This is a genomic window from Alteromonas sp. KUL17 (assembly GCF_006538305.1).
Classification (GTDB): Bacteria; Pseudomonadota; Gammaproteobacteria; order Enterobacterales; family Alteromonadaceae; genus Alteromonas; species Alteromonas macleodii.
In genome coordinates this window covers 57672-115342 of record NZ_BJKJ01000009.1, presented here as the reverse complement: position 1 = coordinate 115342, position 57671 = coordinate 57672, and the positions used below count along the sequence as shown (strand labels likewise).

Sequence of the window (57671 nt, the reverse complement as noted above, 5' to 3'; positions counted from 1 at the left end):
AATGACAGTACATTTGGACGTAGTAAGCGCGGAGAAAGCGATTTTCTCAGGTCGCGTTGAAGCGATTCAGGTGACAGGTAGCGAAGGTGAGCTGGGTATTCACCCAGGGCACGCGCCACTTATCTCTGCTATTAAACCTGGTATGGTGCGTTTGGTTAAACAGCACGGTGAAGAAGAAGTAATCTATGTTGCTGGTGGTGTACTAGAAGTACAACCTGGCAATGTTACCGTACTGGCTGATACCGCGGTTCGAGCTGAAGATCTTGACGAGCAGGCAGCAGAAGAAGCCAAACGACGTGCAGAAGAGCACATCGCCAACCCAGGCGCTGACTTTAACTACGCTGAAGCAGCTCACGAGCTTGCAGAAGCTATTGCTCAACTTCGTCTTATTCAGAAGTTACGCAAGTAAAAAGCACAGCTTTGAAAAAACCCGCCAAATGGCGGGTTTTTTATTGCCGAACGAAAAGTGGTCGTTCACATTCTCTTACGTTTATTTTTATTGCTATCGCACTACACAAAGCTTATCGTTAGAGCGTTTTAACCGATTTAAATTAAAACGTAATCGGCGCTAATTCTAGTGCCACCTTTGCCTGTAACGAATTATAGAAATGAAGCTTAACCCGTATTCCAACATGCACAAAGGTGCCTCTATTGGATTTTTTCCTCTGCTAACAACACTGATTTTACTTTCAGTGCATTATTTTACGGGTGCGTTAGATTGGCCTGAAGTGGGAAATGTACGTGCACAGCGCGACTTCAACTCTGCTATTGGTATGTCGCTTATTACAGGATACTTTTGGTTTGCGCTTCGTTTAATGCATCAAAACGTGGCTAGCACCCTTATTTCTTTGCTTGTAAAAACTAACCAGCTTAGTCAGTTTTCGGCGCATAGGCGAGAACTCGCCATTGAATTTAGACACCATATTTTCAATGCAATCATCATTTCTATTATGATCACGATTGTGTACTGCATATTCGAAGGATTGATCACGGTAAAACAAGAAATAGACGTTTTATTCTTAACGGCCGCAGCCGTCCCCTTTTGGTTCTTGGCCATTTTATTTTTGTTTCAGATCTCCTCCAACATTAAGTACCTAACTTCTAAAGTTTTGCCCCAAGCTGGTGGAAATATTGACCGACTTAAGTCCATCATGACGATTTTAAAATTAGGAACAACTAACAGCATATTTGCGATGGGGGCACTGGCCATCTTTCCTATCTTTTGGTTGAAAAAAGACATTCCTTCCATTGATGTACTAGTAGTGACGTTCTTCACGGGGATCGTGAGCGTTTATCTATTTTGGCCGGTAATAAAGCTTAAGAGTATGCTTGAGAAAGAGCAGAAAGCTGCTGTTCTGCACCTTGAGGAAAACATAGAAGACGGTATTAAACGATGTGCAAAGCACGAAGAATTCTCTACAGCTGCGTCAATTGAGCAACTAGAAAGCGAAAAAGAACGAGTCTTAAAAATGGGGGCGCGGTTTTTTGCCCCAAGAGATAAGGCAAGAGTGGCTGCGTGTATTGCGTTAATACCGATTTCATGGGTTCTATTGTTCATTGTTGAATGGTTAATTCAACTCCCTCGCTATCATTAGTCAATTCGGGTCTGTTGTTCTTAGCCTTATCTTTTCGCAGCGGTCTATGTGGTATCTAGACAAGGCTCGCTTAATTCCTTCTCGCACCCTAACAGCTATTAATAATTGTCGTATTCACATGGCGTTGGTATGGTAAATCTTCTTAGGTCATAGAGATATCATTGTGCGAATATACGGCGACACGCGTTCAGGAAACTGTTACAAGCTCCAACTGCTTCTTTCCTTGTTAGGTAAAACCTGCGAATGGATTGATGTGGACATTATGAAAGGAGAAACACGCGCTCCTTCTTTCCTAGAAAAGACCCCTAATGGGAAAATTCCGTTGCTTGAATTAGACGACGGCAGGGTGTTGTCAGAATCCAATGCCATCATGCACTATCTAGCATCTAACACTCCTTTAATCCCCTCTTCTCCCTATAGTTTTTCGCAACTTTTACAGTGGCAGTTTTTCGAACAATACAGTCACGAGCCTTATATCGCCGTTGCTCGTTACATCAATGTTTATTTAGGGCTACCCGAGGACAGGAAAGCGGAGTACGAATCTAAACAAGCGGGTGGATATCGCGCACTAGCTGTCATGGAGTATCAACTTAAAACTACGCCATTTTTGCTTGGTGACACGTTAACTCTTGCGGATATTTCATTGTTTGCGTATACCCACGTTGCCCACGAGGGCGGGTTTGACCTTTCCGCCTATCCTGCCATTCGAAATTGGATAAGTTTAGTCAAAGATCAAAAGGGCTTCATTCCCATGAACGCGTAATGTGCACTAAATGAAGTTCTACGCTACAAATGCCTTCTATGTGACATAGGGCCTTGCCACTTATCTTGTAAGGCTCTCTGTGCTCTGTAAAGCCCAGAAACGTCGATTTGATCTAAGCACTGTAGTGCATAAGCTGTTGCTTCTAGCGTAGAAAGTGCATTGCTTAATGTGGTATGACGAATAGCATAGTTAGAAGTGGGTGAAGAAATGAAGTGAAACGCTGGTAACTTTGTTAACCATGGGTTCTGTTTCACTAGACCAAATGCTTGTTTCCAACTTCCATCTATTAGAATTAGCGTTGTGATCTCAGAACGTGCAACGGCATCGACATTTTCTATCGGTGTACTGCAATCACTTGGGTAAACAAGCACTGAATGTCGACGTGAGCAGTGTTCGGATAGGGATTGCATAGCGACGACATCATTAGCAAGTATGATTCGCGTCGAAGGAATACACAATGAAACTAAGCGCGCCGTATTCTTGGCGTGAAGTGCTTCTTTTTCGTGTTGAATTATCACAATCTCTAACGATGTATCTACTGTGTTAATGTGAGAGCAAATACAGGTTTTTTGAGGATATCCACAGTGTTCACAATAAAGGCGCATAACTGAATTTCTTTATTCTCTTTTGAACGTTTATCGCACTTATTAACTAAGTAACTTAATAGATAGGATAATATACAACATGCCGAATGAAGCAGTACAATCTCGAGTAGAGAAAACGCTTTCTTTAGTGCCTGAGGGACAGGTCATAAGTTACGCCTTGCTCGCTGACCTGTGTGGATTACCCGGCAGAGCTAGAATGATGGGAAAGTGTTTAAGAGAGATAAATGCTGACTGCCACTGGCATCGCGTACTACGTGCTGACGGTAAAATTGCTTTTCCTGCTGGCTCTGATAAAGCGGATGAGCAGCGAGAGCGATTAGCAGAGGAAGGTGTGGTCGTTAAAAACTACCGAGTGAATATGACGAAGTTTGGTTGGAAGCCAGATTTACACACTATACTAGTAGAGTTAGAGTACTGAGCTTTCACTTTTTATACGAAAGCAGTTAGCAAATATATGGCGATTAATATAGTGCAGTGCATATAAGATGATAAAAAAGATTACTATTGATCAGTTAGTGCCAGGCATGTTTGTTCATCAAATTTTAGAGCAAAAAGGTGCGTTGAGGGTTACGAGCCAAGGCCGCGTTACGTCTGATGACGTGGTTAAAACACTTAGAAAGCGAGGTGTGAAAACCCTCGCCATTGATACAGATAAGGCGTTTAACGTTGAGCAACCTAGTTCATCGGCTACTGTGGAAAAGCACAAAAACTTGTCTTCTAATCAACCGGTAAAATCAAAAAAGATATCACTCGAAAATGAGCTGGTAAGAGCCGCAAAGCTTCACGAGCAAGGAAAGGCAATTCAAAAGTTGTTACTTGCCAATGTACAAAAAGAGACGCCTTTTGATGCGAGTATTCCCAAAGCATTTTCAAATAAGTTAGTTGAGTCGGTAGATAGAAACCCCGATGCGTTGCTTTGTCTAACTAAAATTCGAGAAAAAGACGACTATTTACTAGAGCATTCTCTGAACGTTGCTATTTTACTCGCCAATTTTGGCAAGTATTTAGGGATGTCTGAAGAAGAGGTGCAAGACCTTTCCTATGCTGGCTTTCTACACGACTTGGGCAAAATCAAAATTCCAGATGAAATTCTTCATAAGCCAGGCCGCCTTACGGACAGCGAAATGGAGATCATGAAAGGTCATGTAAAGCACGGGGTCGACTATTTAAAAAGTACGGAAATTGCGCAGCCACTGATTCAAGCGATTAGTGAGCATCATGAGCGATTGGACGGGTTAGGCTACCCTGCTGGGACCAAAGGTGAGGATATTAGCCAAGCGGGCCGAATGCTTGCCATTGCCGACATGTACGATGCACTCACCGCGGACCGGGTGTATAAGGCCGGTATGTCTAGCCAAAAGGCATTCTCTATTTTGATGAGTGATGCGCCAACGCGTCTTGACCAGTCGCTTGTTCAACAGTTTATAAAGTGTCTGGGCGTTTATCCCGTAGGGAGCCTAGTTCTATTATCAAATGATAAATTAGCGATGGTACTTGAACAGAGAGACTCCCCGCTTACACCACTCGTAAAGGTTTTTTATTCGGTTCGCAGTAACCATTATCTAACGCCGAAAGATGTTGACCTATCATCGGATAAAACAATCAGTATCAACAAAGCCGTCATAGCGTCTGACTATAAGATTGATGTGAACGCATTTTTTGAGCGTTCAGTTTCAATAGGCTAAAACGTTACTTTTTAGCAACACAGTGTAGTATTTACACTGTGTACCAACGCATTTTTTCTTCTTTATTCCAACGTTCATTTAGCTAACGTTCAGGTTTGATGTCCTACAATCCTCTAAACATGAAGTGCTGTAGTGCCTTTGAGTGCTGATTTTTAGGAAAAATTAAGCAGGAAACGAACTCGTGGCGCTCAGATACTCGTTATTGCTTACATACAGAATATTTGCCAGTGGAACGCTAATTGCTATCACTGTAATTGTTTAATGCAAAACTAACACTGAGCTTATTGAGAGTGGCAATGGATAAATGCAACTCATCAATATTGAGCTTTTAATTGAAATAAGAGGAAGTTATGAAAAAGACTCTTGCTGTAAGTTTGATTGCTGCGTCACTAACGGTAGCAGGTTGCGCAACTGATCCGAATAATACGCAAAAAGGTGCTGCTATTGGTGCGGTAGTAGGCGCATTGCTGGGTAAAGCGACAGGTGATAACGACAAAAGTCGTTATGCGTGGGGCGCTGCGGTAGGTGCAATCGCAGGTGGTGCGATAGGTAACTACATGGACAAACAGGAAGAAGAGCTTCGAAATGAGCTTTCTGATACTGGCGTTCAAGTTGTGCGAGAAGGCGATAATCTGCGATTGATCATGCCGGGCGACATTACCTTTGCTACTGACAGTTCTAGCATCAGCCCTAACTTCAATCCGGTTCTTCAAGACGTTGCCAAAGTTGTAAACAACTACGAAAAAACCGTTCTTATGATCAAAGGCCATACGGACGACACTGGCTCTGAGCAGTACAACCAGTCTTTATCTGAGCGTCGTGCAGGAGCGGTTAAGAATTTACTAATTAACTATTCTGTTAACCCGACGCGTATCACGACGGTAGGTATGGGCGAATACGCACCTAAAGTACCTAACAATAGTGCAGCAAACCGCTCGATGAACCGTCGAGTAGAGATGGAAATTCAACCACTCACACAGTCTAATACCTAAAGGTAGTTAAGACTTAAAGAGAAACAAAGGCCCCGTTACGTCGGGGCTTTTTTATTGCATGGTTTTAATTTGATTAGCAACGCTATCTGCAAGCGCGTTGGGGATAGGGATCGTTAAATGATATTGGGTTACTTTCCACTTCGCTCCCTCTTTTATTAAGACACCCGAGCCTCGTGTTTCTCCCAGGCTTTCATTATCGAGCAGTTCATCGAACCAGGCTACATCGTGTTTAGGGGAAAAATAGATATGTCTGTCTCGCGGGTGGTATGTCCATCCTCTGCCCTTGTCAAAGTGAGGTTTGGCATACGCCTTAAACGCTTCTTTGGTCCATACCTCAGATGCGTCGGTGCCAATAAAGATCGCGCTGTCGTGATACAAACCAAAATACTGCTCAAAGTCTGCAATAGACGCATTGTGATGTAGAGCATTAAGTGTCTGATTCACTGCGTCGCGGTCGTTGTTCGCAACGGCCGTCGTCGCAACAGCAAGCATGACCAGACCTAACAATAGATATGTCATAGTGACTCCGTTTTTCTTCTAGTATTTCTTATTATGCTGTTGAACGCATCATTAGTATATTCGAAGCAAATAATTGCCACTGTTTACTGCAATGTTATAGCATTGGGTTAATCGTTTAACTATCGATGCTGTGAGTGGCTAAAACTACCGCTAAATTCTGAACGAAGTTGTGTTGATAGCAAATATTTCCTCCTTGATGTAATGGCTAAAATGTCTTCTAGTATTCAACGAAACCGTATTCGAAGCATCGATATGATGCGTGGCTTGGTCATGCTGATTATGCTTATCGATCACGTGCGAGAGCGCTTTTTTCTGCATTTGCAGGTATCTGATCCCATGGATATCGATACCACGTCACCTTCTCTATTTTTCACACGATTAGCCGCCCATTACTGTGCACCCACATTTGTGTTTTTGACGGGGCTGTCTGCATGGCTCTATGCCAATCCAATGGACTCAGCGAATAAGGCCAAGCCGACACGCAATGTCAGAGAGTTCTTAATTAAGCGTGGATTGTTTATTCTGTTCTTAGAGGTCACATTTATTACATTTAGCTGGGGGGCGAGTTTCCAAACGCTTTATCTTCAGGTGATGTGGGCCATAGGTATCAGCATGATTGCTCTGGCTGTATTGAGTTATCTTCCAAGAACTCTGTTGCTCATTTTAGGCCTCTTAATTGTCTTTGGACATAATGCACTAACGCCAATTAGCTATGTTCCACATGAAACAGGCTATACGCTTTGGACAATGCTGCACGATAGAGGATATATACTTCAGTCAGCCGCCCTAAACATTAAAGTGAGTTATCCCGTGCTTCCTTGGATAGGGGTAATACTGCTCGGTTATGCATGTGGGCCCCTTTACAGTCAACAGCTTGATAAAGCGCGACGCGGTCGGTGGTTGCTTGGTTTATTTGCAGTGTCGCTCAGCCTATTTTTCCTACTTCGCGGTTTAAATATTTATGGTGAGACCTTGCCTTGGGAGCTACAACAAAGTGCCATCACTACGTTGATGTCATTACTTAATTTGACTAAGTACCCCCCGTCTTTAGCATTTTTGCTCTTTACACTGGCCGGCATGTTTCTATTGTTGTTTGCTTTCGAGCGCGTTAAGGATACGCAGTTTGCGTTTCTTGACACCTTTGGCTCGGTCCCGATGTTTTTCTACATCCTGCATTTGTACGTTTTGCTGGTGATGTACGGTATTGCATTCTTTATTTGGGGGGCGAATAAAGGAAAATACGTGGGCGTAGACCATATTTGGCAAATATGGTTAATAGCTGCTGGCCTTAGTTTAGTGCTTTATTTCCCTGTTAAATGGTTTAGCGCCTATAAATCAAAGCACAACGCCCCTTGGCTTAAATACTTGTAAGACAGGCCTTCGCGTCTATTATGGGGTGTACCATCATTAAGGTGGATAGCAAAGTGCACTATTGGAGCGAAAGGTACTTAATTGAAAATTTTAATTGAGAGTTTAGATGAAAGTCGGTTTTCGACTTACCAGCTTGGCTTCATCCTTCATGTTTTACCGTAGACTCCCGAACAACCAAGGAAGGTTCGAAATACAGCTGAACGTTATTAGCCTGACCATATACTTTATTAAGAATGTACTTGGCTGACATTTCAGCCATTTCCGCAATTGGGTTACTGACCGTGGTAAGTCGAGGAAAAACATGGTGGGCAAATACCACGTCATCGAAACCGACCACAGACAAGTCATGGGGAAGGCTCATGCCTAAATCTCTCGCGCAGCTTATCGCACCCGATGCCATCCAATCGTTGGCGCACACTAAAGCCGTGAAAGGCATATCGCGCGCCATGAGCTCTAACAAGCCAATCTTCCCGTCTTCTTCAGAATAGTCGCCGTTAAATATCAACTGTGGGTTTATGGGCAACCCTGCTTCCGACAAGGCGCGTTTATGTCCTTCCAAGCGCAAGCTCGCGTCACACTTGTCAGTCGGTCCAGATATATATGCAATGTCTTTATGGCCTAGCTCGAGTAAGTGGCGGGTAGCCAGATATCCACCCTTTTCATTATCGAGGCTAGTGCATGCCTCAGGTAGCCCTTCCACCTGTCTGTTAACCAAAGCAACGGGAAGTTTCGACTGGTTTAACTCCAATAAATACTCATCGGATAATGCTTCTGCATGCATGATGAGTGCATCGCAGTTACGGCTAATAAGAAACTCTACCGCATCTTTCTCTGTTTCTAGACAATTTCGTCCTACCGAAATAATGACATGTTTATCTGCAGCGCGCAGCGTTGACTCTACAGCTTGCATCAGATCGCCAAAAAACGGGGCGTTGAGTTCAGGTACAAGTACCCCGACGCTGTCAGTGCGGTTATTTGCCAATGAACGAGCGACAGAATTTGGGCGGTAATTTAGCTCTTTAACCGCTTTCTCTACGCGTTCTTTCAGTACTTTGTTTACCGAAGCCTTACCATTTAATACGCGGGATACCGTAGATAAAGAAACACCTGCACGCTCGGCAACTTGATAAATGGTGGGCACGTGATAAGACCTCGTTCTCTAAAACAATCACTCTAACTGACTGTATTATGCCGATATCGGCGGTTGTTCGCTACGTCGAGAGAGTAAAGCTTGTGTAACTTCTTTTTGTTTTTCGTCATTTAATGGGTACAGACAGATTAACGCCGCGCCAGCAAAGCCAAATAGCGCCGGTATCCAACTCATTAAAGACTTCATACCTGGAAGCGTTTGATTAATTGTATTGATATCAAGACCGTTATAGCCATAGCTTCCTAATACCAACAAGACGAGCGCCCCTGCGAAGCCTCCCCCTGTTTTTTGAACAAAAGAGCCTGCAGAGTAGACGAGTCCGGTGGCTCTTCGACCTGTCTTATATTCGCTGTAGTCTGCCGAGTCTCCTAGCATAGAGAAAAATAAGGTAGGCAATATGGCGGCAAAAAACTCTGCACTGCAACCTAGAATGAATATGGCGCTCACGCTTTTCTGAGGAACAAAATAAATGCCAGAGGTCAATACGCTACTTGCTAACAGCGCGATAATAAAGAGCTTCTTGCGACCAAACATAGCGGCTAATTTGGACGTTGCTAATGCGCCGAAAATCGACACCACCAGCAGTGAAATGAAAAAGTAGCCTGTGAGTAGCTCATTGCCCATGTAATATTTGAAATAGTAGGCAATAACGCCATATTTGATGCCATTAAACATCATGGTTAGAAAACCCATTCCTAACAAAATTAGCCAGGGTTTATTGGAAAGCAGGTCGATAATATCCTGCTGAGAACGGGTGTTCTCGGCTTCCGGTCGGCGAGTTAACCGTTTAATTGCAATAGTAGTAAGCGCTATAACAGTAATGAAGATTGCCCCAGTTAAAACGTCTCGATAATAAAAGAAGGCGGTTATTGCTGAAAGAGGAACTAGAATTAACGGTAGTTGCTTTCCCAAGTCGATGAGTTCAGATGTTAGTGAACGAGGAGCGGGCGCTACTTGGATACCTGTCTCTGTTTTTGGAGAGTCCAGTTTAGTGTCTTGAGGCTTTGAAACCTGCTGCAACGTAACGCGCTCTTTCGTGGTAAAAACTGTTACACACATTAATATGACAAGCAACGTGGCAAACAACCACATGGTATATTGATACCCTACAGCAGTGTTCCCTTGGCCTAGCAAGTCCACCAGCATAGGCAAACATCCCATAACAAGCAGTCCACCAAAGAATGCCCCAGCAAAACGAAAGCCAGACAAACTCGTACGCTCTCTATCATCACTGGTCATCACGCCCATTAGCGCTGAGTACGGTACATTATTAACCGTATACGCTAAGGTTAGTCCGATGTAGGTCAGGTAAGCGTAAATGAGTTTGCCTGAATACGAGAGATCAGGTGTGGTAAAGCAAAGGACCATGAAAAGGCCAAGAAAAGGAGTGGAGCCTAATATCCATGGGCGAAACTTTCCCATCTTAGTCTGGGTTCTGTCAGCAATCATTCCCATGATAATATCGGTCACACCGTCAGAAAGACGAACGACAAGAAATAGCATCGCAGCTGCAGCGGCTGTAATACCGAAAGTATCGGTATAAAATACCGCCAAATATGCAAGTGCGCCCCGCCAAACTAAATTGGCCGCAGCGTCTCCCATGCCATAACCCACTTTTTCTTTTAATGTCAGCTTATGGTTCATTGCTATTTCCACTGTTGTTATGTTCGACTTGCTATGAGCGCTTTATAAGCATTGGCGCTAAGTTTAAGCGTACGCTTTTGGGTTTCAAAATCCACATGAACTAGCCCAAATCGCTTTTCATATCCTTCCGCCCACTCGAAGTTATCAAGGAGACTCCATGCGAAGTAACCACTCACTTCCACTCCATCAATCACTGCGTTGTGTACCATGTTTAAATGGGCATTGTAGTAATCAACCCGATCCACATCATTAACAAGACCATCTTTGAGTTCGTCTGCCATTGCAGCACCATTTTCAGTTATAAAAATGGGAGGGAGCGTATATCGTTCGTTTAATGAAGTAAGTAAATCATAAAGCGCTTTTGGATAGATTTCCCAACCAATATCGGTCAATGGACCTTGATGAGGATGCTCGAAATACAATGCGCCTTTCTCTTTGGGCGCAGAATAGTGTAATCGCGTGTAGAAATTTACCCCTAAGAAATCGATGGGCTGACAGATTGTCTCCATATCACCAGCTTCAACTGGTGGTCTATCCGCTTCGTCTATATCAAATAACACTTCAGGGTAGCTTCCCTCCATTACAGGCTGCATATACCATTGGTTGATATAGTCATCTGCTTTGCGGGTGGCTAATAGGTCTTCTGTCTTTTGTGTGGCGGGGTAGCATGGCGTAAAATTCAATACTATACCGGCTTCGCTATTTGGGACATTTTTTCTAAGCACCTTCATCCCAAGGCCGTGTGCTAGCAAAATGTGATGAGCCGCAGTTCTTCCGTATTTTCTACCCGTTCTGCCCGGGGCGTGTACGCCTATTTCATACCCTAAATAAGCACTGCAAAAAGGTTCATTGAACGTTGCATAGGAAAAAACGGACTCGCCTAACGCCTGCGTTATTTTGTCAACATAGTCTTCAAATGCAAAAGCAGTTTGTCGGTAAAGCCACCCACCTTTATCTTCCAGGTGCTGCGGGAGATCCCAGTGATAAAGGGTAACAAATGGCTTAATGCCTTTTTCATTTAACGCATCAACTAGCGTTTTATAAAAGGCAACGCCTTTTGGGTTTAGCTCACCTTTCTGAGTGATAACGCGCGGCCAAGAAATAGAGAAACGGTAAGCGTCTACATTTAAGTCTAACAAAATGTCGAAATCTTCTTTCCAGCGAGCAATATGATCACAGGCGACATCGCCATTGGTGTGATCAGCAATGGCTGAAGGCCGTTCACAAAATCTATCCCAAATACATTCGAGACGGTTATCGACATCCCCTTCTATCTGAAAACTTGACGTGGCAGTTCCATAAAGAAACGAATTTTTGAGTAAAGGACTGCCTGCGGGAAGCGAAATGCTGTTCATATGTTGATAACCTTTTTTTTACTGCACAAATTCTAAACGGATGCTGGCAGTACAATGAATCTGAAATAACAAAGCGGTTTATAGCACAAATAAAAAACAATTAGAAAGCGCTTTCTGATATTTATGTCATTTTTACGTTAATGGAATTAAGTGACTGATAATATTTATATGGCTATTACCGGAATCTAATGGAGCTTTGGTTTTCCTGTAAAGTATTGAATTAGATTGTTTTTAATTTTCCTGTGAGAAGTTTGATGTTCTCGATACAGTTGTTGCCTGTGAATTAATTGTAAAAAATGTGTTGATCTTAAACTTTTGTTGAATTAATGTTCGGAAAGCGCTTTCTTACGTCTGGGTGTTCTAGTTTCTCTTTGGGAAAGCCCTTTCTGACGGCGCGTAAGGTTCACAACACACATAAAAGCCACTATTAAAGAGAGATAGACCGTGACACAAACAACACCAAATAAAAGCAAGATCGCAGCAAGTTTGTCATTGATACTCGGGACCGCTTTGAGTAGCGGCGTGATGTCATCTGCGACGGCGCAAGAAACAGAAAAAGACATAGAAGTTATTCAGGTATCAGGTATACGAAGTAGTGTTCAAGAGTCGATGGGTATCAAGCGTGACTCTGCTGGTGTTGTTGATGCCATCTCAGCAGAAGATATTGGTAAATTTCCTGATACTAACTTAGCAGAGTCACTACAGCGTATCACTGGTATTTCAATTAGTCGGAATAATGGTGAAGGAAGCCAAGTCACAGCGCGTGGTTTTGGACCTGACTTTAATATGGTAACGCTGAATGGACGTACGATGCCTGGTTCTGCGTTACCTGGTGGTGGCGGAGCAGCAAATTCTCGCGCCTTCGATTTTTCTGACCTTGCTTCTGAAAGTGTTAGAGCGGTTGAAGTGTACAAAACAGGTAGAGCGAGTATTGCAACTGGGGGGATTGGGGCTACGGTAAATATACGAACAGCACGTCCCTTTCAAGCATCTGACAATGGCATTACCGCAAGTGTAGGCGCAAAAGCACTGCATGATACGACTAACCGTGTAGGTGATGATGTTACGCCTGAAGTATCAGGCTTCATCAATTACCTCAATGATGACAATACCTTTGGCGTTACGTTTACCGGTTCATTCCAACAGCGTGACAGTGCTGCACAAGGTGCGTTTGTGAACGAGTGGCGCGTAAATCCATTTGATGGCACGGTGCCCCAATCACCTGATCCAGCGAACCCAGATAGCGGTGACCCAATTGTGTTGAACAACGCACCAGCCATGGGACAGCTTTTCGCCATTCCCTCAGATTTACGTTATTACATGGCAGACCGAGAGCGTGAAAGAACGAATGCACAGCTAACGTTCCAGTTTGCTCCTTCAGAAAAAATGACGGCTACGCTTGATTACACCTATTCAAAGCAAGACTTATACGAAGCTCGAGCCGAGCAATCGATATGGATGGATGATAGGTACTTCACCGAACTAACCTTTGATGATGAAACGGTAAAAACGCCAGTATTAATCACTCAAGAACGCCGAGATTTGCTACCTCGTGATCTAGGCTTGGCGCTTCAAGAACTAAACCAAGTCAACGAAAACAAGTCGATCGGCTTAAACCTTGAGTACTTCGTAAATGACGAGCTAACTCTAGTCTTCGACCTTCATAATTCGACGGCGGAAGGACGCCCAGATGCGCCCTATGGAACGTGGACAAATCTTGGTTTAGGCGCAAACGTAGTTAAAGGGCAAGGTGTCGATTTCAGAGGTGACTTCCCTATTATGTTCGTCGATTTTGACGATGAAGCTCGTGATAATCTTAACGGTAATGGCGTGCTTGACCAAGATGATGTAGGTACATCGATATTGGACATGAATTTCTCGTCGCAAGACACCGAGATTACTCAAGCTCGTCTTGATGGCTCTTACGTTATGGATACCGGAAGCATTAACTTTGGTATTGAGTCACGCTCAATGGAGAGCACATCGCTCCAATCTCTAACTCGCCACACCATGGGCAACTGGGGAATTGAGAACCCGGGTGAGCTCCCTGCTGGTTCTTTAACACCGCTGGATTTGGCGAGTGAGTTTAGCGATTTCAATACTGAGGGGATGTTCTCTCAGGGCTTTACCGGTAGTGTTGCGCAAATTGGTGCATTCGCTGCTCAAGAATACGGTTTTGATTTTCTTGCCAACAACCCGTTTGCAACTAACCGTACTATTGAAGAAGACATAACTGCGGTGTATTTCGAATTGGATTTATCTGGCGAGTTAAACGGCATGGAGTACAACCTGTTGGCAGGTGTACGCTACGAAAATACCGATGTAACTTCAATTGCAAATATAAGTTTACCTAGCGGTATTGCGTGGGAAGGTAATAATGACTTCAACGTCCGTTTTGGAAGCGATATGGAAGATGTTGAAGTTGAATCAAGTTACGACCATGTACTTCCTGCATTAGATTTCGATATCGAAGTTGTTGAAAACATGATTGCGCGATTCTCTTACAGTAAGACAATAGCGCGACCCACGTACAACAACTTGAGCGCCGCTGCGACAGTATCGCCTCAAAGCGGACCGACAATTCTTACTGACAGCATTACCGCCACCGCGAGTTCAGGTAACCCATCGCTGATACCATTAGAATCAGACAACCTTGATCTTTCATTCGAATATTATTTCGATGAGACAAGCTATGTGTCGGTTGGTTTTTACGATAAGCGTGTTAAGAACTTTATCGGTAATGAACAAGTTGAAGAAAATATCTTTGGGTTGAGAGACGTTACCAATGGACCGCGTGCAGAGGCGGCTCGCGCTGAATTAGAGGCGCGTGGTATTCCAATTAATGACACGTCATTGTTTAACATGGTTGCTGCGATGGAAAACGGTATCGAGTATGACTCGTTGACTGACGAGCAGTTTGAGCAGCAATTCGATGTGCTGCCCAATAGCGAAGATCCGTTGATTACCTTCATTAACTCTAAACCTGTTAACAATAAAGCGGCGAATATTTACGGTTTCGAACTTGCTGCGCAGCACTTCTTTGGTGATAGCGGCTTCGGGGTACTGGCTAACTACACCACAGTACAAGGTGATATTGGTTTTGATAATGACGCAAATCCATCGATAACTCAGTTTGCCCTTGTGGGACTAAGTGACACAGCAAACCTCATCTTGATGTATGAGAAAGATGCTTTGCAAGCGCGTATTGCCTACAACTGGCGTGATAAGTTCCTTGATACAACCTCTCAGTACATTAATGAGCCGGGCTATACCGAAGACTATTCACAAATAGACTTCAATGTTTCTTACGACATCACTGAAGATCTTACGGTGTCATTTGAAGGGATAAACATCACAGATGAAAATATCCGTAGACACGGCAGAACAAGTGCTATGTTGTGGAAATTAGATGAGCTTGGCGCTCGCTATGCACTGGGAGTTCGCTACAAGTTTTAACGATTGGGGTGTGTTTACCCGCTAAAGTGCTTAGGGTTGCGCTTTAGCGGGTTTTTTTGTCATAGTGCTGTTTGAATAGTAACCAGAAAAACGACTGAACATGTTTGTAGAAGTGCAGTGGGGCATATCGTGGTTCTTAACGTATGAGTGATAACGAAAGTCATAGCAGTATGCATCGGGTCGTCATTGTCGGTGGTGGTACGGCTGGGTGGCTTGCAGCAGGGATACTTGCCGCAAAACTAAGCGCGAATCACACCGTTACCTTGATAGAGTCACCCAACATCCCTTCTTTAGGTGTGGGCGAAGGCTCTTGGCCGTCACTGCGCGATACCCTTCTTGATATTGGTATTAGTGAAACGGAATTCTTAACGGTGTGTCATGGTGCTTTCAAGCAAGGCTCCAGCTTTGTTAATTGGCGTAAAGGCGGGCACTGCTATTATCATCCATTTACCGTTCCAACAGGCTACAACGAGCTCGATATTTATACATGTTGGAAATCAATCGCACCAAACACATCGTACGAAGATGTGTTTTCGTTACAAGCCGCCATGTGTGCCGCAGGCAAGGCGCCAAAGCAAATTGCTACGCCGGACTACGCCCATGTGCTCAATTACGGTTACCATTTCGACGCCACAAAGCTTGCTGAGCTGTTAAAAAATCATTGCGTAGACAAGTTAAATGTCGCTCACGTCGTTGGTCATGTTGACAGTGTTCACTCTCATCAAAACGGAGATATTGAAAGCGTATCAACAAAGGACGGGAAAAAAATAGTTGGCGATCTATTTATTGACTGTTCAGGCCACAGCGGCCTGCTCATCAATAAACACTTTACTATTCCCTGGATACCCGTTAAGCGCACAATGCTCAATGATCGCGCCGTTGCGCTTCAAGTGCCTTATTCAAACGAAGATGCTGAAATAAAAAGTACCACAGTGGCCACTGCACAAACCTGTGGGTGGACGTGGGATATTGCGTTGCAGCACCGCCGAGGTGTAGGCCTAGTTTACTCTTCTCAATTCACAGATGAAGATCAAGCAAAGCAGGTGCTGATTGACTACGTTCGTGAACGTTACCCTAGTGCACAAGATGCAGAGCTTTCTTTTCGTACACTCTACTTTGAGCCTGGCTACAGATCACAGTTTTGGGTAAAAAACTGTTTAAGCTTAGGTATGTCTTCGGGGTTTGTTGAACCGCTTGAAGCATCAGCCATTGCCATGGTCGAGCTTGGCTTACGTATGCTCTGTGAAGCGTTTCCGCATAATAAAGAGCACATGGAAATAGTCAGTAAGCGCTACAACTCGCGCTTTGCATATCGCTGGCAGCGCGTTATCGACTTTCTAAAACTACATTATGTTTTGAGCGATAGAGAAGAGCCGTACTGGATAGCGCAAAGAGATAAGGCGTCCATACCCGACTCACTCGCTGAATTGCTTGAACTGTGGAAGTATCAAAGCCCTTCTCGTTTAGATCTTATCGAGAACGAAGAGATTTTTCCCTCTGCTAGCTATCAGTATGTACTGTACGGCATGGGCTATTCTACGTCTGTGCCCCCATTACGGCTAAGCGAAGGGAATAAGCGTAAAGCTCTACATATTCGTGATACCTTACAACAGACCAAAAAACGCTTATCTGCAGGGATTGCCGACTAACAGAGTTTTGCTCAATGATATTGCAAAGCGCTACAACAACGAAAAACAACACGTGCCCTCGCTTGCTCAATGTGAAAAGAACGAACACGCTTCAGCTTCGAGTTGTAATGACATAAAAAATACTTCAGATAAAAAGGACACCTCTTATGACCGTATCGGGTTTAGATAGCAGTAAAAATCAAACGCCCGTTAAGAACGTAGTCATTGCGGGTGGCGGTACTGCGGGATGGATGGCGGCCACAGCGCTGTCACGGCTTTTGGGTAAGTCAATAAAGGTTACGTTAGTCGAGTCGAGAGATATTGGCATTGTAGGTGTGGGCGAGGCCACTATTCCGCCGATAAGAACATTTCACAAATTACTGGGCATCGACGAAAAAGCATTTATGCGGGCCACACAAGCCACGTTCAAACTGGGTATTAAGTTTGAAAACTGGCGTGAACAGGGTCACAGCTATATCCATTCGTTTGGTATTACCGGAAGAGAGTGTTGGGCTGGCGAGTTTCATCATTTTTGGCTGAGGGCTAAAGAATACGGATTTGGTGGTGAATTTGGTGATTATTGCCCGGAACTTATTGCCGCTAAACAGAGCAAGTTCGCTACATCAGAAGTCATGCCGCTTAACTTTGCCTATCATTTTGATGCTGTTGCCTACGGTCGATTTTTAAAGTCTCTAGCGTGTGATGCTGGGGTAACTCACAAGGAAGGAGACATAGAAAAGGTCTTAGTATGCCCGCAATCAGGCAACATCCAGTCCCTTCGATTAGCAAGCAATGAAGTCATAGACGGCGACTTTTTTATAGACTGTACGGGCTTTAAAGGGCTGCTTATTGAACAGGCGCTTCACACCGGTTACGACGATTGGCGACACTATCTTTTTTGCGATAGTGCGGTAGCTATGCAAACTGAGCTTACAGCCCCACCTGTGCCATACACCAAAAGCGTGGCCCATAAGGCGGGGTGGCGCTGGCAGATACCACTTCAAGAGCGAATGGGTAATGGATTGGTATTTTGTAGCCGCTTTATGAGCGATGAAGACGCCATAGATACACTTAAATCTCAGGTGACAGGCGCAGCAATTAATGAGCCTAGAGTGATTCGTTTTACGCCTGGAAAACGCAGGCGTGGTTGGAATAAAAACTGCGTGGCGCTAGGGCTATCCAGTGGCTTTATTGAGCCTTTAGAGTCGACCAGTATCCATCTAATCATGACTGGCCTTATACGCTTAATGCGCCTATTTCCTTTTGATGGCATCACCCAAAGCGCAATGGACGAATACAATAATAAGTTTGATAGCGAAATGTCGGCCATACTCGATTTTATTGTTATGCATTACAAGGTGACACAGCGCGAGGACAGCCCCTTTTGGCAGCAGTGTCAACGCATGGAGATTCCGCCGTCACTTGAGCATAAATTGGCTTTATTTGCCGAGTCTGGCCGCGTGTTTTTAGATGACGGAGATATTTTCCGTGTTGATTCCTGGACCCAAGTATTAATGGGCCAAGGCATGACACCTAGCCAGTATCATCGTGTTGCCGATGAAATGAGTGAACAGTCACTTAAGCAGTTTATGGCAGGATTAAAGCAGCAGGTGGATAATCACGTAGCTAAACTCCCCTCGCACGAGGCCTTCTTAACACAGTATCTGAGATGAGTTATTAGAAGCGTTAGATGTTGGCGGCAAAAAATGCGTTAACGGTGAGCCAAGCGCCTGCTAACTTAAGAGTTACCAAACACACTTCATAAGCACCGTACCCAGCTAGAATTTTGGATTTAGTGCTATCTAAATTGGGAAAAACGCAAAAAAAGTACTGAAAATGATAATCCATTTTGTAGTTAGCGGTAGTTTGTTATTGGAAATGATTGCTGCTTTGTAATTAAACGGTAGACTTCTACCGAAATACTGCTAATGTTTAATACTTAACGGTAACAAACTACTGGATAGATGATGCAAACAGTCACACTGCAATTATTTAATCAAGGTCAATGGTGGGATGCTGCTACTTTGTGTTTCTCTGATGAGCGGCTCAATGCAAGTTGTTCGCTGTATTATGAGCATGAATATATTGCTAAGGTCGCAAGCTATGAGGTTAAAGATTGCTGGGCATGCTCCGTCAATGCGCCTATTAGCATTGTTCCTAAAGACTACCCTCATTGGCCAGCTCTATTAGATGATATTTTGCCGGTGGGTAAGTCTCGAGATTGGTGGCTCAGTTATCTTAATGTCAGTCGCTCAGACGAGTTTCAGCAAAATTACGCACTGTTGACTAATGCTTGTATGTCGCCCGTTGGTAACTTAAGAATAAAAGAAGCCGTACCGACAGAAGCTAATATCGACTCTCGCCGTTTTCCAATTGAGAACGTAATTTCATTGCAATATGACTTTTTAGAGTATGCTAATGAACAAGGCGCCGCAGTAGGAGGGGCGACAGGAGCTGGTGGTCTTGCACCAAAACTGCTACTCATGCTTGAAGATGATAAGGTTTTCATTGATGGGGACTTTGCAGGTAAGCCGTTGACCGCCACACCTTATTTAACCAAGTTTGCTAGAAATAGACGCTCAGATCGAGATAACAACATCTTAAAAGCTGAGGGCGTTTTTTATAAGGCGCTTTCGGAGATTTTGAAGGGTACCAATGTTTCCACCATCGATGTTGAAAAGCTAAAAATATTAGAAGATAAACAAAGTGGCCAAGCTAGTTTATGGCTACCTCGCTTTGACGTCCGCATAGAAAGTGGTGTGGCTAGTCGTATTGGATTGGAAAGTATTTATTCAATCATTAATGCCGAGCCTGGCAGCTATCAAGATCATTTTGAAGTGATGGAGACGGTGTGGCGAAGAATAAATTCTGCAACTCAAATGACGAAAAACGAATTTGCTAAGCAATATGTTGTTAGAGATTTTTTAAATATTGTCTTCGGTAACTCAGATAATCACGGCCGCAACATTTCATTTTTAAAATATGACGGCGATATTTGTTTTGCACCCATCTATGATTTTGCTCCTATGAAAGCCGATGAAGAAGGGATAACCCGTTTATTTAAGTGGGGGCGAAGTTGCGAAGTAGGTGGGCACGTTAATTTTTTAATCATTGCAGAGCAGCTTTCAGATTTTTGTGAGCCTAATGAAATAATTTTATTTTTGCGGCAACTGGCAGAAAAACTAATCGACTTGCCTGAGAGGTTGAAAAGATTGCATTGCCCAGATGAGATATTGAATTTTCCGGCGATTGGTTTTAGTAACACTAAAACTAAGTTAGTAGCAATGGGAGTCTATGGTGGTTAGGTTGACGGGTGAACAACGAAAAGAAATTTTAGCTCAGCTTGAAGATGATCTTGCAAACAATATTATCGGCATAGGCGAACTAGTAAAGCAGGTTCGTACCCAGCTTTATGGCATGACCCAAACACAGTACGCGAAATTTATTAAGGTGTCTGATAAAACATTGCGCGATATCGAGAAAGGGAATACCGATCCTCGCGTCTCGGTACTAAATAAAATTTTAGCGCCTGGTGGTTTTCAACTTTCTGTTCGATCAGTTCGCCGCGATATATAAAAATATCTTTGAGGTGCATCAAGCCATGGGGTTTCATAAGAAATAAAAAAGCCCAGTATGGCTGGGCTTTAGCGGAGGCTTTTGGACTCCAACGGATATTATTCTATATTCTGAATTTAGCAAAGGATTGGGACCAAAAGATCTAAATTTTGCAACAAGTTAACTTTTAATATTTTTGGAGAAGTCACCACTTTAGTCACCATATCACCACTGATGGCAACCTGTTCCCCACATTTGTTCTATATCTACTTTAGCCCAATACGCATGTAATGTCACCCTAAACTAAGGGTAAGTAATGCAGAATCGAAAATAACCTATTGCTAGTATTTAGTATCAAAACACAACCAAATTGCATCGCTGAGAAAAGCTGATAGGGTTTTCTTTTAATCATCGTAACAGAAAGTATTGTGACCAATTTCAAATCTCAGGAGTGCAGCGCATGTGCTAATCCAAGTGTGGCGGTTAGCACGGAGATCGTATCCGTTGACCCGGTCACCAAGGCAATTAAGTGATGAAGATGAGCTTACCAATTGATTAAGTGAGAAAAAGAAGAAGATTTCGGGATTCCGATCAGTGATTTCGGAAAAACGTCATTTTTGACCGGATAACTCCGAAATAGGCGATCGGATTAGACCGAAATCAGTGATCGGATTGAACCGAAATGGGTGATCGGAATGGGCCGAAACATGCAAAGGTAAAAGTGCGCTCGGCGTATTGTGCTAGTTAGCGATTGTTTACTTGTCCCAGAACGGGACAAGACTGATCAGCTAAAAGTTTTTATCATTTTGCGGACGGCAGGTTACGTAGTTCGACATAACTCTTTGTAAAATAATATTTTTCACTGTCCGAGTGCTACCTGCAATAATATGCTTTGTCTTAGAACTACAGATGGCTCAATTGACGTTGTCAACTAAAAGGTTCGGCGAGCGAACTTTGTGGTTCAAAACGCTAATAAGTCGAAGATACATTGTGTGGCAAAAAGTTCACCGAGTGAACTTTGCTATTCAAGTGAATTGATCTGCTGTGGGGTAAAACTCATTTTCGATCTATAGTATCTGATAGCTGAGCAATCATCTTAAGGATGTGTGAAGCATCATGCGGGTCAAAATTAATTTTTATATTTTGAGCATATGAATATGCGACCTGTCCATCGTTACCAACAATCGCAAAAGCAACTGCCTCATCAACCATCTCTCTAAACATTTCGTTAATGTCTTGCTTCTGTATTTCCATAACTTCGCTTCTATAATAATTTAAGTATTTGAAAATTATTGGCTTTTGGATATTTAAGTCTGCATAAGTGAGTATGCAGATATTTTTAATACTTACTATTTTTTTGATTGTCAGAAAGAAACCATAAGCCATTCAAATAATAGTGTAGATATCGAAAAAGCACTGAAAAATAGTTCGCTCTAAGTGACTGTGAATCCGCTTTTTCCGTAGAGAATTTGTGCAATTCATGGTATAACGATTATGAAATTTATAAAGTTATATAACCAATGTAAGGTGAACTTTGAGTTTAAATTTCAATCCGCCAAAAAAGCTCTTATTTTGCGCTTTTAAAACCTTGCCATTCTTGGCAATTCGCGTGTCAAAGTCGGCAATCTCTTTGCCAAATTTGGCAAAAGTGTTGCCAAAAGCTCGCACTCATGCAGAGCGAATTTAGTACACTTTTTCCTCTGGCTTTTACTCTCAAACTTCAATATTTGGTATATCTGACGCTTGTGATCTTAAGTGCTGTGTTCGTACCAAGATATGCGTTTGCACCTCAGCCATGTATTGTCGATCGTCTTCGATAAAAAGCGGTTCTTGAGTTATTGTTTCGATAAATGACTGCTGTGTAAGTATGGTTATGACTTTATCTGCCAAATCACTTAACTGGCGCGACAAGAGCTTTTTATTCACCCCGCAGGTTTCTGCGAAATCGGCCATTTGATAGGCGTTAATACTGTCGGGGTCAAACTCATCGCCCATCGCCATAGCAAGTACATGCTTAAACTGCGGGAACATGGCAACATTTACTAAGTCATAGGCTGGCGTGAATCGACTATTGCGCTTATCAAAAAACAGGGAGACGTTTTTTCCGTGACTGTCGTAATTGCTTATCATCAAATTAAATAACTGCCAATTGATAAGCCATTGAAGACTCTCTACGGGCGATGTCATGGTTTTTGCCAGCTCAAAGAGCCGGGGCAAGCTTGCGCCGTCCCGAATGTGTTGTACGTCCCTGCCATCACCTAGGTTTCGTTCGTATTTGTAGTCCCGCGGTAGGTTTAGCGCTTGGCAGCCGTCAATCACGTGTCTGCGAAAGACTTTGGATTGCTCAGGCGCATATTTTCGATCAAAACGTTCCACAATCAGTGCCGGATATTGTTCAAAGCGAGTGAACTGCACGTCTGCGGTGGGTAGACCGACTGCCTTTGACAGCTTCATACAGAAGTATTCGTTGAGTACAAGATTGGGGCAATTTTGCTTTTCAAATTTGAGAATGTGCGTTGAACACAATGTCCCATCGCCAAACCCGATTTGCCCTTGCTCATTAATGAATATGTTGAGCTTGTCTTGAACTCCCGCCACACTCAGTCGTGGTTTGTTGTCCCATGTTAACAGGCCAATGTCTTCCTTACTGGCAAGCCGCGTTACCAGCTCCTCATATTCTATCGCTCTAAATTGCGGCTCACATGCCTCTGGTAAAACATCTGAGCTTTGTTTTATCGCTTCAAATGAAATGGCCCCGGCCAAATCTTTGCCAATGGCCCTTACTTGGGAGTAAACATTTTTTTCTGAGACGCCGAGATGCTCCGCTAAGAGTTTTCGGGCTTCTCCTTCAGGTAAGGCATTATCAATGTAGTTATAGGCGACTTCACGAGAATGAACGTTATCCAGTGTTAACGATGGAGAAAGTGGGTAGCCTGTTTGCTGCCAATCCTGCTCATATTCAAGTTTGAGCAGATTGGTACTTTTATCTAAAGTTAACGTGCCAATACGTTGTTCTGCTAAGTAGATGAGCAGAGTGTATTCTGAGGGCTGGTTGATAGTGTCTGCTGTCATTCTTGCTATACCCACTCGTCATCGCTGACACTTGAGTTATGTCGTTTTTCAAGCGAAGGTGACGTAAGCTTGATACCCAATCCATGTAGCACGGAAAATGCCGCAGCGAGGGTGCAATTATCATTGCCATTTTCAATGCGAGATAAGGTATTGATACCCACATTACATAGCGCAGCACAATCAGCGAGTTTTATGCCCATCTCTGTGCGCTTAGCCTTAATCAATTGCCCTAACACCAGTGCGTTATCAATAAATGCTGTCTCAGGCATTTTTGAGGTAGTGACTTTCTTTGCCATTGCTTTACTCTAATATTCATTAGTATCAGTGATTATAGGCGGATATCAATGAATGACAAGTTTATTCACCGCTAACGGTGATTTTATATAGAACGATTCATTAAAGTGAAATAATTCACTCATATCGGTGAATTATTGAGTGGTTAGTCATGTTACTATTCATCGTTCACTAGCATTGCTGAATACCACTGAGGCGCAAAACCGTCCAGACAGCAGCGATACAAGTGTCATCTGCATGCTCTGGGTTAAGTCGCTCGCGATCAGTGCTTATATCCATTTCTTTCGAAAACCTCTTTTGATATCTCTCCGGTACCAACGCTGCGATATTTTTAAGCTTGAACATAATATTATCTTCATTCCTTGAGTGGCTGTCTTCATAGTTGATCTGCTGTAAAAGTTTCGTGGTCCTTGGAACGTTGAACGTATGAAGCAATCCGTAACCCGAAGTAAGGTCTGAAATGTGGTCAAAAATATAGTCTTTGGGGTCGCCCACCTGCTCAAGATAATCTAAGGTTAAATGCTCCTTCGTGGATAGGGAATAGCTAATGTTCAGCCATTCATCGTCCGGCATTACGTACCAATGGTAGCCGGCACCCTGCGCCAATAAGCCAACGGAAGTAGGGTATTGTTCTGAGTCATCACAATACACAATGAGGACAGGGGGAAAGAATTTTAATTCTGGATAATACATAACGTTTCCATTTTAAGATTCCGCTGAGACAAGCTCAGCATTTTTTCTATTGCCCATCAGGTAAGTGGTTATAGCTTACCTTCGTTAGGGGTAGCAATAGCGTGACTAACCGAATCAGCGCATCCGAACTCTCAACAAGTAAACCATAGCCGTCAAAGTTTTTTTCAACATCCTTGGGGTTCAGTTCATATACTTTTCAGCTATGGCTATCTCGCTCAAATTAAAATTAGCACAGCGATATTCAAGATGATATTTGGTTGTGTTTTGATACTAATTCGCTGCTAAGCTACAGGTTAGTGATTGTCATTGACTTATATTGAATAAGGGGCATCACCAAGTCAGCCAGTCGGTTTAATGCATCTACACGCTCTGGAAAAAAGCCATAGCAGTCGTACGTTTTTTCAACGCCCTTTAGGCTATGGTTCATACACTTCTCGGCCACGTCACGACGTACACCTAATTTGGACAGTAAGGTACGAAACGTACGTCTTAAGTCATGTAACGTGAAGTGATGGACGCCTTCTTCCTTCATGTAATTCGGCCCCCGCTTGCGGTTACCATAGCTAATGCCAAACAAGCAGGCGACAGCATCATTTATGGTATCCGGTGAGATGTGAGGATGCTTGCTGGCCCTGCGTTTGGGGAAAAGATACTCATGGTCGCCACTAAGAAGGTAGAGATCTTGAAACAACGGTAATACTTTGTCCGGAATGGGGATCACCAACGCTGCATCGGTTTTAGTGTTATTGGCAAACAATTTAAAGATTTGCCGCTTCAGATCAACTTGTTCCCATTTGGCCGACAATAGTTCCATTTTGCGATTGCCTAAAAGCAGTAACAGCGCCAATGCAATATAGGTGCTGCGCGGGATTTTGATAGGATGCTCACGAAACACGGCAAAAGCCGATTCAATTTCTTGCTCTTCTAGAAAGCGCTGTCTCTTAGTGTCTGCGCCTCCTGCATCATCAACTTGCGAAAATTCTTGGGCAATATTGACCGTGACTGCGCCATATTTTGTCGCTAAACGGTAAACGCGTTTGATAAACAATAGCACCTGATTGGCAATAGCTGGACGGCCAGAGTCCAACACACGCTGTATAACGTTGTCGATGTCATAACTATGAATTCGGTCGATGCGGATGTTACCTAGGTGCGGCTCTATCTCATTGTTGTAAACCCGTTCGTATACGTACGCAGTCTTTATTTTAGTGCACTTCTTTTCGAAGTACTTGTTAGCACAATCATCAAAGGTCACGAGCTTAGGTTGCTTTTGACGTTCAATATCGAGTTTTGGATCGATGCCGTCATTTAGCTTTTGTCGGCAATCAATCGTGAGCTTAATGGCGCCTTCAAGATCAAGTAGCTCTTCATGCCCCTTGCCATAACCACCTATTTTATACTGACGTCGTTTTCCAAATAATTGGTAACGAATGATCCAACTGGCCGTGCCTTTGGATTTCACATCAAGATAGAGACTAGGGTAGACGCTTTCGAAAGTGGGTTGGCCGGATGAACCAGCGCTTCAATATGTTTTGCAGTTTGTGAGATGTTCATTAACTTTCCCTTATTATTCGGAACAAAAATTGCGAACAAAATGAGGGGAAAGCTGGACCAAAAGTCACCACTTTGGTCAACACTTGGGGTCTAAATTGGCTTGTTTTTTTTACAGTTAGGATGAATAAATGATGACTAACTCTTAAAAAAAGCATGTTAAATCGCCAATTTAAGCCCAAAATATACTAGAAAACTTGTTATTCTATGTTTTGAATTTGCTCACGCATCTGCTCAATCAGGACTTTAAGTTCAACCGCCGATTGTGTGATGTCGGTGCTGATAGACTTTGAACCTAACGTGTTCGATTCGCGGTTAAACTCCTGCATCATGAAATCAAGACGGCGGCCTACTGCTCCACCCTTTTTAAGGATATTGCGGGTTTCCTTAACGTGAGCATTCAGACGATCTAACTCTTCTGCCACGTCTACTTTTTGCGCCAGCATGATCATTTCTTGTTCAAAACGGCCTGCATCAAGTTCAACCTTTGCTTCTTCAAAGCGGGTTTGCACTTTTTCTCGCTGCCACACCATGATTTCAGGCATACGTGCGGCCACTTTTTCAGCTTCCACTTCTATAGCGTCAAGGCGTTGCGTAATCATACCTTTAAGGGCTTCACCTTCGGTAGCGCGGGCACTAATAAAATCGTTAAGAGCTTGGTCGAACGCGGCCATTACGTCAGCGTGGATGGCGTCCATATCGGCTTCTTCCGCTGCAATTACCCCAGGCCAGCGCAAAACGTCTAGTGGGTTAACCCCCGTGGATTGGCCATGGGATTGCACCCAGTCAGCGGCGTGAAGCACTTGCTTAGCCAACTCTTCGTTTAAGCTTAGCTTGGTTACAGCAGCATCGTTGGCGGTAAAACGCAGCGCACATTCCACCTTACCTCGAGCTAGCTTTTTACGGAATCGTTCACGTAAAACCGGCTCCAATGAGCGAAACTGTTCCGGCAGGCGAAAGTAAGTTTCTAAAAAGCGTTGGTTGACCGAGCGTATTTCCCACACGGCTGAGCCCCACTCTTTTTTGGTTTCTACGCGTGCAAACGCTGTCATGCTGTAAATCATAAATATCCTTTAAATTTAACTGAAAGCCTGCAAAAACAACCCGAACGTCGTGTTGTATACGTGAATATCTACAGCAGGTTTTCTTGTATTTTGTATATTAGCGCACATTTACGTAATTCAATAAGCAAACATGTAAAGTTCGTTTTTAACGGCCGCGGGTATTGCGTTATACTTAGGCGCAATTTCGTAGCTACATCGAATTTATAGGTTTTGACCGCGAATTGGGCTTTCTATTCACATATCGCCAATAAAACCTGTAAAACGCTACCCTTTTTTAAGCACTTACGTTGTGGAGAACACTATGCGTCCAAGCGGCAGAACCGCCAGTCAAATTCGCCCTGTTACAATTACTCGCCAATACACTTGTCACGCAGAAGGCTCTGTTCTTGTAGAGTTTGGTAACACTAAGGTGTTGTGTAATGCGACGGTAGAAGAAGGTGTGCCACGCTTTATGAAGGGCCAAGGGAAAGGCTGGATTACAGCTGAGTACAGCATGCTTCCACGTGCTACTCATACGCGAAGCGGCCGTGAAGCGGCGCGCGGTAAACAAGGCGGCCGCACGTTAGAGATCCAGCGTCTAATTGCGCGTTCACTACGCGCAGCGGTAGATTTAAAACTTCTGGGCGAAAACACCATTACGTTAGACTGCGACGTTATTCAGGCCGACGGCGGTACGCGTACAGCGTCAATTACCGGTGCGTGTGTAGCTCTTGTTGATGCACTTACTTACATGCGTGCAAAAGGCATTATCAAAACTAACCCGCTTAAACATATGATTGCCGCCCTTTCAGTAGGTATTTACGAAGGTACGCCAATCGCTGACCTTGAGTACACCGAAGACTCTGAGGCAGAGACAGATATGAACATCGTAATGACCGAAACCGGCAAGCTGATTGAAGTTCAAGGTACTGCAGAGGGCGAACCGTTCTCGTTTGAAGAGCTTGACGAGATGCTGAAAATTGGTAAGCACGGTTTACGTGAATTGTTCGACATTCAAAAAGCGGCGCTAGCGTAAGCGAGTCATCGACACGTAGTTAGAACCAACGCGTAAATTAGAAATTAAGAGGTCATCATGAAAGCGTTTCAGCGTGATTTTATTGAGTTTGCCATTGAACGTGGCGTACTGAAATTTGGCGAATTCACTTTAAAGTCAGGCCGCGTTAGCCCGTACTTTTTCAATGCCGGTTTGTTTAATCGCGGTGGCGATTTGGCTAAGTTGGGGCGTTTTTACGCTGATGCGTTAATGGACGCAGGCGTTGCGTTCGATGTACTTTTTGGTCCAGCCTATAAGGGCATTCCTATTGCGACAACAACAGCCGTTGCATTGGCCGATAGCCACGACCTTGATGTCCCTTATTGCTTCAACCGCAAAGAAGCGAAAACCCACGGTGAAGGCGGCAATCTAGTTGGCAGCCCACTAGAAGGTAAGGTTATGCTGGTGGATGACGTGATCACTGCGGGTACGGCTATTCGCGAATCGATGACCTTAATCGAGCAACAGCAGGCTAGCTTGTCTGGCGTGCTGATTGCGCTAGACAGACAAGAGCGCGGTAATGGCGAACTGTCAGCTATTCAAGAGGTCGAGCGCGACTTTGGCACTCAGGTTATCTCTATTGTATCGCTTGCCGATGTCGTGGCTTATCTGACCGAGAAAGGCGGGTTTGATAGCGAAATCAGCGCCATTAACACCTATCGTGAAAATTATGGCATCTGATTTTGACAGCGCATTTAGCGCGGCTAGTCAACATTTAGATGCGCTAGGATTGCGTTGCCCAGAGCCAGTAATGATGGTGCGTCTGAATATTCGAAAGCTGGCCGATGGGGAAACTTTATCGGTCACGGCTGACGATCCCTCAACGGCCAGAGATATTCCTAGCTTTTGCCGCTTTATGGACCACACGCTGGTTGCGTCCCAAACCGAGACCATGCCTTACCAATACGTAATTAAGAAAGGGCGCGCTTGAGCGCCTTTTTTGTTACTGTTTCTATTCGCGGCCGCTAGCAGCCTGCAATAAAAGTTGCTTCAAAACCTGCTTGCTTCGCGAACAGGTACAGTGAATATCTGTCATGTGTAGCACTTCACCATTAAGCATTTTTTGAAGTACAGAAGCTCTAACGTTTAATGAGACAAAGCCGTCTTCGCTTGAAATTTGTTTCGACGCCATAACTATCTCCTTTTATCTAAAGTATTTAATGCACTGCCACAGAAGCGAGTCGTTTGCTTGCTTGGGGGACATAGGTTTGCTCAAGGGTATGCTGAATGGCCGCGATTAGCCTGCATATAGAAGGATTGGTGGCATGCAGGGGTAATATGGCAATAAGCTGTTGCTGACATTCTTGTAAAATAGCGTGAGATTCTCGCTTCCTATGTTCTTCGGCAAGCAGAGATGATAAGTACATTCCCATAGTGGAAAAAGCGAGTACGTCTTCTTGAACTACACTGACTTTCTGCAAAGAGGTAGGCTGAAGCGCATTAAGGATAACCTTTGCGGCCTCAAAGGTTTGATAGCCTAACTCTCTCGCATAATCCAATCTGCCCTGTTGATGGGCTTGCTGCGTCTGCGCTTGCATAGCATAGCGATGCTGTCGCGCGTTTGAAGGGTTTAGCTGTAGCCACTTTTTGTAAACTGGGCATAGCCGCTGAACATTCATATAAGCACCTCCTGTTTTTTATTACATTAGTGCAAATAAGAATCATTATCAAATGTAAAGTTCAAAAAATCTATTGGGTTGATTTGATATTTACATTGTCGTGAGCCAACGGCATCGTTTGTCGCGCCTATTAAGTGCTTTGAGTCACTAGTACAGGCGAGCTTATTAGCTGATTAAATTTGAAAGCCACCATAAAAGAAGCACCGCAACTGTGATAGCAATAACCGCTTTCATTTTGTAGCGCTTAATGAGCTGCTCAGCTTTGTCTCCTGTGTAATAAACCACGGCTGCGAGTCCGAAATAGCGAATTGAACGCGCAATAACAGTAGCTAAAAGAAAAAGCGGAAGTGAGTATTGGGTTGCACCTGCTGCAAGCATCGCAACCTGAAAAGGAATAGGGGCAATACCTAAGGTCATTACGAACCAAAAACCTTGGTTTTGCATCTGCTGTTTTACATTGTCGAATTGCTCTTGGCTAAAAAAAGTATCTATAAGCCACTGACCAACCATATCGAAGAGGTAGTAACCGAGGGCATAGCCGAAGACTGCGCCAATCACACAGCCTATGGTGGCCATTAATGCAATTTTCCAAAGCGACTCCCGTCTTGCTTGCATTAGTGGCACCATTACGGCTTCTAGTGGTATGGGAACAATGGTTGATTCTAAAAATGAGGCAAGAGTGATGCCCTTTAACATATGTTTAGAATCGACAAGTTTTTTGGTTTTGTGCTTAACCTTTTTACCTAGTTCCATGTAATCCCTACCACTTTATTTTTTCTACTGCTTGTAAACGACTCCGTCTTTCATCACAAAAGACACGCTTTCCATAAGCGATATATCGTCAAGCGGGTTGCCTTGAACCGCGACAATGTCAGCCAGTTTTCCCTCTTCAAGAGTGCCTAGAATATCGCTTATGCCTAGTAAGCTCGCGCTATTCACGGTAGCACTAAGCAGAGCGTCAGCAGGTTTCATACCCGCTTCAACCATTAAAGAGAACTCTTGCGCATTGTCGCCGTGGGCTGATACACCACTGTCTGTACCAAAAGCAATTTTTACGCCTGCTTTATGCGCTTTTTCAAACGTATTTTGGATAAGCGGGCCGATAGCGGCAGCTTTCGGGCGTACTAACTCTGGAAAGAAACCATCAATTTTGGCTTTGTCTGCTACGAACTTTCCTGCCAGTATTGTTGGCACATAGTAGGTGCCGTGCTTCTTCATTAATGTGCGAATTTCGTCGTCCATATAAGTGCCGTGCTCAATAGAGTCTACACCGGCTTCAATAGCCCTCTTCATGCCTTCTTTCCCATGAGCATGCACTGCTACTGTCATACCGTAGTCTTTTGCCGTTTCAACAATTGCTTCTAGTTCATCGGTCATGAACTGCGGGTTTTGGCCGCTTTTGGCAACGCTTAATACACCGCCGGTTGCCGTAATTTTGATCAAGTCTGCGCCATCTTGGTAACGAGTCCTTACTGCCTCTCGCGCTTCAGCTTCGCCATTAACCACTCCTTGCTTGGGGCCTACATCCGGGCGAAGTAAATGAGATAAGCCGTTACTTGGGTCGGCATGTCCGCCTGTAGTAGCAATAGATTTAGCAACGGTATAAATACGCGGGCCTGTAGCATAGCCTTTACTAATAGCGTTCCTTAGCGCAACGGTTTCGTTGTAGCCATCCCCTAAGTTGCGAACCGTGGTGAAGCCCGAATCTAACGTAATCTTAGCGTAGTTCGCTGCTCGTAATGCATAGTCGGCTTCATTTAGTGAAAAGCGCTCCAGATACGTTTGAGGCCCACCATGTTGAGAAGACAAATGAACATGCATGTCCATCAGACCAGGCATAACGGTTGACGTCTTCAAGTCGATGACAGTATCGCCTTCTTGGGCTTCAGCAAACCCCTTTTTTACCGCTTTGATCTTGTTGTCTTCAACAACAATAGTCACATTTTCCTGAAGAGAGTTTGATGTGCCAGTAAACACTTTTCCTGCATGAATCAGCGTGTCGGCTACAGTGGAAAAGGGCGATGAGAGTAAGGCACTGGCAACAGCCAGCGTAATCAGAGGCTTTTTCATGATATAGGTCTTCTTGTTGATTGTTTTATAGACTATATCGAATGTAATGCAGTCAGAGGTATAACGCAAAACAAAGCGCTGTTAACGGTGCTTTATCGAAGATGAATCACGTTTTGATATGTTCGAAGAGACAGAAGCAACAAAGTAGGCTAGTTGCTTACTTCACCTAAAATAAAGGTGATGCCGTTTGACTGAATACTAAATTGCGTGCCGGCTTCATACGGTTTTTCATCAGCTTGTTCAAGCAGTTGATAATAGGTATTTTGATGTAGTCTTGCCCACAAGTTTCTGCGAACGCATAGGTAGGGAATGGCCGTTGCCTCTGGATCTTGTATGGCTTTAGGCGGAACGCGAAGTTCGAGCTGATCAGCACGCTCTAACCTTACAATGTCGCCTGTTTGTGTGGTAAACACATAAGTGTTGCCACTCGCTGATTCACCTTCTTTCCTATGCCATTGAGTTACAAGAAAAGGTGTGTCTTCAACGGTAATGCCTACTTTCTCTACGGGAGTAACTAAGAAGTACTTTTCACCTTCCCGCTTTAACACCGAAGCAAAAAGCTGAACCAAGCTTGCGCGCCCAATAGGACTGCCTTCATAAAACCATCTTCCATCAAGCGCTATAGTTAGATTAATGTCACCGCAAAAATCGGGGTTCCATTGTTCAACAGGAGGTAAAGGGCGCGCTTTTGACGACGTGCCCTTAAGCTGCTGCTGAAATCTAGTTAGATCCACGCTCTTCAACCAATACTTTCAGTTCGCGTAGCTTTGCCTTTATGCGACGCATGTTATCTGGGCCAGTACGAAGAAGTTGTTTCTGTGGCTCGTTTAAACTCTCTAGACGATCATCAGCATACTTGTAGGCGACCGAGTCGGTATAAACCTCTACAGGAACCGGCACTTCAGGTGTATCAAGAAGCTGATCAATCGCTTCTAGCAATACGCTGTTGAAGTCTTGGTCAGGGCTTCCAATTTCGGCGTACTTCGCCTGGATGTCGTCTTTATAAATACCGTATATGTTAAGCAGTGCTTCGTTATTGAATGACTCCAACATATCTACGTATGGTGTATAACGTTTATAGCTTGCTGCATCAATCCATTGCTTGCCTGCTTGAGAGTATACGCGGAAGTTCTGCTCAGGTGGCGTTAGTAACTGGTGATTAGGCGCCATTTCATCATTTGCTAGATTCGTAACCGACACTACAAAGCGTTGAATTAGACCTTCATCAACCAGCATGCGGTTAACGGTTTCTTCGCTCGCAGACGAACTCTCAATAAGTGAAGCTTTCACAGCAGGATCGCTGGTATCCAGAGGTTCCGGTTCTGGTTCAACTGGCTCTGGAAGCGGCTCAACCTCGCCTTTTTCCTCAAGCTCTACTGTTGGGGCTGGCTGAGTAGGCTCAAATACTTCAGGCTCTTCTGGCGTAGTCACTTCAGGTTCAGTCACTTCGGGCTCAGGAGTAACTACAGGCTCAGGCTCATCGTCGCTGGGCCAAAACACAACAGCCAGAATAACAACAAGAAGGATGCCTACAATGATAAAGTGTGGGCCTAACGATTTCTTTTCCGACGATTCGCTCATAATGACTCCGCTACAAAACTATCCTTTTGGTAATACTACCAGAGATAACACCCAAATTTAGAAAATCAATCAAGAGAAATGTTCCCTTAGATTGTAAATTCCTTATTTTGAACACTTTTTAACGTAAAAAAGTCACTTTCCGATTTCTTTTTATACAAATTTAGTGGAAAACCCTCATTTTTTCTTCTCATTCACATTCGATATTATGTAAATGCAAAAATAATTTTAAAACAAATGTTTAACAAATTGGGTTTGTGTACTAATGTGTTGATTAGTCATTGAAAAGCAAATGCTAGCTCGTTGTTATCTATAATAATTAATGAATATTTCGAGCCTCACGACCCCGTTTCAACTTAAATGTGCCCTTATAGGATAATTAGCGTGAGTAAGTTTAGACAGTATCACCCTAAATTACACCGAGCAGTAAAACGCTACAGTGTTATGCAGCATCTAATCATGCTGGGAGTAATGCTTTATCTCCTTTTAAATATCAATAACTTGTCAACTAAGCATCAGATCATTGCTGTAGCGACTGTCATTGTTATGAGTATACAAAATGGCTTTATACTGTCTAAAGCGAAAGTCGCTTTAGCTGTTGAAGGCCCTAGGTTGCTGGTATTTCCATTACTATGGATTGCTTCTGGAATGGGAACGGCGGCGTTCCTATACAGTGCCTGCTCTCTTGCATCCTTACTGGTGTTGGCAAATGCAATACGGTTTAAAAACCATCGACCTCCGCTAGATCTATCTAATGAACCTGAGCACCTTGCCTAACGTATATATTCTGCTTTTTAGCCCTAACTTCCATCATTAAATAAGAATATAGGGCGTGCAAGGTGCATACTTGGTTCATGAGGTAGAAAAATGCAGAAGTTCTATTTTCGAGATATTGAAGAGTCGCCAACCGCGATAGATTATCTGGAAGTTCAGTCGTATGAGATGAATGTTTACCTGGTTTATCTCACTATCGGCAGTCAAAGTGGCATGCTTTACGACAACAAAGATAAGCCCATGCGTTTTTTTAGTGCCGGCCACATTCGCGAAGCCTTCGCGCATTGTCATGTTCAGCAGGCGGTAATGAAGCACGATACGCCTTACGATGAAATGATTGGCAACCCGCCAAAAAGTAAAGAGCAGATGGCGTTACCGTTCAGTATGGATTTGCCTTACTAGATTGTTGTGCGAGTGCTATAGGCTTTTTGAAGTGGGTCCTATCTGAGTTCAGTAAGGTCGCAGCGCAACGTTTTCACAGTAAAACATGGCACAGCACCGCAAAACCGATTTAAACGATAGATAAGCTGCGTAATAAGTAGTTTCTTACTCGCTTAACACACCAACGAAGTGCAGGTTATAGATTCAGCCATGTACCTGCAGCGTTTCGCATATCTACTTTAGCTTTCAATCGTTTAGCCAACAGAAATAAGCCACCTAGCTTCCTGTGTATAAACAGGGCATCTACTGGCGGCGTGTGCCAAAAATTGTGCTCCATAGTCAGCGCTATTCCCTTTTCGTGAAGCCTTGCAATAAGGTCGCTTTGTCCAAAGTCATAAGTGCCCTTGCAGCGAATCGCTTCACACGCCTCCATACCAATGTTTATGACGGCGTCGACTTGCGTTTGAGAGTGGCTCTCGTCAATTAATCCTATGCGAAACGCGGCTTGCTGCATCATCGCTCTATCGTTGGCTGCGGCGCTGTTGAGTAACGCTTGATACTGGGCTGAAATGGCGTCAGGCACATCCCGTGTAGCACCAAAATCTAACAGAACGATTTCTTTTGTATCGGGTTTAAACTGGTAGTTGGCTAAGTTAGGGTCGCTCTGCAGCAGCTTAAAATGAAAAATTTCATTAAAAAATAAAGTCATTAGCGCCGTCATCACGGCATCTCGGACGTCCTGAGGCTCGTTTAATAGCGCATCTAAGTCTTGCGCCTCTATGAAATCCATCGCTAACACGGTACTGGTGGTAAGGGGAGCAAAGGTTTGCGGAATGACAAACGCATTACTCCCCTTGTTTTGGATGTCGGTGCTTTCAACCAACGCGCGATAACGGTTGAGCATGTCAGCTTCTCGCACATAATCAGCTTCTTGGTGAAGCTGTGCTTTAGCCTCTTGTAAAAGCGGGTTGATATCTAATGATTTGGGTACCAAGCCAGTAAGTTTTATAAGTGTAGCTACGTTGTCTACATCGCTATCTATGCTTTTTTTCACGCCAGGATACTGCACTTTTACTGCTAACATCCGACCGCCCATCGTAATGACTTTATGCACCTGGCCAATAGAGGCCGCAGCTATAGGGGCAAAGGAAAAGTAAAGTAAGTCATCTTGCCATTTTTCGCCCCAAGACTGATTCAACGTGGCAATTAACTGGTCTTTTGGCATCGGGTCAGCGTCGTCCCGTAATCGCCCTAGAATTACCGCAAGCTCTTCGGGGAGAAAATCTCCTGCATCCATTGAAATAAGCTGCCCGAGCTTCATAGCTGCACCACGCATACTGGCAAGCTGATCTGCAATGTTTGAAATGTTTTTGGGCGTTAAGAGCAGCGAAGACAACGCGGGCTTCTCGCCCTTTAACAGTTGTCCTGCACCTTGTGATACTACGTTACCTGCAATTCTACCTGCCAATGAGCCCAAGCGGCCTATGCGCGATAAACGCGACGACGGTACCGCTCTACTAGAGCGGGTTGGTGATTCAGCGGATTTATTGGGCTTCTCTGCCATAGGCTCACTCAGTTTTATTAAGGGCGAAGGGTGACGTTTGTTTTTTATTGGCTAAACATAACCTAAAAAAGTAACTGGAGTTTATAAATTATACTGTCGGACAAAACGTCTGGATCGGGTTTCCAGCCAAAAGTCATTGAGAACCTGTTGACCATTGCTGTACATCAAAGATCAACAGGACTTAATGTTTAGGAAGTGAGGTTGCCACAGGGCGATCAACGCATAAGACAGCTGTGTAAACAGAAGTCTGATTTAAAAGCCGCGTTTAGATTGCCCAAATTGTACTTAAAAGAAATGTGGACTTGCCGTTCCTAGTCGCTTAGCGCTTTCTTACTAGGCGAGTTGTACAAGGCAATTGTGTGATACCAATCCGCATAGATAATTGCCCACTCAGAAGGCGCTGGCAAGTTTCCTAGCAAAGCGTGGGAATGCAGGAATGGCTGTTCCCTTTCAAATTCCCAGAATGAAGCTAGGAAGCTTGCCAGACCTTCCCGAAGGGCGAGTCTAAAATGTCCGTACTCTTTGTTGTGTCACCTTGATGTAGAACCACTATACCTGCGGTAACACGCCGCGATTACGAACATTCTAACTCTCGCTGAGTGGGTAATGAACTATGCGGATTGGTATAAACACTGTGTGCTAGATTATCTGTGAAATAAATTGAATCACTAGTCCAACAACGCTTCCATAAGCAAACCCAGCCCAGCCACTTGTCGCTCTATAACGCCAAAGTGCTGCACCAAAAAAGCCACACCAAAGCATGGCAGAATAAGTGGATATGAGTCCGCCGCCCATCCCTGTATCTGGCAAAAACAGCATGACGACAAAGGTTAGCGCCATTGCGCCACTTAACGGCACCCACATGATATTTTTCTTATCAGCGAACGCATTGTTTTGTTTGACGTTCTTTGCATCGGCATCTTGCGTTTGCTGTGCATTTTCTGCTTGAACAGCGCACTGAGCTGCTTTAGATGCACGTAGTTTTCGTGCACTACGCTCACTTCTTGATTGGGGTTTCTTGACCTGTGAAGGCAACGGTGATGCAGCGCTATGGGTCATGATGTACCTCATTAACTGAATTTAGTAACTGTTTATCCATAGTTAAGGTAGAGCATGCATGCCAAGATGACTATACGACTTCGGTCTCACACGACAATTAGAAAACGTGTTTTAGATTTTCCCTATTCGAATGCGGCGCTCGAATCAGAGGGGGCAAAGGCTGAGGTAGGCATACATTATCTATAAGAACACCGTGAAGCACGCAAACAAAAAAGCCCACCCGCAATCACTGCCGTTTGACAAGGAATGCGGGTGGGCTTTCACAAACTTATACCGTTAGGTATTAGTGAAGGTCGCTATTTTGGCTTTTGAAGCTTACTTCCAGCAAATTTACGCTATCAGCAAAGGTCAGGGTTTTGATATCACCCTTGCCTTCTACATTTAGCGTATTCACTTGTTTTGGCCACAAGTCACGCAATGCATCATGGCGAATTTTAATGCCTTCAAGTACAGGCGGCTCAGCAGTTTCCTGATAAACCCAAAAGTGCTTACCTTCAACTTCAAAGCCAACATCAGCAAGCTTTAATGGCTCGCCTGCTGCATTTAAAATTGCAAAGTGGTGGGCGACGTAATCAGCGAATTGTTGCTGCGTTTCTATGTCGTCCATAATATCTGCGTGCTTGTCGAACAATGCCTTAACCGCGTGTTCAGCATCGTGCAAATTAAAGCGGTGCATCACCTCAATATTTTCTGTTCTAGGATTGAACAGTACCGTGGTAATTGCTGCTTTTATTTGATGCGCTTGGGCTGCAGTGCTGTACGACATTGCGCTAACTAATAGCGCAGCCGTAATTGCGAATGCACTTACGCTTGCAAGCAGAGCATGAGCGCTCTGCTGCAAGCGAGCCAAAGACAACTTATTCGTCATCTTTGTCCTCGTCGTCGGTTTTCAGTTCGGTCTTTGAGTCGTGCATAAGGTCGCGGTACTCGTAAGTGTTACGCGGCTTATTCTTATACGCTTCAATACGCGAAGGAATGATACGACGCGGGTAGTGGTTATTTTCCACATCTACGTCTGCGGTTTCCCAGTGCGGATCAACGGTTACGCTTACCAGCTCTTTGTCTTTGTCGGTAACAATAAGCTTGCTTACGGCTTTAGGTGTACGACGCCAGATTTCCGCAGGAATACGCATTTCTTCTTTCGTGCCGTCTTCAAACGTTAGTTCAAGAATGATTGGCATCACCAACCCACCCTTGTTGCTGAAATCTAGCACGTAGTAGTTTTTGTCTTCTTTCACCGCACGCTCAAACGCTTTACGCTCCCAAGGCTCAAGATCTTTCAAGAATTTCTTGTACTTGTTACGCTCTTTGTTAGTTACGGTGTAACGATCGTTTTCGTCGTAGAAGTCACTGATATCTTCAAAGCGATCTACCCAAAGCTTTTTGCCTTCTTCTTTATTACGAAGGTCGGTAAGTGACTTCGGTTTTTCCATTTCTGCTTCGCGCTCGCGAGCAAAATCGATATCTGGATCTTCAGTGTCTAAACGAAGCTTGTATACGCTGTCTAGGCTAATATCTACATGGTCTGTGGTGTAAAACCAACCACGCCAGAACCAGTCTAGGTCAACGCCTGACGCCTCTTCCATAGTGCGGAAGAAATCTGATGGTGTAGGACGTTTAAACATCCAACGCTGCGCGTACTCTTTAAACGCGAAATCAAACAGCTCACGGCCAAGAATAGTTTCGCGAAGAATGTTAAGCGCTACTGCAGGCTTGGTATAGGCATTTGGGCCAAGGCGAAGTACTGAGTCAGACTGGGTCATAATTGGCACCTGCGTCTGAGACTTCATGTAGCCAGTGATATCACGTGGCTCAACGCCCCAAGGGATCGTAGGATCCCACTCGCGACCGGCAACGCCGTCTAGGAAGCTGTTCAGACCTTCATCCATCCATGTCCACTGACGCTCGTCAGAGTTAACCGTCATAGGGAAATAGATATGACCTACTTCGTGAATAACTACGCCAATAAGGAAGCGTTTTTCAGCAAGCGAGTACGTGCGCGAACCATCGTCACGAAGTTCTGTACGCGGACCGTTAAAGGTGATCATGGGGTATTCCATGCCGCCAACCGGGCCATTTACTGACTGGGCTACTGGGTATGGGTAATCGAAACTAAAACGGCTATAAACATCCATGGTGTGGATGATTGATTCAGTAGAATACTTCTGCCATAGCTCGCCACCTTCTTTCGGGTAGAAAGACATAGCCATTACCAATGGTTGAGTGTCACCGCCTTGCTGATAACCACGCGCATCCCACGCAAATTTACGCGAAGAGGCCCATGCAAAGTCACGTACGTTTTCTGCCTTAAAGGTCCAGGTTTTAAGCTTAGTCGTGCCTTCTTTTTCGTTCTCAATTGCTTCTTCTGGTGAAACAATGAATACGATACGGTCAGCTTTTTCTGCCTTTTTCAGACGGTCGCGCTGTGTTTTAGTTAACACGTCTTTCGGGTTTTGAAGCACACCCGTTGACGATACGATGTGGTCAGCAGGAACTGTAATATCTACTTCGTAGTTACCGAACTCTAGCGTGAACTCACCACGGCCAATAAATTCTTTATTAGTCCATGCTTCGTAGTCGGTGTATGCAGCTAGGCGTGGGAACCACTGTGCTAGCAAGAAGATGTCGTTACCACCTTCACGTTCGTCATCTGGGAAGTGCTCGTAACCTGCACGTGCTGAAACAGCGTCTTCTTCTACAATGTTAAACGCAAAATCGATATCGAACGTAACTTTGCTGCCTGGCTTCAACGGTTGAGCCAAGTCAACACGCATCAAGGTGCCAACTACTGTGTGACGTAAGTCATTGCCCGCTTTGTCTTCAACACGAGAAATGGTATAGCCCAGCTCGTTGTCGTCAACAAACTGCTGACGGCGCAATGCACCCATGCTTAGCTTAGCTGGCGCATCGCCGCTAGCAGCTTGCGTACCCGGCCCGCGGTTACCGATACCGCCAAACGTGGTAGTAAGCGCAGACATTGAATCGTCGCGGAATTTGTTTTGGTCAAGCTGGATCCACAAGTACTTAAGCGTATCTGGCGCGTTGTTGTGGTAAGTAATGGTTTCGCTTGCTTCAATGCGGCGTTTGTCTTCAAGTAGCTTTACGTCAATATCGTAATCTACTTGTTGTTGCCAATATTGGTGGCCTGGCTCACCAGCGGCGTTACGGTATACGTTTGGAGTAGGAAGAACTTCGTCCAGCTGACGGAATTTATCTTCGAAATCGCCTTTAGTTTGTTTAATAGCGGCGGTACTAGGAAGAGAAATCAGCATAGACAACACTGGCGCTAGCCAGAAAAAGTGTCGTTTTGCGGTGCTCATGCAGGTTCCTTGCAACTTGTAAGTTAGAATTGTTATAAGATAACACCGCCTAGTATATAAGTATGCCTGTCACAATCCAATTTTTTGACCGTAAACTAACCATGTTTTAACGCAAAAAAACTGTAACAGATCGTTTTGTTTCGCGCTTTAACTGTCGTATTCTTAAGCTCTTGTTTTCTTTTTTCTTCCCCCTATGAACCGTTTTAATTGGCAACGTGCCGTTATAAAAGTTGGCAGTGCGCTTATTGCTCCTGAAGGCAATGAGTGTAGTGGGCGTTATTTACTGTCTCTTGCTCGATTTATTACTGCTAGTCGCGAAGCTGGCAAAGAAATTATTCTTGTCTCTTCTGGCAGTGTTGCCGCGGGCCGCAGCAAAGTGAAGGTTCGTCACAACGCATCTATTGCAGAAAAACAAGCCATGGCTGCGATCGGCCAGAATTTAATGATGGCCAACTGGCAGCGCTTTTTCGACTTTCCCTGTGCACAAGTATTGTTAACGGCGGATGATCTACGCGATAGAACCCGCTACGTAAATATTAAAAATACCTTGCGCGAAATTTTGAATCACAATGCGTTACCTATTGTGAATGAAAACGACACCGTAGCTGTCAACGAACTCAAAGTGGGTGATAACGATAACTTGGGTGCTTACACTGCCCTGGTCGCCCAAGCAGACACCCTCATTATCTGCTCAGATATCGACGGTTTATTTACCGCAGACCCAAGAAAAGACGCCAGCGCCACACTCATTCCACAGGTAGATAAAATAGACAGCACTATTTACGGCCTTGCCGGCGGCGCTGGAACAGCGGTAGGAACTGGTGGCATGCGCACAAAAATTGAAGCGGCAGATAAGTGCACCAGTAGCGGTATTCAAACTCTTATTGTCAACGGGCGAAAAGGCGAAACCTTCGATGCATTACTTGAAGGTAAAGTGCCGGGAACCCTATTTAATGCTAGTAGCACTCCCGCTAGCGCGCGCAGACTGTGGCTTACCCATACTCTTAAAACCGCTGGCAGAATAGACGTTGATAGCGGTGCGAAAGAGGCGTTAGTGCGAAAAGGCGCGTCATTACTGCCATCGGGTATTGTTGATGTCGTCGGTTTGTTTGAACAAGGCGATGCTGTTGAAGTGGTGTGCCAAGGCGAAGTTATTGCCAAGGGGCTTTGCCTGTATAACGCAAAAGACTTAACGCTTATAAAAGGGAAAAAGTCGAAAGAAATTGCCAGTGTGTTAGGTTATGAAACAACGGATGTTGCCATTCACCGTGACGATATGGTGCTTTACTCATAGCGCTACTCAAAAGAATCGCTGCAATAGACTACCGCACATTAAACATTAATTGGCGTTAGTCGTTCATCGATTTTCATTATTTGCGCCAACAACAAAGCGATACATTTATTCACTAAGGGACGATCATGACTGATATCACACCTACACTTGCCGACTACCCTTACAAAGTCACTATCGCCACGCGTTGGCAAGACAATGATGCGTACGGACATATCAACAATGTTGTGTACTATGGTTTCTTTGATACCGCGGTAAACCGTTTTTTAATTGAAGAAGGTGGGCTAGATATACACAACGGGCAATCCGTGGCGTATGTGGTAAGCAGTCAGTGTCAGTACATTGCTCCGGCAGCCTACCCTGAAGACATTTTTGTAGGCTTGCGCGTTATCAAAATTGGAAGAAGTTCAGTGACTTATGGTCTGTCGGTTTATGCCGGAGAGAATAAGCGACGCGTGGCTCATGGCCAATTTGTGCATGTGTTTGTAGATAGAAAAACCGACAGGGCCATTCCTATTCCTGTTAATGTGAAAACAGCGTTAGAGTCGATTGTGGAAGTAATGTAGAGCATGGCAAAAATGACGAAACACAATGCATCACAAGCGATGAGCAACGGCAAACAAAAGCAGGTTGTTTTTCTAGACGCCGAAACCATGGATTTGCCCAGTCTTGATACCTCTTCACTCGATGACGTACAAAACAATTTCGACGCCGCGATTACGCTTCATCAACAAACTCAAGCCGAAGACGTTGCCGAGCGCATTAAAAATGCCGATGCTGTGCTGGTTAACAAAGTCGTGCTACAAGCCAAAGATTTACAGCAGGCCAGTCAGCTTCGCTATATTGGTGTAACTGCGACCGGCATGAACAATATCGATCGTGATTACTGCGAACAGGCTGGTATTACCGTTCAAAATGTAGAGGGCTATGGCACAGACAGCGTCGCTCAACATACGTTGACCTTGGCACTAAATTTGGCCACCAATTTTGTGGCGTATCAGCGCGATATGCGCAATCAAGCATGGTCTGCATCTTCTCATTTCTGCTTACTCAATCATCCCGTGGTGGAATTGGCGGGTAAGCATGCGGTAATTGTTGGGCATGGCGAGCTTGGCAAGCGTGTAGAGGCATTGTTTAAGGCTATGGGTATGCAGGTGAGTATCGCTGCACGCCCAGGTAAACGAGACGACCCTCGTCCAAGTCTTGCATCGCTTTTACCAAATGCCGATGTGGTAAGTCTTCATTGCCCGCTTACTGAAGCCACCGACAAGCTTCTTAATGCCAAGACGTTGTCGCTGATGAAGCCAACCGCTTTTCTCATTAATACGGCTCGCGGCGGTTTGATTGATGAGGAGGCACTCTATCATGCGCTTAAAAACAATCAAATTGGTGGCGCGGGATTAGATGTATTAAGTGTCGAGCCTCCGCCTGTTGATCATATATTGCTTAAAAAGGCACTACCTAACTTGCTGGTAACGCCGCATAATGCGTGGATTGGTAATGGCGCTAGGCAAAAACTGCTAGATAGTGCTATTGACCATTTATCTGCCCACTTATCTTCTTGTTTATCAGCTTCCCAGGGCTAGAACACCGCTATGAATAACGCAACCTTATTTGCTCTGTGCTGCCTGATTTGGGGCTCAACCTGGATAGCCATCACTTACCAAATAGGGCATACCTCTGAAACGTTTGCCATTGCGCTGCGTTATTTATTGGCGTCGGCCTGTTTAGGGATTTACTGTGTTATTAGGCGTTTGCCGCTTAAGCTACCGGTACATGTTCATGTGAAAATGGCCGCAGTCGGTCTCTTTTTATACAGCTTAAATTACACGCTGCTGTATATGGCGCAAGCGCACATAATTAGCGCGCTGTTAGCCCTTATGAGTTCTTATATTATCTACATTAATGTTGTGCTTCGGCGATGGTGGCTTAAAGAGCCTATAAGAAAAGAAGTGGTTATAGGTGCTACATTTGGCTTGCTGGGCATTGTGTGTTTGTTTGTACCGGAGTTTTCCAAAGTCTCCATGGATGCGGCGCTTGCTACCGGCCTCGCTATAGCGTTTGTCAGCTTTTTCTGCGCCTCAACAGGTAACGTTATCTCCGAGCGTATTTTGACCTCGGGTACGCCTGTTATCCAAATGAACTTCTATGCCATGAGCTATGCCATGGTGCTGCTTTTCATCACCTCACTGGCAATGCCGGGTAAGTTGGTCATTCCTACCCAACCCGAGTTCTATCTGTCGCTGCTTTATCTGGCTATCTTTGGCTCTGTGTTTGCGTTTGGCGCGTACATGAAACTGTTAAAGCAAATGGGCGCTGACAAGGCTGCATATGTGGTCTTGGTATACCCCATGGTTGCACTGGTTATTTCCACCTTTTTCGAAGGCTATACCTGGAGCGTTTTATCTGTGGTTGGGGTGGTCATTGTGCTGGTGGGCAACGCCATTGCAATGGGGAAAGTTCCCCGCTTTATGCGTCGCCCACCGGTGTCGAGCTAGGAGCTGGTAAAACCGTTTATTTGAGCGCGTTGATTTTCTTATTCAGTTCGTAAGCAGGCTCGGTAACAATGGTTTCAAGGGTTTCGATTCGCGCCATCAAAGCTTCAATCTGCGCATCTTTTTCCTCTAAACGCTGCTGCTGTTTGTCGGTCACGCTTTTAACGAACGGGTTGCTGCACTCGCCGTTCATCCAGTCGTTTAGTCGCCACTGAAATTTTGCGTCTAAGTAGCTTGCCAAAAGCACAAGCGACGTGATGCTGCCAATTAACAAAACTATACTTAACGTAGACATAATTTTTTCCTAATCCAAATTTCAAGGTTGAAGGCTTTTAGGGAAAATGCCCTAAACGCACGTTACTGTACTTACTGTTTTAACTAGTCATTCTCTGTTCAAAAAAATTACAGCATTGGCGAAAAAAGTTTGTAATAAAAATTCGCGGGGGCAGACTGATAGAAGTAACACAATAAAATAACAACAGTTTTTGTGATTAGGGATGTGACGTTGGGGCAGGGTTTTGAAGATGTTTTTGCGCAATACGGGGCAATACTGAGCCGTGTAGCCAACAGCTATGAAGCAAACGAAGCGATGCAGCAAGAATTATTGCAAGAAATTGCTATTGCCGTCTGGCAGGGGCTGTCTCGCTTTAAGGGCGATAGCAGCGTGAAAACCTATATTTTGAAGATAGCTCATAACCGCGCAGTTACTCACGTAGCAAATCAAGTGAAGCGTCTCGATACCCATCAATATGACCACGATGATTTGGGCTCTGACGGGTTCGCGAGTACTACCCATTCACCAGAGGAAATGTCTAGTCAACACCAGTCATTAGAACGCCTACTTCGCGCGGTACGGGCACTTCCATTGCAGTCAAGACAAGTGCTAACGCTTTCTCTTGAAGGCTTAAGTTACGATGAAATTGCAGACGTCTGTGGTCTGACTAAAAATCATGTTGGTGTGATATTAAAGCGCGCCAAGCAAAGTATCATGCAGGAGCAACCGCATGCATAATTCAGATAAAGAGAATCAAACGAACCCGCCCGTATCAGTAGACGATGCGCAAAATGATGGCCTTTCTGCGCTATGGCAAGCTCAGCCAGTTACGACTATCAACCTCTCGGAAGTAAAAGCCAGTTTAAGCAGTGAGCGAACCAAGCAACGCTGGTATATGGTGGTTGACTCCTTAGCGTTTATCCCAGCGATCTACTTGCTAGTTGTTACTTGGGAAAAGTTCACTTTTGTTGCCCACGCGATGTTTGTTTTTATGCTGATCACTGCTCTTCCCCTGCTTGTTTATCAGCTGTGGTTAAGAAGAGTGGCTGCATTTTCAAAAGACACTCAAACCGCTGACCACCTAACGCAGCTAATAAAGCAAATTAAGAATAACGTGAAGATTGCTGTAATCACTAAACACTCGACATGGACTGCAGTGTTATTTGGATGTGCCTTTCTGGTGGAGCGCTATTTTTATGGGGAGCTTACCCCAGAGAAAGTTACGAAGATGGCTATAGTTATGACTTCCATGAGCGTTGTAATGCTCGTGTGGTATGTATGGGCGCACAAAAGACAAAAGCGTTTTGAGCGTCAACTCGAAACGCTTGAGAAGATGGCACAGCAGCGTTAAGGGCGCATGAGTGCAAAAGTAAGATGTTTTGACTTTGAGCGCTTAATTGTTATTACTTGTGCTCGGAGTGCTCACATTATCTTTCAGATCTTGCTCTGCGCTTTCATCGGACTCGTCAGATTCACTGTCGTCTTCATCACTATCTCTGCGGGTTCTGTCATCACCCAAGAAAAACTCATAATAAAGGTCTAACGCGAACTCAGATTGGTCTTCCAGTGTGGTTTGAATGGCTTCTAAATATAAACTAGGTAGAAGCTGATATTTTACCGCCAAGTCAGGCGGTAGTTGTCTGCGTCGTAGCGTGCTGTTGGCGTCGTTGTTACTTAGACCAACGTCCACATTGTATTCCACAGATAATCGCTCGTTAATCTGCCCTCTTACCGACAGTAAATCTTCGTTTGTACTTAAACTAAAATCATCAATACCTAGCGCGCTTCCCACTTGACCTGTCAGGGTTTTGGTGTTGGATAAACCAAAACCTACCAGCAGCGCAGCGTAGTTAGGATCTTGTGTGCCCGAGTTCGGTCCAGAACCTGTGAGTAGATATGACAATACGCCCTGTTGATCCATCGCAGGCTCAGAGAAAAGGTTAATACTTGGCGAGTCAGCCGCGCCATCAATTCGGATACCTGCAATTACGTCGTCATCGGTTTTAGCCGGGTCGCGGATGGCTTCGACCAGCAACAAAGGTTGGTCAATTGGGCCGTTAAATTGTACTTCACCGGTTTGAATAATTAACTGTTGTCCGTAAGCGTTGTATCGACCATTTAAAATTTGAAGGTCACCATAGCCCACAAGTGCAGGTTGAGTGTTTACGCGAATGCCACCATACAAACTTGCAGTAAGGCCAAACGCTTCGAGTTTTACTTCTTCGGTTTTGTTTTTGTCGATGTTTACCAATACCGAAGCGTGGACGATATCTAGCGGTTCCTCTCTATCCGGTTCGCCACGCAGGTGCACGTCTTTTGATGGGGAAACAGCACTCTCAGGTAGCGACTCTATTTCAATTCTCGCCCAAGGAATATTTACCTCGCCACTCACGTCCACTTTTTCTTTTGTGGCGGCGATATCGATATTCGGTGATACCTTGAGTCGAATGTTTGGCTGACGAATTTCGAAACCGTTTCCTTTTAAATTAAATGTCGCACTGGGGTTGGATGACCAGTCTAACTCGCCTTTTAACGCCCCTTTTCCTCCGCCTAGTAAGAAGATGCCGTCTAGTGCAGCGGTTTGACCATTAAGCGATACTTTTTGATTCCAATCGGCCAGTGTCACAGGTGTATCTTGTATATCAATAGCGCCATTTGAAACTGTCAATTCACCGTTAAGCGTAGGGTCGTCAATGTAACCACTTAACGATACGTTCCCATTTAACTTTCCTGTAAGGGTTCTGATAGCAGGGGAAAGGGGTTTGAATGGTGCAACATTAAGCCCTTGCATCTCTAGTTTACCATCGAGTGGTATACGCGATTCGAAAGGACGGGTATTCAAGGTTAGTGTTGCATCCCCGACATCTTGGCTTGAGATCACAGATGTTGATGCTAACTGCCCCTGCTTTATCTCTCCTTTAGTTTCTATGGAGTTAATAGTGAGCGTTAGCGGGCGCGTTTCACCAAGTTGCCATGGCGCAGAACTCATAGACGCAGTAAATGTGGCATCGATGGGATCGTTAGCCGAGTAGCTGCCTTTGGTTTTTACGGTAAGTGTTGCTTGTGAGGGACTTGAAACAACAGTAGGCGCTAACTCGTTCGCCCACAACCCGATGGGCAGCGCCGTCGCGCTGATATCCCAACTGGCTTTGTTTTGTTGATAATTCACGTTTGAAATACACAGCTCACCTTCTTTTCGAGAGGTCCAACAGTGCTGACCTATTTTAGCCGTTATAGGTGAGGTGCCTATATCTACACTGAACGGGCTTGATAGCGTCCACTGCATATTAGCGAGCTTCAATGCCGTATCACTAATTTCCCCCACCCAGTGATTGTTCGTCCATGCACCTTTTAAAGACAGCCCAATATTATTGTTGGGCACAGCTAGGTCAATATCTGCGGTATGGTCGCGATAGGTACCGTTAACTTTGATTTCGCCGTTCAATGGTCCTTGCTTTGCGGCAGAGGCATTTAAATTGGGTGACACAGCAATATTAGATAGGGCGAGTGTGCCGTTAGCACTTGGGTTTTGCCAAGGACCGGCGGCTGTGATATTGCCACTTATCGCACCTGTCACTTCTGGGTATAGGCTTGAAATAGCGTTAACGTTTATCGCAATATTTGCATTTAAATGCCGCTTATTCAGTACTTGAGCAATGGCGCGTATCGTGTTTCGCTCTTGCTCGTGTTCTTGAATGATATTGACGTTAGTAACGAATAAGTCGCTGGGGCCAGCATAAACCGCATTCCCCTTCACCTGAAGCGGTTTGCCCTGAAGTACACCCGAGACAGTCATATCTCTTAGGCTCATGTGTAATCCGCCGCGCTCAGAGTATTGCAATATACTGTCTATTTCTCCGCTAATTTTTTCAGGCGCATAAGTGCTGAATTGCCGCCCTGATACATTCTTAAGCGTTGTCTTACCTTCCCACGCGATACTCTCATTTAGATAAAGGGTACCTGTGTTGGTTAAGCTCCCTTCCAAAGCGTTTATATTGGCTTGATTAACAAAAATATTGTTCTTTTTCAGCACCACATCAAGTGATACCGGTACATTGCCAATGTCAGGCAATGTAGCTGCGCCAGCTCCTTTAAGTACGTAATCACCCATGGTGCCGGAAAGCGTTAACTGTCCTTCTTTGAGCGTAGTGTTTTCCACTGTCGGTATGGCTTGTTCTTGCCAGTTCGCAGTGAATTCTATGGGAAGGTTACTGTCTAGAATGTTGGCCATTAGGTTAGCGTTTGCGGTTACCGCGCCTTTGGCTACAACTGACAGCGTTAAGTCGTCCAACGCACCCGCGGCCGCTACACTCAGTTCTTGTGGTGTGTCGCCAAGCTTCGTTTTCGCGTTAATAGCCACATTTAATGGGAAGTTTCCGTCAAGTGTTGCGCTCGCTTTTCCTTTCACCTCACCTTGTTCATGTACAACGGTCATTTCTTCAATAGCGACATCGCTGCCCTTAAAGTGAGCCTCTAACAGCGAGATGAGTGAAATGTGTTGTTTGCTCTCCCCTTGAATTATGTGTAGATCTTCTACTAAAAAAGTACCAAGAGACAAAGGAATAGGCGTAGCTATATTTGGTAGTACGGGGACGTCGTAGCTTAGTGAGTATGACGTAGGCAAAGCGCTATCAGCACTTGGAGCCTGTTCTTTTTTGGGAGCAGGCTGCTCACTATTAGTTTCCGATGCATTGGTCATGGCTGCCGGTGAAGAGCTGGCAGCTTCATCTTGGTTTAGCAGAGCAATGCGAACACCTTTCGCGGCGATGCTGTCAAGTATGAGGTCGCTATTTCCTTCAAAATCGGTTAGCTCTAGTTCATCAATTTCTACTGTTGTCGTAAGTAGAGCAAGTTTGATATTCGTTAGCGCTAAATACCCAACATCAATAGGAAGCGGTAATTCAATCTGGCCACCTGCAGGTGCATCATCGGAAGAGTCAGGCGCGTTTGAGCGCTGTGTAAGCGTAGCGTTTTCCAGCGTGACTTCATTGACACATACTCTAGGCTCAAACAAACAACGCCAGGTAATATCAATGTAGGCATATTGTGCAGACACCTTCCATTGCGGGTTTTCCCACTCCACATTATGCACTTCTAGTGTGTCAGCAAACCCACCGTCAATGGCATCGATGGAGAGGTTTTCAACAAACGTGTTGGCCAGTAACTTAACGGTAGGGCCGCCTAAGGGACTTATCAAAACGGCATACAACGCGACCAGTATAAGAACCGGTGAAAGTAAAATAGCCGAAAGCGTACGTTTTCTCATAGCTCAGGCCCCAACAAAATATGTAACTGCCATGTATTCTCGTCTGGCGCAAAGCCTCTTGCCACGTAAAGTCTGACTGGACCAATTGGTGAAAGCCAATGTACACCAGGTCCAACGCTATATGTCAGCGTTGTGCTGGTGTCGTTTGTTGCTGTACCTGCATCGACAAACGCTGCCACTCTCCAATTATCTGACACTTGATAGGCATACTCTACACTCGATGTAGCAAGGTACTTCCCTCCAATAGAGTCAACAATGAGTTCTCCTGTTTCTGGATCAATGACTTCAGCTGTCGGAGAAATTTCGCGATAGTCGAAGCCGCGAACACTTTTATCGCCCCCTGCATAGAAACGCAACGACGTTGGCACTTCATCAAAACTATTGGTTTTAATAACCCCCGCTTCACCGCGTATGGTTATTCTGTGCACATTGTTAAAGGTACGGATAAGCGTGGCTTCAACCACGGCTTTAGCAAAATCGATATCAGAACCATAACCTTCTCTGCCTATTTGAGTGAGCATTTGAAGGTAGGTACCATTATTAATGTTGAGCTCACTGTCTTTATCGCGATAGGTTAACGAGTACCCGGGTAATACTAGGGACGTGGTGTTTGTACTCAATTCCCCTTGATCATAAGTTTCACGTAGATAGGTCACCGAGCCATCGTGTTGCCATGGTGAATTGTCATGTTGCCAGTAACGGTGTGCAGACAAAGATAAGGTTTCACTCTCAAAGGAAGTGTTGCTGTACTCTATAAATTGGTAACCCGCCTCTATACTCGCGTAATCCCGCGTTATGTTTCTCATAGGTATACGGTAGTCGGCAGTCACTGATTGTTCTGGCGCAGAAATGAAAATATCAGATGAAACAGAGTGCCCTTTACTATTCACCCAAGGACGCTCCCATCCCAAGCGAACCCGTGGGCCCGTGTCAGTGGCTGCGCCAACAGAAACGTTAAATGCGTCTGTGGGTCTGTGAAGTAACGATACCTCAACCGGTACCAGCAAACCATCAGCCTCACTTACAACCGGGCGAGCAATAACGCGGGTAAAATACCCAGATTGATTAAGGCTTCTGTTGAAATCGGCAAGTGTTGCTGAAGAGTACGCATCGCCTGTTTTAAACGGCTTTAGCCGCTCAATGATGGCTTTCGCCTTGTCATCGCCAATAAATTTTAGCTCTCCAAATTGGTACTGGGGCCCGCTTTGCGCAATCAAAAGTACGTTTGCTTGTTTTTCGTCACGCACTAGGTCGAGACGCGTCGCCTGCCAAAAATAATCAAAATAGCCATTAGATAAGGCGTAGTTAAACATGGACGACTTAAACGACTCGTAAATGGTTTGGTTTAACACGTCGCCTTCTTTAAGCTTTAGTGAATTAAAACGTTCTCTGAAAGCCTTATCTTCACGTCCCGCACCTATTATTTCGCGAGTAACTTTATTTATGGTAAGCGGCGCATTCAAAGCAACATTCACTGTAACCTTGTCGCCCTCTTCAATACTTACCTTGGTCTCGCTGTTGTAATAACCATAGGGTTGAACCGCTGTCGCTACCGTTTCGCCCACTTCATCTTGCCAGTAAGGGTCAGTAAGCAACGATTTTTCCACGTCGAGACTGTTTAAATGCAGGCGGATATTATTACGCAGTTTGTCGTCTTCTACGCCCTGAATGTTATAGGAAATAGGGTCTTGGGCATGTGAAAAAGTAAAGAGAGCACACGCTAGCGTGCACAATGTACTGCCCACCAAAACTCGGACTGCTTTGGTGATTCTGAACATAAATTGTCGGAAAAGATGGTCTTGCAAACTGGCAAGCCCGCTCCAAATCGAAGGCATGAAAAGGCTAAGTCCTTAAGGTAACGCTGGGCTGTGAAGCTTACCGCTTGATGGTAAAATCCATATTATGTCTGTGGTTAATGATACCACATTTGCAATTTGTATCCGCAAACTACGACGAGAGATCAAATAATTGCGCTGACGTCGGTAAATAATACCAATCCGCATAGATAATTGCCCACTCAGAAGGCGCTGGCAAGTTTCCTAGCAAAGCGTGGGAATGCAGGAATGGCTGTTCCCTTTCAAATTCCCAGAATGAAGCTAGGAAGCTTGCCAGACCTTCCCGAAGGGCGAGTTTAAAATGTCCGTACTTTTTGTTGTGTCACCTTGATGTAGACCACTATACCTGCGGTAACACGCCGCGATTACGAACATTTTAACTCTCGCTGAGTGGGTAATGAGCTATGCGGATTGGTATAAAATGCACTCAACGTATTTTCCTAACTAGAATGCCCGTCTTCAGAACATATCTGGCACATCCACTCACTTAACATAGAGCCTAGTATTGCTTTGTTTTTGTACATCTGGGCATGAGTGAGTATACTCTGCGTAACTTAACTTCGAGTTTTTTGCCTAAGCTAAGTTCCACTAACAATAAAAAACAACAAGGGAATGTTATGTCTTCTAATAAGGCTCTCTTACCTACGACACTAGTTACTTTGCTACTGTTGGTTTGCTCTTTCTCCACACTGGGCGCAGATCAAACTAAGGCAGAACCCGAGTACGAAAAATTCAGTTCTTTGCCAACCTATTGGACACCGTCGCTGTCACCCGATGGCTCAAAAATCGCTTTTGTTCAAAACGTTGAGCAAGAAGAAGCGTTTGCCATGCTTGCCACTTACGACTTAAAAAAGGGTGAAAAGCACTACCTACTGCGATCGGACAATGAACGCGTAAAAATTAACTGGTACAACTGGGTGAACAATGAACGGCTGGTGGTTAGCGCTCGTTACGAAACCCGCCGTGGCACCACGAAAGTTCACGACACACGGTTGTTAAGCATTAAGTTTGACGGTGAAGGCGGTGCATTCAACTTGGTTGAATGGGAGAGAATAAAGCGTCGAGCAGGTAACCCGAACCACATTCCTCAATTTCACGATGACGTTATCGACTGGCTGCCTGACGATCCAGAACATATTCTAATTGCCTTAGACGCTGAGGTGTTGGGGCTGCCGTCGGTTTACAAAATCAATGTTAATGATGGTGGCGTAAGTCGCATTATTCGCGGGAAAAAACGCATTAGAGATTGGATGACGGACCAACAAAATAACGTTCGTATAGGTGTTTCGCTTGATTACGATACAGGGGAGCGAGAAGTCTTTCTAAAAGAAGGAGACGATTGGCGCACCTTATTTGCTTACAACGCTATGTCTGACAAGGGTGAATACCCAGTTGGCTTTGCAAAAGACCCAAATATTCTTTATTTCAAAGGTTATAAAGGAGACTTCCGTGCATTGTATACCTTGAACCTTACTACTAATGAGCGAACAGAGGTGTATGCTGATGAAGGGTACGATGTTAATGGTAGCCTTATCTATTCACCGGTTACCCGAGATGCAATAGGAGTACGCCATGACGGTCGACATTATTGGGATGAACGTTACGTCGCTCTTCAAAATGGTATCGATGCTGGTCTTCCTGATTACGACAATACCTTAGTGAGCTTTAGCGACGACGAACAAACATACGTTGTTTATTCAGAGTCAGACACCTTACCAGGAGTTTATTTGTTGGGTGACCGTAAAGAAGGCACGTTAGTGATGCTTTTTGAGCAGTATGCCCAAATAGATCCGGCAAAATTATCTGAGCATACGTTAATTGAATATGAAGCCAGAGACGGCATCAAAATCGAAGCGTATTTGACTTTACCAAAAGGCGAAGGCCCGTTTCCTACCATTATTCATCCCCACGGCGGCCCCGGAGCAAGAGATTTCAGTGGTTTCGACTATTGGACAGCGTATTTTACATCGAAAGGTTATGCAGTACTAAGGCCTAACTTTAGAGGTTCTAGAGGGTATGGGTACAGCTTTGCGCAAAGCCAAATGAAAGGCTGGGGCTTGGCTATGCAAGATGATATCACCGATGCGGCAAACTGGATGGTAGAGCAGGGGCACGCTGAGCAAGACAACATGTGTATTGTGGGCGCTAGCTATGGCGGTTACGCCGCCCTGATGGCAACTGTTAAAACCCCGGATCTGTTTAAGTGTGCGGTGAGCTTTGCTGGCGTAAGTTCACTTAAACACGTCATTATTCATTCTCGCCGTTTCCTGAACAACGAATTTGTGAAAAACCAAATTGGGGATGATTATGATGACCTTGAAGCGCGCTCGCCTTACTACAATGCGAAAGGGATAAAGACGCCAATTTTGCTTGTACATGGAGAGGAAGATAGAGTTGTCCCTCCACTTCATAGTCGCTACATGGCTGACGAGTTAGATGATTACGACAAGGTCTACAAGTATGTAGAGCTTGAAAGTGGCGACCACAATTTGTCTATTCAGCGAAATCGTCATATTTTCTTTAAGGAAATGGATGCATTTTTAGACCAACACCTTAGGCCAGCGAGTAAAGCGAGTGCTGCAACGGCAAACGTTTCAGCTTCCGAGTAACACCCGTTAAATGCACCAGTATTTACGACAAGATTTTGCTTGGCTGGCGGCTTTTTAACCAAGTTTCAGGTATACTCAACAAGGCGCGTTAATTTCGCGCCTTTTTAATTTCCCCCACTTTATTTCATATTCGAGACTTTATGCCCCAGACTTCTAATGGCGTATCTGAGGATACTGCAATTGTGCAAAAGCCAGCGCTTGGCCTTGTTGAATTTGTTGCACTAATGGCTACGATGACATCCCTTGTCGCGTTGAGCATTGACGCTATGCTGCCTGCGTTGATTCAAATTGGCGAGTCACTACAGGTCGCCGAGGCGCATCAAACCCACTTAATCGTTACCGTGTTCTTTTTAGGCATGGCACTGGGTCAAATGTTCTTTGGGCCTTTTTCCGATAGCCGCGGCCGTCGCCTAACTATATTAGTGGGCCTGTGTATTTTCGCCTTAGGTACATTTGTTTGCATGATGGCCACCAATTTGGAGACCATGCTGGTAGGTCGCGTTATTCAAGCATTTGGGGTGTCTGGGCCACGAATAGCCTCTATGGCAATTATTCGCGACCTTTACGTTGGCGATGCGATGGCAAAAGTCATGTCGTTTATCATGATGGTGTTTATATTAGTGCCTATGTTGGCGCCTATTATTGGGCAAACGGTGATGGAGTTGACCTCATGGTTCCATATTTTCACTATGTTTCTCATTGTGGCTACCATGGCCGGCATTTGGTTTTTTTCTCGTCAAGGGGAAACCTTGCCAAGAGCAAGGCGTAAAAAGTTTTCATGGGCGCAGTTTTTTGCATCGTCAAAGTTCATTCTCACTAACCCAGCAGTGATGGGTTACACCTTTGCCATGGGCTGTATTTTTGGGGCATTCCTGGCGTATTTAAGCGCTTCGCAAACCATATTTACTGTGTTTTACAACGTAGGTGAATGGTTTCCCTACATCTTTGCAACGCTTGCTTTTTCAATTGGTCTCGCCTCTTACTTTAACGGCAAAATGGTAATGCGTTTTGGGATGCGCAAGCTTTGTCGTTTTGCACTTAAAGGGGTTAACGGGTTTGCCGTTGTGTATTTAGTGTTACTGTTGGCGTACGACGGCTTGCCGCCTTTAATTCCTACGGTTACGGTTATGTTTGTAGGCTTTTTCTTTGTGGGCATACTGTTTGGTAACTTAAACGCCATGGCGATGCAGCCGCTTGGCGATATGGCAGGTTTAGGCGCGGCCATAATTGGTTCTATGTCTAGTTTAATATCGGTACCTGTTGCCTTATTTGTAGACAGCTTTTTGAATGGAAACTTGATGCCCATTGGCTGGGGGTTCTTGGTGTTTTTTGCCTTGTCGTACGCATCGGTGCGCTACGCTGAGCGTGTTCGTGAAGGTTCTATTTAGAAGGTGTATCGGCGTGTCGCAGTGGTCAGTTGCGTAAGAAAGATACTTATTAGCAGGCTTACGGACATAAAAAAGCCCGACCAAAATGGTCGGGCAAGAGGGCTTGGTTAAGCACCTAACGACAGAAACTGTCCTAACCTCTGTTTTTACACAACTATAGCTTTCATGTCAGTCATGTAGCCACGTAAGGTCTTACCTACTGATTCCACACCGTGTGAGCGGATGGCTTCGTTAATTTCAACAAGGCGTTTGTTCTCTACCTGATTAGAAGTAGCGGCTAAACCCTTACCAATAACGCTGGTATCAATGGTAGGCATAAATTTCTCACGCAAAATTGGAATTGCTGCGTTAGCAAACAAATAGTTTCCATATTCTGCTGTGTCTGAAATAACAACGTTCATTTCATACAAACGCTTACGTGCGATTGTGTTAGAAATAAGCGGTGTTTCATGCAGTGATTCATAGTACGCAGACTCAGGTAGAATACCGGCTTCAACCATTACGTCGAACGCAACTTCAACACCACACTTGATCATGGCAACCAGTAAGATGCCGTGGTCAAAGAATTCTTGTTCACTGATTTCACCTTCATAAGCCGGTGCGTTTTCAAACGCGGTTTCACCGGTTTCTTCACGCCACTTAAGTAGGTTCGCATCACCATTGGCCCAATCTTCCATCATGGTGCGAGAGAACTCACCGCTGATGATGTCGTCTTGGTGCTTTTCAAATAGCGGACGAAGTAAATCAGTTAGCTGCTCAGAAAGCTCAAACGCTTTCACTTTTGCAGGGTTTGATAGACGGTCCATCATGTTAGTTACACCGCCAATCTTAAGTGCTTCAGTAATGGCTTCTAGGCCGTACTGAATAAGCGCACCTGCGTATCCTGGGTCAATACCGTCATCAACCATTTTCTCGAACGCAAGTACTGCAGCAACTTGCTGCATACCACATAAAATGGTTTGCTCGCCCATAAGGTCAGATTTAACTTCAGCCACAAATGATGACTCAAGTACACCTGCGCGGTCACCGCCCGTTGCACTAGCAAGTGCTTTGGCCTGCTCCCAGCCCTTACCTTCAGGGTCGTTTTCTGGGTGCACGGCAATAAGTGTTGGTACACCAAAACCACGCTTATACTCTTCACGTACTTCAGAGCCTGGGCTTTTCGGCGCACACATAATGACTGTGATATCGCTACGAATCTGCTGGCCTTCTTCAACAATGTTGAAACCGTGAGAGTAACCTAATGTCGCACCTTCTTTCATAAGCGGCATAACAGCTTCTACAACGCTAGCGTGCTGCTTATCAGGTGTTAGGTTGTAAACCACATCAGCTTCTGGAATAAGTTGTTGGTATGTACCAACAGTAAACCCGTTGCTGGTAGCGCGTTTGTAAGAGTCGCGTTGCTCATCAATGGCTGCTTGACGCAGCGCATAAGAAACATCTAACCCTGAGTCACGCATATTCAGGCCTTGGTTAAGGCCCTGCGCGCCGCAGCCTACAATGACAATTTTCTTGCCTTTTAAGAACTGACAACCGTCAGCGAATTCATCGCGTGCCATGAAGCGGCAGCGGCCAAGCTGATCTAACTGCTGGCGAAGTGACAGGGTGTTGAAATAATTAGCCATAAAAATTTCCGAACAACATTCATTTTTGTCAATATCAAACACCGACCTTGGTGTTGACAGACCTCGTCTATGACGACTTGGTAGTGAGACTAAAAGATTTCTTTTGTTTTGGAAAATGATATATTTGCAAGATAATATTGCAAAAAGTGAAATGTATATGGATTTTCGTAGCCTTCAACTCTTCAACCATCTTGCGACCAGCCTACACTTCGGTATAACAGCTGAGGCTATGTACGTGTCGCCATCTACGTTAAGCCGCGTGATTCAACGCCTTGAGGACGAATTAGGCTGTACACTGTTGAAACGTGATAATCGCAAAGTGGCGTTAACCCACAGCGGGCATAAGTTACTGTCTTTTTCTAAGCAAGCGCTGAAAGACTGGCAGCAATTAAAAGTAGATTTAAAAGAAGATAACGACGCATTGCAGGGCGAGCTCAGCGTATTTTGTTCGGTTACCGCCAGTCAAAGTCATTTGCCCGCTATGCTCAGGCAGTTCAG

Annotated in this window: 51 protein-coding genes (2 of these 51 cut by a window edge); 26 read left to right on the top strand and 25 right to left on the bottom strand. The window is 44.7% G+C overall.

All coding sequences use genetic code 11. The features are described from left to right. The 3 genes from KUL49_RS10255 to KUL49_RS10245 form a co-directional block, all read left to right on the top strand. Positions 1 to 409 carry the 3' portion of a F0F1 ATP synthase subunit epsilon gene (locus KUL49_RS10255; protein WP_014951448.1) on the top strand. 5 nt of this gene lie to the left of the window's left edge, so the window shows 409 of its 414 coding nt (coding positions 6-414); the start codon falls outside the window, past its left edge; its stop codon occupies positions 407 to 409. Positions 410 to 608: 199 nt separating this feature from the next. Beyond that, a complete protein-coding gene (locus KUL49_RS10250) occupies positions 609 to 1595 on the top strand; it encodes a hypothetical protein (protein WP_131137225.1) in 987 nt (328 codons plus the stop codon). A 163-nt stretch (positions 1596 to 1758) separates the two neighbouring features. Beyond that, positions 1759 to 2358 (top strand): glutathione S-transferase family protein, encoded by a 600-nt coding sequence (locus tag KUL49_RS10245; protein ID WP_131137224.1) that lies wholly within the window; start codon positions 1759 to 1761, stop codon positions 2356 to 2358. Between the two features lie 23 nt (positions 2359 to 2381). On the opposite strand, the gene KUL49_RS10240 is transcribed toward KUL49_RS10245, so the two are convergent. Next, positions 2382 to 2963, bottom strand: a complete 582-nt coding sequence (locus KUL49_RS10240) for a tRNA-uridine aminocarboxypropyltransferase (RefSeq protein ID WP_131137223.1) — start codon at positions 2961 to 2963, stop codon at positions 2382 to 2384. A gap of 79 nt (positions 2964 to 3042) precedes the next feature. On the opposite strand from KUL49_RS10240, the gene KUL49_RS10235 reads away from it, so the two are divergent. The 3 genes from KUL49_RS10235 to KUL49_RS10225 all read left to right on the top strand — a co-directional run bounded on the left by KUL49_RS10235 (position 3043) and on the right by KUL49_RS10225 (position 5640). Then, entirely contained in the window at positions 3043 to 3381 is a 339-nt protein-coding gene (locus tag KUL49_RS10235) for an MGMT family protein (protein ID WP_014951444.1), read from the top strand. A 67-nt stretch (positions 3382 to 3448) separates the two neighbouring features. Next, positions 3449 to 4648: an HD-GYP domain-containing protein gene (locus KUL49_RS10230; RefSeq protein WP_131137222.1), complete on the top strand. Its 1200-nt coding sequence runs from the start codon at positions 3449 to 3451 to the stop codon at positions 4646 to 4648. A gap of 350 nt (positions 4649 to 4998) precedes the next feature. Then, positions 4999 to 5640, top strand: a complete 642-nt coding sequence (locus KUL49_RS10225) for an OmpA family protein (protein WP_014951442.1) — start codon at positions 4999 to 5001, stop codon at positions 5638 to 5640. Between the two features lie 51 nt (positions 5641 to 5691). On the opposite strand, the gene KUL49_RS10220 is transcribed toward KUL49_RS10225, so the two are convergent. Further along, positions 5692 to 6159: a nuclear transport factor 2 family protein gene (locus tag KUL49_RS10220; protein ID WP_131137221.1), complete on the bottom strand. Its 468-nt coding sequence runs from the start codon at positions 6157 to 6159 to the stop codon at positions 5692 to 5694. A gap of 201 nt (positions 6160 to 6360) precedes the next feature. Between KUL49_RS10220 and KUL49_RS10215 the strand changes: the two genes are divergently transcribed. Next, positions 6361 to 7530, top strand: coding sequence for a DUF1624 domain-containing protein (locus KUL49_RS10215; protein WP_131137220.1), 1170 nt, complete (start codon positions 6361 to 6363; stop codon positions 7528 to 7530). Positions 7531 to 7669: 139 nt separating this feature from the next. Here KUL49_RS10215 and KUL49_RS10210 read toward each other — a convergent pair whose 3' ends face one another. From KUL49_RS10210 to KUL49_RS10200, 3 genes are read right to left on the bottom strand one after another with little or no spacing between them, the layout of a single operon-like run. After that, entirely contained in the window at positions 7670 to 8671 is a 1002-nt protein-coding gene (locus KUL49_RS10210; RefSeq protein WP_131137219.1) for a LacI family DNA-binding transcriptional regulator, read from the bottom strand. 45 nt (positions 8672 to 8716) lie between these two features. After that, complete coding sequence (locus KUL49_RS10205; RefSeq protein ID WP_039234444.1) at positions 8717 to 10324, bottom strand: MFS transporter; 1608 nt, start codon at positions 10322 to 10324, stop codon at positions 8717 to 8719. Between the two features lie 17 nt (positions 10325 to 10341). After that, positions 10342 to 11679, bottom strand: a complete 1338-nt coding sequence (locus tag KUL49_RS10200) for a GH1 family beta-glucosidase (RefSeq protein WP_131137218.1) — start codon at positions 11677 to 11679, stop codon at positions 10342 to 10344. Between the two features lie 525 nt (positions 11680 to 12204). On the opposite strand from KUL49_RS10200, the gene KUL49_RS10195 reads away from it, so the two are divergent. The 5 genes from KUL49_RS10195 (at position 12205) to KUL49_RS10175 (ending at position 20339) form a co-directional block, all read left to right on the top strand. Beyond that, the gene (locus tag KUL49_RS10195; RefSeq protein ID WP_014977831.1) at positions 12205 to 15135 is read left to right on the top strand and encodes a TonB-dependent receptor; all 2931 of its coding nucleotides are present in this window, start codon (positions 12205 to 12207) and stop codon (positions 15133 to 15135) included. A 143-nt stretch (positions 15136 to 15278) separates the two neighbouring features. Then, complete coding sequence (locus KUL49_RS10190; protein WP_242633796.1) at positions 15279 to 16784, top strand: tryptophan halogenase family protein; 1506 nt, start codon at positions 15279 to 15281, stop codon at positions 16782 to 16784. A 146-nt stretch (positions 16785 to 16930) separates the two neighbouring features. Further along, positions 16931 to 18436, top strand: a complete 1506-nt coding sequence (locus KUL49_RS10185; protein ID WP_131137217.1) for a tryptophan halogenase family protein — start codon at positions 16931 to 16933, stop codon at positions 18434 to 18436. A gap of 291 nt (positions 18437 to 18727) precedes the next feature. Beyond that, positions 18728 to 20068 carry a HipA domain-containing protein gene (locus tag KUL49_RS10180; RefSeq protein ID WP_242633795.1) on the top strand — a complete coding sequence of 447 codons (1341 nt, stop codon included), beginning with the start codon at positions 18728 to 18730 and terminating at the stop codon, positions 20066 to 20068. Further along, positions 20058 to 20339: a helix-turn-helix transcriptional regulator gene (locus KUL49_RS10175; RefSeq protein WP_242633794.1), complete on the top strand. Its 282-nt coding sequence runs from the start codon at positions 20058 to 20060 to the stop codon at positions 20337 to 20339. Before KUL49_RS10180 ends, KUL49_RS10175 begins: the two co-directional genes overlap by 11 nt. A gap of 1035 nt (positions 20340 to 21374) precedes the next feature. On the opposite strand, the gene KUL49_RS10170 is transcribed toward KUL49_RS10175, so the two are convergent. From KUL49_RS10170 to KUL49_RS10145, 6 genes are all read right to left on the bottom strand, one after another. Then, on the bottom strand, positions 21375 to 21572 hold the full coding sequence (locus KUL49_RS10170) for a hypothetical protein (RefSeq protein WP_131137215.1): 198 nt from the start codon (positions 21570 to 21572) through the stop codon (positions 21375 to 21377). A 459-nt stretch (positions 21573 to 22031) separates the two neighbouring features. Then, positions 22032 to 23390, bottom strand: a complete 1359-nt coding sequence (locus tag KUL49_RS10165) for a HipA domain-containing protein (RefSeq protein WP_131137214.1) — start codon at positions 23388 to 23390, stop codon at positions 22032 to 22034. A 5-nt stretch (positions 23391 to 23395) separates the two neighbouring features. Further along, complete coding sequence (locus tag KUL49_RS10160; protein WP_131137213.1) at positions 23396 to 23686, bottom strand: helix-turn-helix domain-containing protein; 291 nt, start codon at positions 23684 to 23686, stop codon at positions 23396 to 23398. 169 nt (positions 23687 to 23855) lie between these two features. Further along, positions 23856 to 24377 carry a hypothetical protein gene (locus KUL49_RS10155; RefSeq protein ID WP_131137212.1) on the bottom strand — a complete coding sequence of 174 codons (522 nt, stop codon included), beginning with the start codon at positions 24375 to 24377 and terminating at the stop codon, positions 23856 to 23858. Between the two features lie 286 nt (positions 24378 to 24663). Next, complete coding sequence (locus KUL49_RS10150; RefSeq protein ID WP_131137211.1) at positions 24664 to 25839, bottom strand: site-specific integrase; 1176 nt, start codon at positions 25837 to 25839, stop codon at positions 24664 to 24666. 289 nt (positions 25840 to 26128) lie between these two features. Next, a complete protein-coding gene (locus KUL49_RS10145; protein WP_014977829.1) occupies positions 26129 to 26992 on the bottom strand; it encodes a YicC/YloC family endoribonuclease in 864 nt (287 codons plus the stop codon). A gap of 301 nt (positions 26993 to 27293) precedes the next feature. Here KUL49_RS10145 and rph point away from each other — a divergent pair, with 301 nt between their 5' ends. From rph to tusA, 3 genes are read left to right on the top strand one after another with little or no spacing between them, the layout of a single operon-like run. Next, a complete protein-coding gene (rph, locus tag KUL49_RS10140) occupies positions 27294 to 28007 on the top strand; it encodes a ribonuclease PH (protein WP_014951432.1) in 714 nt (237 codons plus the stop codon). Between the two features lie 57 nt (positions 28008 to 28064). Then, positions 28065 to 28706, top strand: a complete 642-nt coding sequence (gene pyrE, locus KUL49_RS10135) for an orotate phosphoribosyltransferase (protein WP_014951431.1) — start codon at positions 28065 to 28067, stop codon at positions 28704 to 28706. Next, positions 28696 to 28956 (top strand): sulfurtransferase TusA, encoded by a 261-nt coding sequence (tusA, locus tag KUL49_RS10130; protein WP_014951430.1) that lies wholly within the window; start codon positions 28696 to 28698, stop codon positions 28954 to 28956. The genes pyrE and tusA overlap by 11 nt, the downstream gene beginning before the upstream one ends. A gap of 21 nt (positions 28957 to 28977) precedes the next feature. On the opposite strand, the gene KUL49_RS10125 is transcribed toward tusA, so the two are convergent. The 6 genes from KUL49_RS10125 to KUL49_RS10100 form a co-directional block, all read right to left on the bottom strand. Further along, positions 28978 to 29157 carry a hypothetical protein gene (locus KUL49_RS10125; RefSeq protein ID WP_014951429.1) on the bottom strand — a complete coding sequence of 60 codons (180 nt, stop codon included), beginning with the start codon at positions 29155 to 29157 and terminating at the stop codon, positions 28978 to 28980. 25 nt (positions 29158 to 29182) lie between these two features. Continuing rightward, the gene (locus KUL49_RS10120; RefSeq protein ID WP_014951428.1) at positions 29183 to 29644 is read right to left on the bottom strand and encodes a hypothetical protein; all 462 of its coding nucleotides are present in this window, start codon (positions 29642 to 29644) and stop codon (positions 29183 to 29185) included. Between the two features lie 165 nt (positions 29645 to 29809). Continuing rightward, positions 29810 to 30397: a YqaA family protein gene (locus KUL49_RS10115; protein WP_131137210.1), complete on the bottom strand. Its 588-nt coding sequence runs from the start codon at positions 30395 to 30397 to the stop codon at positions 29810 to 29812. Positions 30398 to 30421: 24 nt separating this feature from the next. Further along, positions 30422 to 31714: an amidohydrolase family protein gene (locus KUL49_RS10110; RefSeq protein WP_131137209.1), complete on the bottom strand. Its 1293-nt coding sequence runs from the start codon at positions 31712 to 31714 to the stop codon at positions 30422 to 30424. 149 nt (positions 31715 to 31863) lie between these two features. Next, positions 31864 to 32448, bottom strand: coding sequence for a DUF1285 domain-containing protein (locus KUL49_RS10105; protein WP_131137208.1), 585 nt, complete (start codon positions 32446 to 32448; stop codon positions 31864 to 31866). Continuing rightward, positions 32435 to 33295: a DUF3014 domain-containing protein gene (locus tag KUL49_RS10100; RefSeq protein WP_131137207.1), complete on the bottom strand. Its 861-nt coding sequence runs from the start codon at positions 33293 to 33295 to the stop codon at positions 32435 to 32437. Before KUL49_RS10100 ends, KUL49_RS10105 begins: the two co-directional genes overlap by 14 nt. Positions 33296 to 33676: 381 nt before the next feature. Between KUL49_RS10100 and KUL49_RS10095 the strand changes: the two genes are divergently transcribed. Further along, positions 33677 to 34069 carry a hypothetical protein gene (locus tag KUL49_RS10095; protein WP_131137206.1) on the top strand — a complete coding sequence of 131 codons (393 nt, stop codon included), beginning with the start codon at positions 33677 to 33679 and terminating at the stop codon, positions 34067 to 34069. A gap of 90 nt (positions 34070 to 34159) precedes the next feature. Then, positions 34160 to 34468: a DUF6482 family protein gene (locus tag KUL49_RS10090; RefSeq protein WP_014951422.1), complete on the top strand. Its 309-nt coding sequence runs from the start codon at positions 34160 to 34162 to the stop codon at positions 34466 to 34468. A 175-nt stretch (positions 34469 to 34643) separates the two neighbouring features. Here KUL49_RS10090 and KUL49_RS10085 read toward each other — a convergent pair whose 3' ends face one another. From KUL49_RS10085 to KUL49_RS10070, 4 genes are all read right to left on the bottom strand, one after another. Continuing rightward, positions 34644 to 36011 carry an AarF/ABC1/UbiB kinase family protein gene (locus tag KUL49_RS10085; RefSeq protein WP_131137205.1) on the bottom strand — a complete coding sequence of 456 codons (1368 nt, stop codon included), beginning with the start codon at positions 36009 to 36011 and terminating at the stop codon, positions 34644 to 34646. A 639-nt stretch (positions 36012 to 36650) separates the two neighbouring features. After that, on the bottom strand, positions 36651 to 37070 hold the full coding sequence (locus KUL49_RS10080; protein WP_131137204.1) for a hypothetical protein: 420 nt from the start codon (positions 37068 to 37070) through the stop codon (positions 36651 to 36653). Positions 37071 to 37353: 283 nt separating this feature from the next. After that, entirely contained in the window at positions 37354 to 37938 is a 585-nt protein-coding gene (locus tag KUL49_RS10075; protein WP_131137203.1) for a DUF6702 family protein, read from the bottom strand. Next, entirely contained in the window at positions 37928 to 40390 is a 2463-nt protein-coding gene (locus KUL49_RS10070) for a M1 family aminopeptidase (protein ID WP_014980757.1), read from the bottom strand. The genes KUL49_RS10075 and KUL49_RS10070 overlap by 11 nt, the downstream gene beginning before the upstream one ends. Positions 40391 to 40583: 193 nt before the next feature. Between KUL49_RS10070 and proB the strand changes: the two genes are divergently transcribed. From proB to KUL49_RS10050, 4 genes are all read left to right on the top strand, one after another. After that, positions 40584 to 41684 carry a glutamate 5-kinase gene (proB, locus tag KUL49_RS10065; protein ID WP_014951417.1) on the top strand — a complete coding sequence of 367 codons (1101 nt, stop codon included), beginning with the start codon at positions 40584 to 40586 and terminating at the stop codon, positions 41682 to 41684. Between the two features lie 125 nt (positions 41685 to 41809). Beyond that, positions 41810 to 42247, top strand: coding sequence for a thioesterase family protein (locus KUL49_RS10060; protein WP_131137202.1), 438 nt, complete (start codon positions 41810 to 41812; stop codon positions 42245 to 42247). 3 nt (positions 42248 to 42250) lie between these two features. Beyond that, positions 42251 to 43267, top strand: a complete 1017-nt coding sequence (locus tag KUL49_RS10055) for a D-2-hydroxyacid dehydrogenase (protein WP_131137201.1) — start codon at positions 42251 to 42253, stop codon at positions 43265 to 43267. A gap of 9 nt (positions 43268 to 43276) precedes the next feature. Beyond that, positions 43277 to 44179: a DMT family transporter gene (locus KUL49_RS10050; protein ID WP_131137200.1), complete on the top strand. Its 903-nt coding sequence runs from the start codon at positions 43277 to 43279 to the stop codon at positions 44177 to 44179. Between the two features lie 16 nt (positions 44180 to 44195). Here the strand turns inward: KUL49_RS10050 and KUL49_RS10045 are convergent, their stop codons facing one another. Next, positions 44196 to 44471: a hypothetical protein gene (locus KUL49_RS10045; protein ID WP_131137199.1), complete on the bottom strand. Its 276-nt coding sequence runs from the start codon at positions 44469 to 44471 to the stop codon at positions 44196 to 44198. A gap of 210 nt (positions 44472 to 44681) precedes the next feature. Here KUL49_RS10045 and KUL49_RS10040 point away from each other — a divergent pair, with 210 nt between their 5' ends. After that, positions 44682 to 45188: an RNA polymerase sigma factor gene (locus KUL49_RS10040; protein ID WP_014980752.1), complete on the top strand. Its 507-nt coding sequence runs from the start codon at positions 44682 to 44684 to the stop codon at positions 45186 to 45188. Continuing rightward, positions 45181 to 45801: a hypothetical protein gene (locus KUL49_RS10035; protein ID WP_131137198.1), complete on the top strand. Its 621-nt coding sequence runs from the start codon at positions 45181 to 45183 to the stop codon at positions 45799 to 45801. The genes KUL49_RS10040 and KUL49_RS10035 overlap by 8 nt, the downstream gene beginning before the upstream one ends. A gap of 42 nt (positions 45802 to 45843) precedes the next feature. On the opposite strand, the gene KUL49_RS10030 is transcribed toward KUL49_RS10035, so the two are convergent. Both KUL49_RS10030 and KUL49_RS10025 read right to left on the bottom strand, forming a co-directional pair. Next, positions 45844 to 49716, bottom strand: coding sequence for a translocation/assembly module TamB domain-containing protein (locus KUL49_RS10030; protein WP_131137197.1), 3873 nt, complete (start codon positions 49714 to 49716; stop codon positions 45844 to 45846). Next, on the bottom strand, positions 49713 to 51551 hold the full coding sequence (locus KUL49_RS10025) for an autotransporter assembly complex family protein (protein ID WP_131137196.1): 1839 nt from the start codon (positions 51549 to 51551) through the stop codon (positions 49713 to 49715). The genes KUL49_RS10030 and KUL49_RS10025 overlap by 4 nt, the downstream gene beginning before the upstream one ends. Positions 51552 to 52168: 617 nt before the next feature. On the opposite strand from KUL49_RS10025, the gene KUL49_RS10020 reads away from it, so the two are divergent. Together KUL49_RS10020 and KUL49_RS10015 are read left to right on the top strand one after the other, a co-directional pair. Beyond that, the gene (locus KUL49_RS10020) at positions 52169 to 54160 is read left to right on the top strand and encodes a S9 family peptidase (protein ID WP_131137195.1); all 1992 of its coding nucleotides are present in this window, start codon (positions 52169 to 52171) and stop codon (positions 54158 to 54160) included. A gap of 140 nt (positions 54161 to 54300) precedes the next feature. Further along, positions 54301 to 55548 (top strand): multidrug effflux MFS transporter, encoded by a 1248-nt coding sequence (locus tag KUL49_RS10015; protein WP_165477897.1) that lies wholly within the window; start codon positions 54301 to 54303, stop codon positions 55546 to 55548. Between the two features lie 146 nt (positions 55549 to 55694). Here KUL49_RS10015 and ilvC read toward each other — a convergent pair whose 3' ends face one another. Further along, positions 55695 to 57173: a ketol-acid reductoisomerase gene (ilvC, locus tag KUL49_RS10010; protein WP_131137194.1), complete on the bottom strand. Its 1479-nt coding sequence runs from the start codon at positions 57171 to 57173 to the stop codon at positions 55695 to 55697. Between the two features lie 157 nt (positions 57174 to 57330). On the opposite strand from ilvC, the gene ilvY reads away from it, so the two are divergent. Then, positions 57331 to 57671 carry the 5' end (the start) of an HTH-type transcriptional activator IlvY gene (ilvY, locus tag KUL49_RS10005; protein WP_131137193.1) on the top strand. The gene runs 532 nt beyond the window's last position, so the window shows 341 of its 873 coding nt (coding positions 1-341); it begins with the start codon at positions 57331 to 57333; the stop codon falls past the right edge of the window.

Excerpts from the sequence above, each read along its gene's own strand:
- KUL49_RS10250 (WP_131137225.1), top strand. The coding sequence starts at position 609 with ATGAAGCTTAACCCGTATTCCAACATGCACAAAGGTGCCTCTATTGGA.
- KUL49_RS10240 (WP_131137223.1), bottom strand. The coding sequence starts at position 2,963 with ATGCGCCTTTATTGTGAACACTGTGGATATCCTCAAAAAACCTGTATT.
- KUL49_RS10235 (WP_014951444.1), top strand. The coding sequence starts at position 3,043 with ATGCCGAATGAAGCAGTACAATCTCGAGTAGAGAAAACGCTTTCTTTA.
- KUL49_RS10230 (WP_131137222.1), top strand. The coding sequence starts at position 3,449 with ATGATAAAAAAGATTACTATTGATCAGTTAGTGCCAGGCATGTTTGTT.
- KUL49_RS10225 (WP_014951442.1), top strand. The coding sequence starts at position 4,999 with ATGAAAAAGACTCTTGCTGTAAGTTTGATTGCTGCGTCACTAACGGTA.
- KUL49_RS10220 (WP_131137221.1), bottom strand. The coding sequence starts at position 6,159 with ATGACATATCTATTGTTAGGTCTGGTCATGCTTGCTGTTGCGACGACG.
- KUL49_RS10215 (WP_131137220.1), top strand. The coding sequence starts at position 6,361 with ATGGCTAAAATGTCTTCTAGTATTCAACGAAACCGTATTCGAAGCATC.
- KUL49_RS10205 (WP_039234444.1), bottom strand. The coding sequence starts at position 10,324 with ATGAACCATAAGCTGACATTAAAAGAAAAAGTGGGTTATGGCATGGGA.
- KUL49_RS10200 (WP_131137218.1), bottom strand. The coding sequence starts at position 11,679 with ATGAACAGCATTTCGCTTCCCGCAGGCAGTCCTTTACTCAAAAATTCG.
- KUL49_RS10195 (WP_014977831.1), top strand. The coding sequence starts at position 12,205 with ATGTCATCTGCGACGGCGCAAGAAACAGAAAAAGACATAGAAGTTATT.
- KUL49_RS10190 (WP_242633796.1), top strand. The coding sequence starts at position 15,279 with ATGAGTGATAACGAAAGTCATAGCAGTATGCATCGGGTCGTCATTGTC.
- KUL49_RS10185 (WP_131137217.1), top strand. The coding sequence starts at position 16,931 with ATGACCGTATCGGGTTTAGATAGCAGTAAAAATCAAACGCCCGTTAAG.
- KUL49_RS10180 (WP_242633795.1), top strand. The coding sequence starts at position 18,728 with ATGATGCAAACAGTCACACTGCAATTATTTAATCAAGGTCAATGGTGG.
- KUL49_RS10175 (WP_242633794.1), top strand. The coding sequence starts at position 20,058 with ATGGTGGTTAGGTTGACGGGTGAACAACGAAAAGAAATTTTAGCTCAG.
- KUL49_RS10170 (WP_131137215.1), bottom strand. The coding sequence starts at position 21,572 with ATGGAAATACAGAAGCAAGACATTAACGAAATGTTTAGAGAGATGGTT.
- KUL49_RS10165 (WP_131137214.1), bottom strand. The coding sequence starts at position 23,390 with ATGACAGCAGACACTATCAACCAGCCCTCAGAATACACTCTGCTCATC.
- KUL49_RS10160 (WP_131137213.1), bottom strand. The coding sequence starts at position 23,686 with ATGGCAAAGAAAGTCACTACCTCAAAAATGCCTGAGACAGCATTTATT.
- KUL49_RS10155 (WP_131137212.1), bottom strand. The coding sequence starts at position 24,377 with ATGTATTATCCAGAATTAAAATTCTTTCCCCCTGTCCTCATTGTGTAT.
- KUL49_RS10145 (WP_014977829.1), bottom strand. The coding sequence starts at position 26,992 with ATGATTTACAGCATGACAGCGTTTGCACGCGTAGAAACCAAAAAAGAG.
- rph (WP_014951432.1), top strand. The coding sequence starts at position 27,294 with ATGCGTCCAAGCGGCAGAACCGCCAGTCAAATTCGCCCTGTTACAATT.
- pyrE (WP_014951431.1), top strand. The coding sequence starts at position 28,065 with ATGAAAGCGTTTCAGCGTGATTTTATTGAGTTTGCCATTGAACGTGGC.
- tusA (WP_014951430.1), top strand. The coding sequence starts at position 28,696 with ATGGCATCTGATTTTGACAGCGCATTTAGCGCGGCTAGTCAACATTTA.
- KUL49_RS10125 (WP_014951429.1), bottom strand. The coding sequence starts at position 29,157 with ATGGCGTCGAAACAAATTTCAAGCGAAGACGGCTTTGTCTCATTAAAC.
- KUL49_RS10120 (WP_014951428.1), bottom strand. The coding sequence starts at position 29,644 with ATGAATGTTCAGCGGCTATGCCCAGTTTACAAAAAGTGGCTACAGCTA.
- KUL49_RS10115 (WP_131137210.1), bottom strand. The coding sequence starts at position 30,397 with ATGGAACTAGGTAAAAAGGTTAAGCACAAAACCAAAAAACTTGTCGAT.
- KUL49_RS10110 (WP_131137209.1), bottom strand. The coding sequence starts at position 31,714 with ATGAAAAAGCCTCTGATTACGCTGGCTGTTGCCAGTGCCTTACTCTCA.
- KUL49_RS10100 (WP_131137207.1), bottom strand. The coding sequence starts at position 33,295 with ATGAGCGAATCGTCGGAAAAGAAATCGTTAGGCCCACACTTTATCATT.
- KUL49_RS10090 (WP_014951422.1), top strand. The coding sequence starts at position 34,160 with ATGCAGAAGTTCTATTTTCGAGATATTGAAGAGTCGCCAACCGCGATA.
- KUL49_RS10085 (WP_131137205.1), bottom strand. The coding sequence starts at position 36,011 with ATGGCAGAGAAGCCCAATAAATCCGCTGAATCACCAACCCGCTCTAGT.
- KUL49_RS10080 (WP_131137204.1), bottom strand. The coding sequence starts at position 37,070 with ATGACCCATAGCGCTGCATCACCGTTGCCTTCACAGGTCAAGAAACCC.
- KUL49_RS10075 (WP_131137203.1), bottom strand. The coding sequence starts at position 37,938 with ATGACGAATAAGTTGTCTTTGGCTCGCTTGCAGCAGAGCGCTCATGCT.
- KUL49_RS10070 (WP_014980757.1), bottom strand. The coding sequence starts at position 40,390 with ATGAGCACCGCAAAACGACACTTTTTCTGGCTAGCGCCAGTGTTGTCT.
- proB (WP_014951417.1), top strand. The coding sequence starts at position 40,584 with ATGAACCGTTTTAATTGGCAACGTGCCGTTATAAAAGTTGGCAGTGCG.
- KUL49_RS10060 (WP_131137202.1), top strand. The coding sequence starts at position 41,810 with ATGACTGATATCACACCTACACTTGCCGACTACCCTTACAAAGTCACT.
- KUL49_RS10055 (WP_131137201.1), top strand. The coding sequence starts at position 42,251 with ATGGCAAAAATGACGAAACACAATGCATCACAAGCGATGAGCAACGGC.
- KUL49_RS10050 (WP_131137200.1), top strand. The coding sequence starts at position 43,277 with ATGAATAACGCAACCTTATTTGCTCTGTGCTGCCTGATTTGGGGCTCA.
- KUL49_RS10045 (WP_131137199.1), bottom strand. The coding sequence starts at position 44,471 with ATGTCTACGTTAAGTATAGTTTTGTTAATTGGCAGCATCACGTCGCTT.
- KUL49_RS10035 (WP_131137198.1), top strand. The coding sequence starts at position 45,181 with ATGCATAATTCAGATAAAGAGAATCAAACGAACCCGCCCGTATCAGTA.
- KUL49_RS10030 (WP_131137197.1), bottom strand. The coding sequence starts at position 49,716 with ATGAGAAAACGTACGCTTTCGGCTATTTTACTTTCACCGGTTCTTATA.
- KUL49_RS10025 (WP_131137196.1), bottom strand. The coding sequence starts at position 51,551 with ATGCCTTCGATTTGGAGCGGGCTTGCCAGTTTGCAAGACCATCTTTTC.
- KUL49_RS10020 (WP_131137195.1), top strand. The coding sequence starts at position 52,169 with ATGTCTTCTAATAAGGCTCTCTTACCTACGACACTAGTTACTTTGCTA.
- KUL49_RS10015 (WP_165477897.1), top strand. The coding sequence starts at position 54,301 with ATGCCCCAGACTTCTAATGGCGTATCTGAGGATACTGCAATTGTGCAA.
- ilvC (WP_131137194.1), bottom strand. The coding sequence starts at position 57,173 with ATGGCTAATTATTTCAACACCCTGTCACTTCGCCAGCAGTTAGATCAG.